The sequence below is a fragment of the Streptomyces sp. NPDC091972 genome, from assembly GCF_044756385.1.
Lineage (GTDB): Bacteria > Actinomycetota > Actinomycetes > Streptomycetales > Streptomycetaceae > Streptomyces.
The window spans coordinates 222441-278549 of the sequence record NZ_JBIVSV010000007.1; the positions used below are offsets into that span (position 1 = coordinate 222441).

A 56109-nucleotide genomic window follows, 5' to 3' on the forward strand; every position below is an offset into this window, starting at 1 on the left:
GAAGGAGGAGGCCCGCGATGCGGTCGCTCCGACGGGCGTATAGGGCCGTGCGCTGGTACGTGCGCGAGCTGACCGACGAGTCGGCGTACGACCGCTATGTGGCCCATGTGCGCAAGGACCACCCGCAGGCGCCGGTGCCGACCCGGCGGGCGTTCGAACGGATGAGAACCGCCCGTCAGGAAAGTGATCCCCGACAGGGCTTCCGCTGCTGCTGATACCGATCCCGCTGCTTCACAGAATCGACATACCGATATGCGGACGAGGTCTTCCGCTCACGTGACGCCGTGACCTACATTGCCTGCGCGTTACAGGTGATCAGCGAGGGGACGGAGTCACGCAATGTCGGATGCGCCTGAAGTGAGACCACCGGTGGTGACACCGGTACGGGTGGTGATCGCCCTCTGCCTGCTCGCCCCGTTCGTGGCGATGCTGTGGGTCGGCTCGTACGCCAAGGTCGACCCCACGTTCATCGGCATCCCGTTCTTCTACTGGTACCAGATGCTGTGGGTGCTGATCTCCACCGCGCTGACGATGGTCGCCTACCAGCTCTGGCAGCGTGACCAGCGCGCCCGCCGGGGAGGCACCAAGTGAACGACGGCGTCAACGGTGTCGCTCTCACCGTCTTCATCCTCTTCTTCCTCGCCGTCACGGTCATGGGCTTCCTGGCCGCGCGCTGGCGCAAGGCCGAGAACGAGCACTCGCTGGACGAATGGGGCCTGGGCGGCCGGTCGTTCGGCACCTGGATCACCTGGTTCCTGCTGGGCGGCGACCTCTACACGGCGTACACCTTCGTCGCGGTCCCCGCGGCGATCTACGCGGCGGGCGCGGCCGGCTTCTTCGCGGTGCCGTACACCATCCTCGTCTACCCGCTGATCTTCACGTTCCTGCCCCGCCTGTGGTCGGTCTCCCACAAGCACGGATACGTGACGACCTCGGACTTCGTGCGCGGCCGCTTCGGCTCCAAGGGCCTGTCGCTGGCGGTGGCGGTCACCGGAATCCTCGCGACCATGCCGTACATCGCGCTCCAACTGGTCGGCATCCAGGCGGTCCTGGACGTCATGGGCGTCGGCGGCGGCGAGAACACCAACTGGTTCGTCAAGGACCTCCCGCTGCTGATCGCCTTCGGCGTGCTCGCGGCCTACACGTACTCCTCGGGCCTCAGGGCCCCCGCGCTGATCGCCTTCGTGAAGGACACGCTGATCTACGTCGTCATCGCGGTGGCGATCATCTACATCCCGATCAAACTGGGCGGCTTCGACGACGTCTTCGGCGCGGCGAGCGACAAGTACACGGCGGCCAAGGCGGGCGGACTGGTCCCGCTGGAGGCCGGTCAGTGGACCTACGCCACGCTGGCGCTGGGCTCCGCGCTCGCGCTGTTCATGTACCCGCACTCGATCACCGCGACGCTCTCCTCCCGCAGCCGTGAGGTGATCCGCCGCAACACCACGATCCTGCCGCTGTACTCCCTGATGCTGGGCCTGCTCGCGCTGCTCGGCTTCATGGCGATCGCGGCCGGCGTCAAGGTGACCAACCCGCAGCTGGCGATCCCGCAGCTCTTCGAGGACATGTTCCCGGACTGGTTCGCGGGCGTGGCCTTCGCGGCGATCGGCATCGGGGCCCTCGTACCGGCGGCCATCATGTCCATCGCGGCCGCGAACCTCTTCACCCGCAACATCTACAAGGACTTCATCAAGCCGGACGCGACCCCGGCCCAGGAGACGAAGGTCTCCAAGCTGGTGTCCCTGCTGGTGAAGGTGGGCGCCCTGGTCTTCGTCCTGACGATGGACAAGACCGTGGCCATCAACTTCCAGCTGCTGGGCGGCATCTGGATCCTCCAGACCTTCCCGGCCCTGGTCGGCGGCCTGTTCACCCGCTGGTTCCACCGCTGGGCCCTCCTCGCCGGCTGGGCGGTCGGCATGGTCTACGGCACGGTCGCCGCGTACGGCGTCGCCTCCCCGACCCAGAAGCACTTCGGCGGCTCGGCGAAGGAGATCCCGGGCATCGGCGAGATCGGTTACATCGGCCTCACCGCGTTCGTGCTCAACGTCCTGGTCACGGTGGTCCTGACCTTCGTCCTGAAGGCGGCCAAGGCCCCCGACGGCATCGACGAGACCAGGCCGGAGGACTACACCGCGGACGCGGGCGACCCGGGGGTGGAGGTGGAACTGCCGCCGGCGACAGCGGGTTCGGCCCACTAGTCACCGAGGTCACGGGCCGTCGGGGAGGTCTCCGGCGGCCCGTCGCCGTACCCGTCGTGCACACTCCCCGCATGGACATCCTCATCCGCCCCGCGCAACCCACCGACTACGAGCCCCTCGGCGAGATCACCGCCAGGGCCTACCTGGACGACGGCCTCCTGGCCTTCGGCGACGAGGACGACTGGTACCTCACCGAGCTCAAGGACGTGGCCAAGCGGGCGAGAACCGCAGAAGTCCTCGTGGCCGCCGAGGACAACCACCTCCTGGGCGGGGTCACCTACGTCCCCCACGGCGGCCCCCTGGCCGAACTCGCCCGCCCCGGAGAGGCGGAGATCCGCATGCTCGCCGTGGCCCACGAGGCCCGCGGCAGAGGCGTCGGACAGGCCCTCGTGCGGGCCTGCGTCGAGCGCGCGGCGGTCTCGGGTTCGGACCTCGTCCTGTGCACCCAGCCCACCATGCACACGGCCCACCGCCTCTACGAGCGGCTCGGCTTCCTCCGCGTCCCCGAGCGCGACTGGCATCCGGTGCCCGGCGACGACTTCACGCTCCTCACCTACAAGTTGACGCTCTGAAGTCACCGCGACACAACATATGGGCCTGCTTTTCTCACCCGGCACAAGATGTATGCTCATGCTCGCTGTCGCCGCAGGGGAATCCGGTGTGAATCCGGAACTGTCCCGCAACGGTGTACTCATGCGCGCATAGCCGCACATGAGCGTCAGTCCGAGGACCTGCCGACAGTACGCCCGGCCGCAGTGGCCGGGTGTTCCGACGTCCGGGCCTCGTGGAATGGGCCGGTGGACGCGACGCCGTGCGCGCTCGTGTGCTGCCCCCTGCCCTCAAGGCCCCGTGCCCAGCGAGGGAGAGCCCCACGTGACCATCGCGCCGGCCGATCCGGCTTCAGCGACCACCCCCGTGGACGAGGACGGTCCCGGAACCGCCCTGCTGCGGACCCTGACCGCGCTGACCGCCGACCTCCCCGACACCGACCCGGGACGGGTCGCCGCCGCCGCGCTGCGCGGCCGGTCCGCACGGGGCACCTCCGCCGAGATGATCGCGGAACTGCGCGAGCTGGCCACCGAGGCGGCGGCCGGTCTCATCTCCGAGGACCCCGCCTACAGCAGGCTGGCGGCCCGGCTGCTGACCATCGGCATCGCGGCCGAGGCCGCCTCGCAGGGCGTCACCTCGTTCACCGAGTCGGTCGCCGTCGGCCATCGCGAGGGCCTGATCGCCGACCGGACCGCCGAGTTCGTGCGGGTCCACGCCGAGCGGCTCGACGCGCTGGTCGACACCGGGGCCGACGACCGCTTCGGCTACTTCGGCCTGCGCACCCTGCACAGCCGGTACCTGCTGCGGCACCCGATCACCCGCAAGGTCATCGAGACGCCCCAGCACTTCATGCTCCGGGTGGCCGCCGGCCTCGCCGAGGACGACACCGTGCACGCCCTGGACGAGGTCGCCGCGCTCTACGGCCTCATGAGCCGTCTCGACTACCTCCCCTCCTCCCCCACCCTCTTCAACTCCGGTACCCGGCACCCCCAGATGTCGTCCTGCTACCTCCTGGACTCCCCTAAGGACGAGCTCGACTCCATCTACGACCGCTACCACCAGGTCGCCCGCCTCTCCAAGCACGCCGGGGGCATCGGCATCGCGTACTCCCGCATCCGCTCCCGCGGTTCGCTGATCCGCGGCACCAACGGGCACTCCAACGGCATCGTCCCGTTCCTGAAGACGCTGGACGCGAGTGTCGCCGCCGTGAACCAGGGCGGCCGGCGCAAGGGCGCGGCCGCGGTCTACCTGGAGACCTGGCACTCCGACATCGAGGAGTTCCTGGAGCTGCGGGACAACACCGGTGAGGACGCCCGCCGTACGCACAACCTGAACCTCGCGCACTGGGTGCCGGACGAGTTCATGCGCCGGGTGAACGCGGACGCCGAGTGGTCCCTCTTCTCGCCGGCCGACGTGCCCGAGCTGGTCGACCTGTGGGGCGAGGAGTTCGACACGGCGTACCGCGCAGCCGAACGAAAGGGACTCGCGAAGAAGACCATCCCCGCCCGTGACCTCTACGGCCGGATGATGCGCACCCTCGCGCAGACCGGCAACGGCTGGATGACCTTCAAGGACGCCGCCAACCGCACCGCCAACCAGACGGCCCTGCCCGGCCACACGGTCCACTCCTCCAATCTGTGCACGGAGATCCTGGAGGTCACGGACGACGGGGAGACGGCGGTCTGCAACCTGGGGTCGGTGAACCTCGGCGCGTTCGTCGACACGGCGACCGGCGACATCGACTGGGAGCGGCTGGACGCCACCGTCCGCACCGCCGTGACCTTCCTCGACCGGGTCGTCGACATCAACTTCTACCCGACCGAGCAGGCCGGACGGTCCAACGCCAAGTGGCGCCCGGTCGGCCTGGGTGCGATGGGCCTCCAGGACGTCTTCTTCAAGCTGCGCCTGCCCTTCGACTCCCCCGAGGCCAAGGCACTCTCCACCCGGATCGCCGAGCGGATCATGCTCGCCGCCTACGAGGCCTCAACCGACCTCGCCGAGCGCAACGGCCCGCTGCCCGCCTGGGAGAAGACCCGTACGGCACAGGGTGTCCTGCACCCGGACCACTACGCCACGGACCTCGCCTGGCCCGAGCGCTGGGCGGCGCTGCGCGAGCGCATGGCCACCACGGGCCTGCGCAACAGCCTGCTGCTCGCCATCGCGCCCACGGCCACCATCGCCTCGATCGCCGGGGTGTACGAGTGCATCGAGCCGCAGGTCTCCAACCTGTTCAAGCGCGAGACCCTGTCCGGCGAGTTCCTCCAGGTCAACTCCTACCTGGTGAACGACCTCAAGGCACTCGGCGTCTGGGACGCCCGCACCCGTGAGGCGCTGCGCGAGGCGAACGGCTCGGTGCAGGACTTCGCGTGGATCCCCGAGGACGTACGGGCGCTGTACCGGACGGCGTGGGAGATCCCGCAGCGCGGCCTGATCGACATGGCGGCGGCGCGGACCCCGTTCCTCGACCAGTCCCAGTCCCTGAACCTGTTCCTGGAGACGCCGACCATCGGCAAGCTCTCCTCGATGTACGCGTACGCCTGGAAGTCCGGGCTGAAGACGACGTACTACCTGCGCTCGCGCCCGGCGACCCGTATCGCGCGTGCCGCTCAGGCGTCGGCCCCGATGCCGGTCCAGCAGACCGCCGACGCCGTCGCCTGCTCCCTGGAAAACCCCGAGTCCTGCGAGGCCTGCCAGTGATGTCCACCACCCAGAACCTGCTCGACCCGGGCTTCGAGCTGACCCTGCGCCCCATGCGCTACCCGGACTTCTACGAGCGCTACCGGGACGCCATCAAGAACACCTGGACCGTCGAGGAGGTCGACCTCCACTCGGACGTCGCCGACCTGGCGAAGCTGTCCCCGGCGGAGCAGCACCTGATCGGCCGGCTGGTCGCGTTCTTCGCGACGGGCGACTCGATCGTGGCGAACAACCTGGTGCTGACCCTCTACAAGCACATCAACTCCCCCGAGGCGCGCCTGTACCTGAGCAGGCAGCTCTTCGAGGAGGCCGTCCACGTCCAGTTCTATCTGACGCTCCTGGACACCTACCTCCCCGACCCGGAGGACCGGGCGGCGGCCTTCGACGCCGTCGAGAACATCCCCTCGATCCGTGAGAAGGCCGAGTTCTGCTTCAAGTGGATCAACGAGGTCGAGAAGCTCGACCGCCTGGAGTCGCAGGCCGACCGCCGGCGATTCCTGCTCAACCTGATCTGCTTCGCCGCGTGCATCGAGGGCCTCTTCTTCTACGGCGCCTTCGCCTACGTCTACTGGTTCCGCAGCCGCGGTCTGCTGCACGGCCTGGCGACCGGCACCAACTGGGTGTTCCGTGACGAGACCATGCACATGTCGTTCGCCTTCGACGTGGTCGACACCGTCCGCAAGGAGGAGCCCGAGCTCTTCGACGACCGGCTCCAGCAGCAGGTCACCGACATGCTGGCGGAGGCCGTGGAGGCGGAGCTCCAGTTCGCCCGGGACCTGTGCGGCGACGGACTGCCGGGCATGAACACCGAGTCGATGCGGCAGTACCTGGAGTGCGTCGCCGACCAGCGGCTGACGCGCCTCGGTTTCGCCCCGGTGTACGGCTCGGAGAACCCGTTCTCCTTCATGGAGCTCCAGGGTGTCCAGGAGCTGACCAACTTCTTCGAGCGGCGTCCCTCCGCGTACCAGGTGGCCGTGGAGGGCACGGTCGACCTGGACGAGGACTTCTGACGGGTTCGCTTCACAACGCGGTGGATCCGGGTACGCGTGCGGCACGTCTCATCGACGAGGAGGCCACCCCCATGCGCCCTGTGACCCACCGCACCGCCCTCGCCCTGGCGGCACTGACCCTGCTGCTCGCGGGGTGCGGGACCGAGGCGGGAAACGAAGGGGGCGGCGGCGACACGGTGTCGCCCCCGCCCCCGCCCTCGTCGTCGCCCTCGTCTTCGTCCTCTTCCGCGTCACCGTCGTCCTCTTCCGCGTCACCGGAGTGCGCGTCCGGCGGGGAGCTGGACGCCGGTGACGACGGCAGCACGGTCTGCCTCGCGGTGGGCGACACCGTCCGCGTCTCGCTGGACGGCACGAGGAGCCGCCCCTGGAAACCGGTCGCCGTCGAGGGCGGCGGGCTGGAGGCCGCCAACAGCGGGATCGTCCTGCTGCCGGGGGACGCGAGTGCCGCGTACGAGGCGGTCTCGGCCGGCCGGGCGGAGCTGAGTTCACAGCGCCCCCTGTGCGCGACCGAGACCGGCCGTGTCTCCTGCAAGGGCATTCAGGAGTGGCGGGTCACCGTGCTGGTCACCTGAGCGCGACCGCGTCCCCGGCCGACACCTTCAGCGAGGTCGTCGTGGTGCCGGGGAAGTACCAGCGCCAGCTGCCGGCCGACGTGGCGGTCACCGTGGTGCTGAGCCGGCCCAGGTTGTCGGTCTTCACGGTCTTGACCGTGGCGTAGTGGGCGGCGCCGGCCGCGCGGAACTGGAGCCTGACGGACTGGCCCGGGTAGCCGTGGTACTTCAGGTCCTCCCAGTTGGCCCGGGAGAGCTTGCCCTTGACGGTGAGCTTGGCACCCTTGGCGACGGGTTCCGGGGTCGCGTCCGTGGTGAGCTTGGCGGCGCGCTTGACCCTGTACTCGGCGATGCGATCCGAGATCCAGTAGTCGCCGTCGTTCGCCTTGACGGTGGCGTTGACCGCCCAAGTACCGGCGGACCTGTTGCTGTCGGTGTCGCTGTAGCCGGGGATCCACTCCGGGGTGATCCTCATCGTGGCCGTGCACACCGAGGTGGTCGACGACTTCTTCACGCACGAGCTGCCGACCCACTCGGCGAAGCCGCCGCCTTCGTGACCGGACATGCTGTAGGTGCTGACGTCCGAGAGCCCCTTGACCCCCGAGTCGTCCTTGATGGTGATGGCGACCGGGTAGTCGATGACCCTGGCCGTCCCGACGATGACGCTGTTGCCCTTGTTCACGACGGTGCTGGTGACCCTGATGTCACCCTCGCCCTCGGCATGGGCGCCGGTGGCCGTGAGCAGGGTCAGGGCTGCCGCCCCGCCTGCCACGGCCCACAGTCTGTGTCTCATGTTCCTCCCCTGGTGATCCAGGAGAGACTAGACCGTTCGAGCGGTCCGGTGTGCGGCCCGGTACTCGCGCGCCTTCCTGATCTGGCGGTCGACGCGCTTGTCGTGCACGATCCCGATCACCGACGGGAGGACCAGGAGGACGAAGATGGCGAAAACAGTCAGCATGGCGATCAGTCCTTCTGTCTGCGCTGAGGTCATGTCACTACTGTCGCGCCGCAGACTCCTTACAAACAGTGGCAGGACTGCCGCACACCCTCGATTTACTGCCAGCTCTGAGGCACACTGGCAGCATGCTGGAGAACGTGGCCGCCGTCGTCCTGGACGGTGTGAACCCCTTCGAGCTCGGTGTCGTCTGCGAGGTCTTCGGGACCGACCGCAGTGACGACGGACTGCCCGTGTACGACTTCGCGGTCGTCTCGGCCGAGGGCCCCCGGCTGTCCTCCCGGTCGGGCTTCGCCCTGCACGTCGAACACGGCTTGGAGCGGCTGGAGTCGGCCGACCTGATCACCGTGCCGGCCTGCGCCGGCTACGAGTCGCGGGACTTCCCGCCCGAGCTGCTCGAGGCGCTGCGGAGCGCGGTCGGGCGCGGGGCCCGGGTGCTCAGCGTGTGCTCCGGCGTCTTCGTGCTCGCCGCGGCCGGCCTGCTCGACGGCCGGCGCTGCACCGTGCACTGGCACCACGCGGAGGAACTGGCGCGCGCGTACCCCCGGCTGACCGTCGAGCCGGACGTCCTCTACGTCGACGAGGACCCGGTGATCACCTCCGCGGGCACCGCCGCCGGCATCGACGCCTGTCTGCACATCGTGCGCAAGGAACAGGGCACCGAGGTCGCCAACAAGATCGCCCGGCGCATGGTCGTACCGCCGCACCGGGACGGCGGCCAGGCGCAGTACATCGAGCGGCCGCTGCCGCGGTCCAAGTGCGACACCGTCGGCGAGGTGCTGGTGTGGATGGAGCAGCACCTCGACGAGGAGGTCACCGTCGAGCAGCTCGCCGAGCGCGCGCACATGTCCCCGCGCACCTTCGCCCGCCGCTTCCAGCAGGAGACGGGGACGACTCCCTACCGCTGGATCCTGCGCCAGCGCGTACTGCTGGCCCAGCGGCTGCTGGAGGCGACGGACGAGACGGTGGACGCGATCGCGGGCCGTACCGGGTTCGGCACCGCGGCCGCGCTGCGCCACCAGTTCCTGCGCGCGGTGGGCACCACCCCGAACGCCTACCGGCGCACCTTCCAGGGTCCCGAGGCGGCCTGACCCGTCACCGGGGCACCGGCCGCACCAGGAGCCGGTTCGGCCGCAGGGTGATGCCCGGCCGGGGGCTGTCGTCCGAGCCGGGCGCCTGCTCGAAGCGGTACTTCCGGGCCAGCGCCGCCGTGAGCAGCGTGAGCTGGGCCATCGAGAAGTGGTCGCTCGGGCACTTCCGGTTGCCGGTGCTGAACGGGCTCATGGCGTGTTTCGGAACCGACTTGGCCCGTTCCGGACTCCAGCGCAGCGGGTCGAAAGCGGCGCTGTCGTCGAAGGACTTCGCATCGCGCTGGATCGCGTACGGGCTGTAGACGATGTCGGCCCCGGCCGGAATGCGATAGCCACCGAGTTCGGTGTCCCGTACCGCCCGCCGCGTCAATATCCATACCGCCGGCCACAAACGCATGGTCTCGACCACTACATAGTTCGTGTACCTCAGCGACCGTACGTCCTGGAATGCCACGGGACGGCCACCGGTGACCGATTCGACTTCCGCGCACACCTTGTCCGCGTGTTCCGGATGTTCGGCGAGCACCTGAAGCAGCCACATGATCGTGGACGCGACGGTTTCGCCGCCGGGGGTGAGTATCGCGACGACCTGGTCGTGGATCTCCTGTTCACCTATGGGGTCGCCATTCGCGTCCTTGGCCTCCAGCAATGCCGTCAGCAAATCGTCCGGCTTTTGACCGGATGCCCGGCGTTCGGCGACGATCTCGTCGACCACGAGATGCAGATCGGCCAACGCGCGGTTGAATGCGAGGTTGGCCGGCAGCGGCAGCTTGTACAGCGGCCCCGCGGGTATCACCATCCGCCGGTACATCCCCCGGAAGACGGTCGTGAGCGCGACACACAGCCGCTCGGCGCGCTCGTCCATGTAGTCGCCGCGCAGCAGACAGCGGGCCGCGATCCGCACGGCCACCCGGAAGGACTCCAGGGTGGCGTCGACCGTCTCGCCGGGCCGCCAGCGCTCGGCCAGCGCCTGCGCCTCCTCCTCCATGATCGGCCCGTACGCCGGTATCGCGTCGAGCCGGAACGCGGGCTGGATGATGCGCCGCTGACGCCGGTGCTGGGGGCCGTTCGCGGTGGCCACGCCCTCCTTGCCGACCAGCCCCTCCAGGGACTCCCACAGCGGCCCGGCGATGATGAAGTCGGGGTTGAGGGCCACGGCCCCGGTCAGTTCCGGGGTGGTGGGCGCGTACACCGTCTTGGGGCCGAGCCGGAGGCGGACGACGTCCCCGTGCCGCCGCAGCCCGGCCAGGAAGCTCAGCGGGTCGCGGGCCAGACGCAGGCCGTGGCCGAGGACGGGGACGCCCCCGCCGGCGATCGGCGGCTCACCCGACCCGGGAGCCACCGTGGTTCCGGCTTTCACGGATTCGACGGTCATTTCTCACCTGCCGCTTCGTTGTTGACGTACGGGGGCGTGGACCGGTCGTCCCAGCTTTCGACCATGTAACGGCCGGACTCGTGGTGGAACCAGTAGACGGTGCTGAACCAGTTGCGCATATTGCGGACGCAGGCCCGGACGGCGGTGCTCAGTTCCTTTCCCCGCACGGTGCCGTCATCGAGACCGGCGGCGAACCGAAGGGCGTCGGACTCGGCCACGAGGAATGCGTCCACGCATTTCTCGATCAGCCGCCGCATTTCCCGGACCGCCTCTTCGAGGGTCAGTCCCTCGTGTTTGATGAGACTGATGCCGAGATTGTGGACCTCATCTCCCGCTATTTCCTTGGGGAGCGAACAGAGGTCGTTGTACCAGGCGGCGAATTCCTGGCTCAGCAGCGCCGCCCTCCGATATGCCGAGTGTTTCCGCACCCACTCCGGGAGTTCGCATCCCGCGCTCGCCTCCAGCAGATCCGTCCAGATCCAGTGCGCGAAGGTGAGGCGGCGCAGTGCCAGGTATTCCTCGACGGTGGGGATGATTCCCCTGGTGCGATTGCGGAATTCCCGGTCGTAGGCCTCGATCACGTCGTGGAAGTGCCCGGCGAACCGGGTGTTCCACGTCTGCGGCAGGAACGAGTACAGCCGCACCATGCTGTCGGCGAAGGCGGCGACCAGCGGATCGTCGTGGTGCAGGTGATCCCGTGGCGAGTCGAGGGCCGCGTGCAACCGGAACCTCAGCCGCCGCCAGGCGCCCGGACGGCGGTGGACGATGTCCCGGTCGTGCCGGTCGTCCCAGACGAAGAACCACGCGCTGTAGTCCGCTATCGCCTGGAGGACCTCGTCGGGGGCGCCGAGGTAGTACCCCGCCATCAGGTCCGTGTAGCACAGTCCGTCGGCATATTCGGCAACCTTGTCCGCCGGCATGAGCCGTTTTTCCAGAAGCCAGGTACGGGTCTTCTCCTGGAGCCTGGGCCAATACGGATGCCGTTGCCTGGGAAACGCTGCCTCGATCACCGGGAGGGAGAGCGACGGTGGAACCGCGATCGCCGTCGGCGTCGATGTGGTGCTGTGTGGGAAAGCAGGCACGAACAAACCCCTTCCAGCCGCCAGTTGGCGCACGCCCCTGCCGCTGAACCGGGCGTGCGCCGTTGCGTATCCCCGCACTTCCTATTCAGCACCACAACTGACCATTCTGGGAACGGATTTGCTTCATTCACTACCCCACAGTGTCGAGATCCTCCCCATGTGTGACTCGAATCGGATCACGAAGTGAGCACATCCGATCGAACGTGCGACGTACATGCGAACGGCGCCTGTTCGGGGAGTGACTCCTGAACAGGCGCCGTGCGGGCGGGGGTTGCGGGACGTCAGTCGTTGGCGACCACGGGGTAGCGGGGCTCGTTCTCGGCCATCTGCCGCAGGGCCTCCTTGCGTTCACGCTTGGAGAGCCGGTCGATGTAGAGGTAGCCGTATAGGTGGTCGGTCTCGTGCTGGAGGCACCGGGCGAAGTAGCCGGTGCCGCGGACCTTGACCGGGTTGCCCTTCTCGTCCTGCCCGGTGACCTCGGCGTAGTCGGGACGGGCGAGCGGCGCGTACGCGGTGGGCACCGAGAGGCAGCCCTCGTTGCTGTCGTCGAGCCGGCGCCGGTCGGCGGGCAGGTCCACGAGCTTCGGGTTGCAGACGACACCCACGTGCCGCCGGCCCTCGTCGTCCTGGCAGTCGTACACGAAGACCTTCAGGTCGACGCCGATCTGGTTGGCGGCGAGGCCGACGCCCTCGGCGGTGCGCTGGCTGGCGAACATGTCCGCGACCAGCTGGTCGAGCTCCTCGCCGAACTCCGTGACGTCCTTGCACTCCTTGTGCAGCACGGGGTTCCCGACGACGGTGATGGGCCGCGAGGTGCCGCGCTCACGCCAGGCGTTCTCCCGCTCCTCGGTGTCCTCGGTGTCGATGACGAACCCCTCGTCGTCGACGGGGAGCACGCCCGCGTGCTGCTGATCGGTGTCCTGCTGGGCCATGACCGACGATGCCTCTCTCAAACCAATACACGGGGTGACTGCTGATACAGGGTAAGGGGGACGCGCCTCTCGGGGGCGCGGGGAACTGCGCGACAAGCCCTCACCGGACCCGCACCCGGACAACGACCTAGCAGACCTCTTCCAGGTCCCGCCAGTCCCGGGAATCCGGGCTGTCCGCGACCCACCCGTCCAGCAGCCCACGGACCAGCGAAGCCGGCGCCGCCACCCCACACTCCCGCTCCGGCACCCAGAGCTGCCCGTCCGTGCGATGCCCCAGCGGCCCGGGATGCCCCGGCTCACTGTGGTCGTGCGGATCGAGATGCTCCCCGTCGCCCTCGTCGGACGGCATCCGCGACTCGGAGCACATCCGGCACAGCAGCCGTACCGACGACGACCAGTCCTCCGCCGCGAACCCGGCGTCGGCCGCGAGCTGCTCCAGCGCGTCCCGGTCGGCCTCGGTGGCCGCCTCCAGGAGCACCACCCAGGTGGGCACGGGCGAGGGCGCCCACAGCTCGATCTCGTCGAAGACGGGGTAGGCGTGCCCGGCCGCCGTGGTCCGCTCGCCGTGCGGCACCCCGTCGTGCAGCACGACCTCGCCCCAGCGCCGCCCCGAGGACGGCAGCGGAATGGACAGCACCTCGACACGGGCGGGGTCGAGGCGCCGCCCCCAGACCACCTCGGCCTCGCCCTCGGGGGACAGCCGTACGGCCGCGCTGCCGAGGTCCATGCCGAGCGGCTCCCCGGACGCGGTCGCCCCTCCTCCGGCCTTCGGCCGGGAGGTGCCCCCGGGTACCCGCAGCCCGTACGCCTGCCAGGCGCGCCGGGCCAACGGCCAGTCCTGGAGCGCGGTCGCGGCGATGCCGACGTTCCACCAGTCGGGCGCCCCGGTCTCCCGGTCGAGCAGCGCCACCGCCCGCAGTCCCGCGGCCCGCGCCTGCTCCCAGTCGTGCCGGAACTTGTGCAGCAGGGCGAGGTTGAACCAGGACTCGGACAGCCACGGCTCCAGGTCCGCGGCACGTGTCAGCAGCGCGCCCGCGTCCTCGTACCGACCGTCGCCGATCAGCGTGAACGCGCGGTCCGTGGCCTGCCGCCAGGAGGCGGAGGGCCGGTGCCGTCCCTTGCCGAAGATCCTCACGATTCCCGCCTGCCGGTTCCGTCGAATGGGCTGGCTGTGCCCCCGGGCACCCTCTCTCCCGCATCCAACCACGTGTGCTCGGAAGGGCGCTCATTACCCATGGGTTACCCCGTCACGGGCGAGGTCAGACAGTCTCTCGACAGCACCCGGGCCAGCGCTTCCACGACCTCCGGAGCGTAGTCCCCCGCGGTGCCCAGGCGCAGCTCCTCCAGCGCGGTCAGCGGTCCGCCGGGTCCGGCGTCCCGCGCCTTCTCCTCGTAGGCGTTCACCGCCCGCACGATCCGGGCGGCCAGCGGCTGCTCCCGGCAGGGGTCGGCCTGCCGCTCCACGACCACGGCGACGGCCGCGTCGACGCCCGTCTGCCGGACGACGGCCCCGCCTAGGAGCGCGATGCGGCGCTGCTCGGCCGCCGGCAGGGCGGCGGTGGCGCCCGCGGGCACCGGGTCGACGAGGCTGAGCTGTCCGATGTCGTGCATGAGCGCGGCGTACTCCAGGACGGTGAGTTCGGGCCGGGACAGGCCCAGGTCCCGCCCGACCTCCCGGCTGAGCGCGGCGACCCTGCGGGCGTGCCCGGCGGGCGTGTACCCGGCGATCTCGGTGGCGCGGGCGAGAGAGGCGATGGTCTGCCGGTAGGTGGAGCGGACGGCGGCGTACCGGCGGACGGAGAGCTGGGTGAGCAGCAGCGGCACGGAGAAGACGGGCAGCGCCCACAGCCCCGCGACGGCGACCGCGAGCGCCATGACGGCCCCGGTGGCGACGACGGCGGACCCGATGCCGAGCAGGGCCCGCAGTTCGTCCCGGAGCAGCGGGCCGAACGGCCAGCGGGTGCGGGAGTGCGCGAGGGCGGCCGCGAGCACCGCGTCGCACAGTGCGGTGAGCGAGAGCAGGGCGAGCAGGAGCAGGGCGTAGGCGGGGCCGCTCCACTGGGTGAACGTGCCCTGGTTGTAGAGGGGTTGGAAGCACACGGCGGCGAACCCGACGGTGAGGACGCGGCGGGCCGACTGGTCGGCGGTGGGCCCCTGCCCGCGCCCGACGTGCGGCACGCTGCCGACGAGGGACGCGGCGACGACGACGGCGACGACCTGGGCGGCACCGTGCTGCGTGGGCGTGCCGGCGTTCTCGCCGAGCAGGGCGTACGACAGCGCCCCGGCGGCACCGAGCGGCGCGGCCTCCCTGACGTGCGGGCCGCCGCGCCGGTTGAGCTCACCGGCGGTGATCAGCACACCGAAGGCGAGGGCGGTGCCGCGCTCCTCGATACCGGTCCACAGGACGACGGCGAGGCAGCCGAGGGCGAGCAGGGCGGCGCAGCCGTGGACGAGGGCGAGGAGCGGCGGGCGCCGCCGGGGTGGCTTCGGCGCGCCCGGGGCGCTCACCGGCGTACCTCCGGCCGCCCCGCGGCGGTGGGCCTGGGGTGGGGCACGCCGGCCTCGTCGGCCGTGACGGCCGGGTGCCAGCCGTGCCGGGCCAGCGCCCGGACCAGGGCCGTCACCATCCGCGGGTCGAACTGGCTGCCCGCGCACCGCTCCAGCTCCTCCAGCGCGGCCCCCACGGGCCGGGCCCGCCGGTAGGAGCGGGTGGAGGTCATCGCGTCGAAGGCGTCGGCGACGGCCACCACCCGGGCCGACTCGGGGATCTGACCGCCCACCAGTCCGTACGGGTAGCCGCTGCCGTCCAGCCGCTCGTGGTGGTGGAGCACGGCGGCCCGCGCCTCCCCGAGGAAGGAGATGCCCCGCACCATCTCGTGTCCGTACTCGGGGTGCAGCTCGATGATCCGCCGCTCCTGCGGGGTCAGCGGCCCGTCCTTCCGGAGCAGCCGGGTCGGCACGCCGAGCTTGCCCACGTCGTGCAGGATGCCGGCGAACCGCAGCACCTCGACGCGGGCGTCGTCCATGCCGAGCTCCCGCGCGATCATCATCGACGCCTGCCCGACGCGCTCGCTGTGCCCGCGCGTGTACTCGTCCTTGATGTCGACGGCCTGCACCAGGGCCCGGATGGTGGCCTGGTGGGCGGCGCGCTCCCGGTGGTACTGGGCGAACACCCACCACGACACGCACATCGGCAGCAGCACGAGCAGGGCGGCGACCGGACCGTAGGGGCTGCGCCAGAGCACGGCCATCATCAGGCCGGCCAGGCCGTGGACGGCGACGGGGGCCAGGGAGCGCAGGAACAGCCCCCGCCAGGCACGCCGTACCGGAATCCTCTCGGCGAGTGCCAGGATCCCCCCGTCCAGCGCGCTCAGCACCAGACAGAAGACGAGCACCGCGAGCCCGGCCGGGAGCAGCGCGTAGGGGAAGCGGGCGGCGGCGACCGCGTCCCGGCCGCCCGTCGCCCCGTGCGCCCACGCGGCCGCCCACACGCTCACCGCGAGCTGCGCGGCCCGCCAGACCCGGCGCAGCCCCCGCGGGCGCCGCTCGACGGGGGACAGCAGCGCCCCCGGCAGCGCCACGAGGGCGGCGGCCGGGGGCGGCAGCAGGAAGGCGCCGGCGAGCAGCACGGGATGGAAGGTGCCGGCGAACCGCCACCGGGCGGCTGCCCGCTCGCAGCCCGCGTACAGCGCGGCGAGCAGGGCGAGCGCCCACCAGGAGGTGCGGGTGGCCGGCAGCGGCAGCAGACAGAGCAGTGCGGCTGCGGCGACACACGCGACGTACGCACGCGCGCGTGCCGGTACCGCCTCCATGTCGCCCCTCCAGCCCTGTCCGCACAGTTGCGAGGAGCCTAGGACGGTGAGGGGAGGCGGCGCGGGGTGATCACCTGCCGATTAGCACGTTCGAGTGACCCGAGAGCTCTGCGCGAGCGGGAGCTCAGGACTCCTGGGAGGAGGCCGTCACGTCGTGCTCCGGCACCGTCTGTCCGGAGCGGATCAGGTCGAGCCGCCCCAGGACCTTGGCGCGCAGGTCGGTCGGCACGTCGTCCTGACCGCAGCAGCGCTTGACGAGCTTCTTCACGGCCTCTTCGAGGCCGTACTTCTCCAGGCACGGCGAGCACTCGCTGAAGTGCTGCTTGAACTTGGCGCGGTCGATGTCCGGCATCTCGCTGTCGAGGAACTCGTAGAGATGATCGAGTACCTCACTGCAGTCCGTCTCGTGCGGCTCTCCGCAGCTCATGAGCCCGAGCCTTTCGCTTCGTTCGACTCCCCGGCACCGGCCGGGACGAGCCCGCGCTCGCGCGCGTAGTCCTCCAACATGCCGCGCAGTTGACGGCGGCCGCGGTGCAGGCGGGACATCACCGTACCGATGGGTGTCCCCATGATGTCCGCGATCTCCTTGTACGCAAAGCCCTCTACGTCAGCGAGGTAGACGGCGATGCGGAATTCCTCGGGGATCGCCTGCAGCGCTTCCTTCACATCCGAGTCGGGCAGGTGGTCGAGCGCCTGCGACTCGGCGGAGCGCAGACCGGTCGACATGTGCGACTCGGCACGCGCGAGCTGCCAGTCCTCGATCTCCTCGGCCGCGGAGCGCTGGGGTTCGCGCTGCTTCTTGCGGTACGAGTTGATGAACGTGTTGGTGAGGATCCGGTACAGCCACGCCTTGAGGTTGGTCCCCTCACGGAACTGGTGGAAGGACGCGTACGCCTTCGCGTACGTCTCCTGCACCAGGTCTTCGGCGTCGGCCGGGTTGCGCGTCATGCGCAGGGCGGCCGAGTACATCTGGTCGAGGAATTCGAGCGCGTCCCGCTCGAAGCGCGCGGTGCGCTCCGCGGTCGACTCCGTGCTCGCGCCCTGGCCCTCGGGCAGCTCCGCCTGGCCGTTGTCGGTCCCTGCGTCGATCCCAGTGACCGGACCCACCTCCTCAAGATTCCGGGCAGCAACGAAACCCGTGCCACCGGAATTGGAGGATAGACGACTACCCGTCCCGGCCGCCCCTCGAATCGGGGTGGTCTTGGCCGCATGCAGCACCGTCCAGTCCAGGTCAGCACGGCTGCTGCGGCTCGGGCAGAAGGTAGAACCCATGCGGCGGACTTCCTCTCCTACAACGGTCCGCGCTGTTCCTCAGCGCCTCTGTCCGCCTCAACAGAGGGTCGCGGCTCAGCATTCCCGGGGTTTCACCCCAGTGACCCGACCCACTTCACGACCGCGTCCGTGATGACCGTCACGGCCTCGTCCTGGGTGATCGGGGCGCGCTTCGGCACGGCGAAGCCATGGTCGCCGTGGGGCACCTCGACCAGGTCGAAGGAACCGTCCGGGAACTCCGCCGGCTTCCCGAACGGGTCGTTGCCGCCCTGGACGACCAGGGTGGGCACCCCGGACCCGAGGAGTTCCGCGGCGCGGGACTTCTCCGGCCTGCCCGGCGGGTGCAGCGGGAAGCTCAGGGCGAGGACCGCCGCCGCGCCCAGCTCCACGGCCGTACGGCAGGCGACGCGGGCGCCCGCGCTGCGCCCGCCGGAGACCACCGGCAGGCCCGGGCGCGCGAGGGCGGGCCACAGTCCCCGCCAACCCACGTCCAGGGTCTTCGGGGCCGGCGCGAGCTTCTTGCCGGCCACCCGCCAGGGCTGCTCGACCAGCGCCACGCTCACCCCGTGACCGGGGAGCACCCCCGCGAGTGCCTGGAGGTCCCGCGCCTCGATGCCGCCGCCGGCGCCGTGGCCGACGGCCAGCACGAGCCGTGCCCTCCTCGCCGGGTGCCAGGTGATGCGGGCGTCCCCGGCCTCGGTGCCGATGATCTCGGAGGTCTCTTTGGTCACATCAGAAGAGTGTGCCCTCTTCGGGACCGTCGAGCTCCTTCAGCAGCTCCGGCCCGTTGTTGCGGACGTTGCTGACGGCCGTGCTCACCGGATAGGCCCGCATCAGCCCCTCGGGCGGCGGCGCGAGCAGGGAGCGCAGGTCGCCGAGGTCGGTGCGGGAGGGGTCGAGCCACGCGTCCCAGCGGTCCGGGGTCAGCATCAGCGGCATCCGGGGGTGGATGTCGGCGAGGGAGCGCGGGCCGTCGGCCGGGGAGACGGCCAGCGGGCCGGTCTCCGCCTCGGTGGTGATCACCGAGCAGGTCGCCCACCATGCCTGCGGATGGTCGTCGGGCAGCGTCTTGTCCCGCCAGAACTCGTACAGCCCGGCCATCGCGAACACCGAGCCGTCGGCGGGCAGCACGAAGTAGGGCTGCTTGCGCGGCCGCTTCTTCTTCCCCTCGACCTCCAGCTCCCGCTCACCGGCGGCGGTGACCCACTCGTAGTAGCCGTCGGCCGGGATGATGCAGCGGCGGGTGGCGAAGGCCCGCTTGTACGACGGCTTCTCGTGCACGGTCTCCGCGCGCGCGTTGATCATCCGGGCCGCGCCCTCGGGCGTCTTCGACCAGCTCGGGACCAGGCCCCACCTCAGCTTCCGCAGCTGCCGAACCGGCCGCGGGTCCTCGGCGTCCTTGAGGGGACGGTCGAGGACGGCATAGACCTCCTTGGTCGGGGCCACGTTGTAGTCGGGCTCCAGGATCTCCTCGGGCTGCCACTTCTCGATCTCAAAGATTCCTGCGAGATCCTCGGGCCCACGACTGGCTGCATACCGTCCGCACATACGTGCCACACTGCCAGACTCCGTACGCCGAGAGGGAGCCACCGGGAAACATGGACACCAGCACAGCGACCTCTCTCTGGGACGAGGTCACCGGCCTCCAGCCCGACCCCGACCTGTGGGTGGTGCTGGCCACCCTGGTGGCGGCGCTGGCCATAGTGGTCCCGCATCCGCTGTGGCGCCTGTCGCGCAACGCCATCACCATCGCCCACGAGGGCGGTCACGGTCTGGTCGCCCTGCTGACCGGACGTCAGCTCACCGGCATACGCCTGCACTCCGACACCAGCGGACTCACGGTCAGCCGGGGCAAGCCGACCGGCATCGGCATGATCCTCACCGCCGCGGCCGGGTACACCGCTCCCCCGCTGCTGGGCCTGGGCGGCGCCGCCCTGCTGGCCGCCGGCCGCATCACCCTGCTGCTGTGGGCGGCGACGGCCCTGCTGGTGGCGATGCTGGTGATGATCCGCAACGCGTACGGGGCGCTGACGGTGCTGCTCACCGGCGGCACGTTCGTGGTGGTGTCCTGGCTCGCCGGTCCCCAGGTGCAGGCGGCGTTCGCGTACGCGGTGGTGTGGTTCCTGTTGCTGGGCGGGGTGCGTCCCGCTTTCGAGCTACAGGCGAAGCGGACGAGGGGCGGGGCGGGCGACTCGGACGCGGACCAGTTGTCGCGTCTGACGAACGTGCCCGCGGGACTGTGGCTGTTCCTGTTCCACGCGGTGAGCCTGTGCTCGCTCATCGGCGGCGGCAGGTGGCTGCTGGAGGTGTGACGCGGCCCGCAGGGGGCGTCACCGTGGCGAGGCGGGCCCCGACGGCACCGCACCGGGGACCCGCCCCCCTACTAAAGTGACCCCATGGCTTCGAACCCCTCAGACACCGCCCTCTGGCCCGCCCCCCACGCGAGCGCAGCCGTCGACGCGACGGTCCACGTACCGGGGTCGAAGTCAGTCACCAACCGGGCCCTCGTCCTGGCCGCCCTCGCCAGTGAGCCGGGCTGGCTCCGCCGTCCCCTGCGCTCCCGCGACACCCTCCTGATGGCGGCGGCCCTGCGCGAGATGGGCGTGGGCATCGAGGAGGGCGTCGGCCCCGACGGCACCGGGGAGACCTGGCGGGTGCTGCCGGCGGGCCTGCGCGGCCCCGCCACGGTGGACGTCGGCAACGCCGGCACCGTCATGCGCTTCCTCCCTCCCGTCGCCGCCCTGGCCGACGGCCCGGTCGTCTTCGACGGCGACCCGAGGTCGTACGAACGCCCGCTGCACGGCGTGATCGACGCCCTGCGGGTGCTCGGGGCGCGGATCGACGACGACGGCCGCGGCGCGCTGCCGCTCACGGTGCACGGCGGGGGCGCCCTGGACGGCGGGACGGTCGAGATCGACGCGTCCTCCTCGTCCCAGTTCGTCTCGGCGCTGCTGCTCTCCGGCCCGCGCTTCAACCAGGGCGTCGAGGTCCGGCACGTCGGTGCGACCCTGCCGTCGATGCCGCACATCCGGATGACCGTGGACATGCTGCGCGCGGTCGGCGCCCAGGTGGACACCCCGGAGTCGGGCGGCGAGCCGAACGTCTGGCGGGTGACGCCGGGCGCCCTGCTGGGCCGGGACCTCACGATCGAGCCCGACCTCTCCAACGCCCAGCCGTTCCTGGCGGCGGCCCTGGTGACCGGCGGCAAGGTCGTGATCCCGGACTGGCCGGCCCGTACCACCCAGCCCGGTGACCGGCTGCGCGAGATCTTCACCGAGATGGGCGGTTCCTGTGAACTCACCGAGTACGGGCTGGTGTTCACCGGTTCGGGTGGGATCCACGGCATCGACGTCGACCTCGGTGAGGTGGGCGAGCTGACCCCCGGCATCGCGGCCGTGGCGGCCCTCGCGGACTCCCCCTCGACCCTGCGCGGGGTGGCCCACCTGCGCCTGCACGAGACGGACCGGCTGGCCGCGCTCACCAAGGAGATCAACGAACTCGGCGGTGACGTCACCGAGACGGCCGACGGTCTGCACATCCGCCCGCGCCCGCTGCACGGCGGGACCTTCCACACCTACGAGGACCACCGCATGGCCACGGCCGGCGCGGTCATCGGCCTCGCGGTCGAGGGGGTACGGATCGAGAACGTCGCGACGACGGCCAAGACCCTGCCGGACTTCCCCGACATGTGGAGCGGGATGCTCGGGAGCGAGAAGGCGTAGGGGACGCACGTCATGCGCCGCTACGGCAAGCACACCGACGAGGACGACATCCGCAGCCGCCCCAACCGCAAGGGCAACCGGCCGCGTACGAACATCCGGCCCAAGCACGAGGACGCCTCCTGGGGCATGGTCCTCACCGTCGACCGGGGCCGGCTGACCGTCCTCGTGGACGACCGGATCGTCATGGCCATGAAGGCCCGCGAACTGGGCCGCAAGGCGGCGATCGTGGGCGACCGGGTGGCCCTCGTCGGCGACCTGTCCGGGCAGAAGGACACCCTGGCGCGGATCGTCCGGATCGAGGAGCGCACCTCGGTCCTGCGCCGTACCGCCGACGACGACGATCCCTACGAGCGGGTGGTCGTCGCCAACGCCGACCAGCTCGCCATCGTCACGGCCCTCGCCGACCCGGAACCCCGCCCCCGGCTCATCGACCGCTGCCTGGTGGCCGCCTTCGACGGCGGGCTCACCCCGCTGCTGGTGATGACCAAGTCGGACCTGGCCCCGCCGGACAAACTCCTGGAGCTCTACGGCGACCTGGACATCCCGTACGTCGTCACCAGCCGCGACGAGCTGGAGAACGGCGACGCGGCGGCCCGGGTGCGCGAGCAGCTCGACGGCAAGATCACGGCGTTCGTGGGCCACTCGGGCGTCGGCAAGACGACCCTGGTCAACGCGCTGGTCCCGGAGGACCGCCGGCGCCTGACCGGCCATGTGAACGCGGTGACCGGCCGCGGCCGGCACACCACGACCTCGGCGCTGGCGCTGCCCCTGGCGGGCGACGACGGCTGGGTGATCGACACCCCGGGCGTCCGGTCGTTCGGCTTGCACCACGTGGACCCGTCCCGGGTGATCCACGCCTTCCCCGACCTGGAACCGGGAACCGAGGGCTGTCCGCGCGCGTGCAGTCATGACGAGCCGGACTGCGCGCTGGACCAGTGGGTGGCCGACGGCCACGCCGACCCGGCCCGGCTGTACTCCCTGCGGCGCCTGCTCGCGACACGGGAGCGGACCGAGGGGGACTGACGCGGGACTGACGCGGGACCGACCGGGGGGACTGACCTCCCCGGTGTTTGGGTGTACGAGAGTTCGGTAAGTGCATACTCGCACCGAGCCGGACATACGGGAGGACAGCACATGGCGTGGCTGCTGGTGGTGGTGGCCGGGTTGCTGGAGACCGGTTTCGCCGTGTGTCTGAAGCTCTCCCACGGCTTCACCCGGCTGTGGCCGACGATCGCGTTCTGCATCTTCGCGCTCGGCAGCTTCGGCCTGCTGACCCTGTCCCTGAGGAAGCTGGACGTCGGCCCCGCCTACGCCGTGTGGACCGGGATCGGCGCGGCGGGCACCGCGATCTACGGGATGGTCTTCCTCGACGACCTGGTGTCGACGCTGAAGATCGTGTCGATCAGCCTGGTGATCATCGGGGTGATCGGCCTCCAGCTGTCGGGCTCGTCGCACTAGGCGCCGGGGACTGGGCTCCTGGGCGCTGGCACCCGAGCGCTGGGCACGTTCACGCGTACTGCCGGTGCAGCGCGCTGCGCACCAGGTCCGCGACCCCGCCCTCACCGGGAGGGGCGGCCACACAGGACAGGGCGAGCCGGACGGCGAGTTCGCAGGAGCGGACGAGGTCGGGGACCTCCGACTTGTGGACGCCGGGTCCGGACAGCACGGAGACGGCCCGGTCGCGGACCAGGGCCACGAAGTCGCCGGGCGAGGGCAGCGGTCCGTCGGCCCGGCGCTGGGCCGGTACGGCCGAGGAGGACGGCACGGCCGTGAGCGTCGGGGAGGGCAGCCGCTCGTTCCAGCAGCCGGTGAGCATGGCCCGTACCAGTGCGTTCTCCCGGGCGGAGGCGGTGGTCCACTCGGCGGTCGCGGTCAGCCGCTCGCGGGTGTCGCCGTGCCCGGTGAGCGCCCGGTCGACGCCGACGAGATACCCGTCGGCCTCTCGTCTCACCAGCGCGCGGGCCAGCCCTTCCTTGCTCCCGAACTCGTTGTACAGCGTCTGCCGGGACACTCCGGCCGCCGCCGCGACATCCACCATCCTCACGGCGGACCACGGCCGACGCGCCAACGCCGCGTAAGCGGCATCCAGCAGCGATTCCCGCGCAGCAGGCATCATCGCCTCCCAGGGAGCAAGCAGCTCTGCGCCCAGATTTGACGCGCACGGAAGCACTGTCAAGGGTTCGCGGGGACGTAGCCGGGCGCGGGGCCGGCGCGGCGCGCCCGCGGCCGCCGCGGCACGGGGCCGGGCACCGCACGGGGCGTCCACACTGCGGCCCCCGTGGCACCGCACCGACACCGGCAGATACCGTTCCCACCATGCCGGACTACCTCGACGACCTCCGCCTCGCCCACGTCCTCGCGGACGCGGCCGACGCGACGACCATGGACCGCTTCAAGGCACTGGACCTCAAGGTCGAGACAAAGCCGGACATGACCCCGGTCAGTGAGGCGGACAAGGCGGCGGAAGAACTGATCCGCGGCCACCTCAAGCGCGCCCGCCCCCGCGACGCCATCCTCGGCGAGGAGTTCGGCGTCGAAGGGACCGGCCCGCGCCGCTGGGTCGTCGACCCGATCGACGGCACCAAGAACTACGTGCGGGGCGTCCCCGTCTGGGCCACCCTGATCTCCCTGATGGAGGCGGGCGAGGGCGGCTTCCACCCCGTCGTCGGCGTGGTCTCCGCCCCGGCCCTGGGCCGCCGCTGGTGGGCCGCGAAGGGCCACGGCGCCTTCAGCGGGCGCAGCCTCTCCTCCGCGTCCCGCCTGCATGTCTCCAAGGTGGGCAAGCTGAGCGACGCCTCCTTCGCGTACTCCTCCCTCACCGGCTGGGAGGACCAGGGCCGGCTGGGCGGCTTCCTGGACCTGACCCGCGAGGTGTGGCGCACGCGCGCGTACGGCGACTTCTGGCCGTACATGATGGTCGCCGAGGGCTCGGTCGACCTGTGTGCGGAACCCGAGCTCTCCCTGTGGGACATGGCCGCCAACGCCATCGTCGTCACGGAGGCCGGCGGCACCTTCACCGGTTTGGACGGCCGCCCCGGCCCGCACAGCGGCAACGCCGCCGCGTCCAACGGGCTGCTGCACGACGAGTTCCTGGGCTATCTCAACGAGCGCTACTGAGACGCACTCCCGCAGAGCCCATCTGAGCGCGTGCGCCCTCAATCGGCGGCGCACGCCCTCTTGTTGACCCTCGCTTTACCTGCGACTCTGAGGGGACCCTCATTTGTGAACTTGTGAACCAATGAACGAACTCATTGGTTCCCAGGAGGTGACTGCGAACCCATGCTCGTCCGCGACGCCATGAGCACGGTGGTCCTCACCATCGGCCCCGCCCACACACTCCGCCAGGCCGCCGCCCTGATGTCCGCCCGCCGGGTGGGCGCGGCCGTGGTCCTCGATCCCGACGGCATCGGCACCGGCATTCTGACCGAGCGCGACATCCTGAACTCCGTGGGACTGGGCCAGAGCCCGGACACGGAGTACGCCCACGCCCACACCACCACCGACGTCGTCTTCGCCACCCCGACCTGGACCCTGGAGGAGGCCGCGCAGGCAATGGCGCACGGCGGCTTCCGGCACCTGATCGTGCTCGACGACGGCGAGCCCGCGGGCATCGTCTCGGTGCGCGACATCATCCGCTGCTGGGCACCGGCACGGCAGCGGGTACCGGCCGGCACCGGCGCGCCACATTAGACTCAATCCAAATCGAGCAGCTCTCCAAACTCACACCCGTTCGGATTCTGGTCTGCGGCTGTTAGTCTGGTGAGCATGAGCGACCTTCTGGAACGACTGCGCGGCCGTGGCTGGCGGATGACCGCACAACGGCGCGTCGTGGCCGAGGTCCTCGACGGCGAACACGTCCACCTGACGGCCGACGAGGTCCACGCACGCGCCGTGGCCAAGCTGCCCGAGATCTCCCGGGCGACCGTCTACAACACGCTGGGCGAGCTGGTCTCCCTCGGCGAGGTGCTCGAGGTCGCCACCGACAAACGCGCCAAGAGGTACGACCCGAACGCCCACCGGCCGCACCACCACCTGGTCTGCGCCCAGTGCGGCGCCATCCGGGACGTGCACCCCACGGGCAACCCGATGGCCGACCTGCCCGACTCGGAGCGGTTCGGCTTCACCGTCTCGGACGTCGAGGTGACGTACCGGGGCGTGTGCCCGAACTGCGCGGCGGCGTAACAGCTCGCACCGGAGCCCCGGCATCCCTCGCGGACGCCGGGGCTTCGTGCTGCCCGCGGGCTTTCCGAGGCCGCCCCGCCCACGAAAAACACCGAGGGCCGGAACCCTTTCGGATTCCGGCCCTCGGCCTTCAGTAGCGGGGACAGGATTTGAACCTGCGACCTCTGGGTTATGAGCCCAGCGAGCTACCGAGCTGCTCCACCCCGCGTCGATGAATGCAACGTTACGTGAAGGATGAGGCCAGAGGCAAATCGCTTCGCCGCGACCCTCCTCACACACCGTCACGCCGACAGTTCCTCCCGCAGCGCGTCCCGCAGCCGAGCCGCCCGCTCCGAGACCTCCTCGGGCCCCAGCGCCACCGCGCGGTCGGCCCACCGCTGCCCCTCGGCCAGCTCTCCCCGACGCGCGTAGACCAGGGCCAGCCGCAACGCCGCCCGTCCGTGCCCGGCGTCGGCGGCCCGGGCCCACCACACGGCGGCCTCGGGCTCGCTGCCCTCCCGGGCGAGCAGCAGCCCCAGGTTGAACGCGCCGTTGCGGGACCCCGCCTCCGCGGCCTCCCGGTACCAGCGAGCCGCCTCGACGACGTCGCCCCGCGCGGCCGCCAGCATGCCCACCCGCACCTGGGCCCGGCGGTGCCCCTGCGTGGCCGCCCGCTCGTACCACTCCTCGCACTCGCTCTTCTCCTCGTGCACCGGCTCCCCGAGGGAGTGCGCGGGCACCGGCGGCCGCCGGGCGTCCAGCACGGTCGCCAGCCGGTACGCGGCCTCCGCGCTGCCGCCGCCCGCCGCACAGCGCAGGTGCCGCTCGGCGCCGGCCTCGTCGCCCTCGCGCAGCCGGGCGATGCCCACCTGGAGCGCGGCCTCGGTGTGCCCGGCGGCGGCGGCCCGCTCGTACCAGCTCAGCGCCACGGCGTCCTCGCCCCGCCCGGCGAACAGGATGCCGAGGTTGAAGGCGGCGTCCACGCTGCCGGCCTCCGCGGCCTTGGAGAACCAGGGCTCGGCCCCGGCCGTGTCCCCGCCCTGGAGCAGCAGGATGGCGAGCGCGTTGGCAGCCTCCCGGTGCCCCGCGTACGCGGCCCGCCGGTACCACTGCTCGGCCTGCGCGGTCCGCCCCTGCTCGGCGCAGAGCAGCCCGAGGTTGTACGCGCCGTTGTCGTCACCGGCGTCCATCGCCGCCCGGTACCACCGCTCGGCGGTCTGCGGCTCGCCGCGCTCGGCGTGCAGGGCGCCCAGGGCGTTGGCCGCGTTGCCGTCGCCGTCCTGAGCGGCGCGCAGCCACCACACGGCGGCGCTCTCGGTGTCACCGGCGTCCCGCAGCAGGAACCCGAGCGCGCAGGCGGCCCGCGCCTCACCGTCCTTCGCGGACGTCAGGTACCAGCGCCCGGCCTCCTTGAGGGCACCGCGCCGCTCCAGGATCGCCCCGAGATGCAGCGCTGCCCGGCGGTGACCGCGCGCGGCGGCCTGCCGGTACCACAGCTCGGCCTCGGCCCCGGCGCCGTGGTCGTCGCCCACGTCGCCCTCGGGACCCAGCCGGCGGTCGAGCGTGCGGGCCAGCCGGTAGGCCGCCTCCCGGTGGCCCCGCTCGGCGGCGATCCGCATCCACTGCTCGGCGCCCGCGTCCCCGCGGTGCTCCAGCAGGTCGGCGAGCGCGTAGGCGCCCAGCGCGTGCCCCTGCTCGGCGGACTGGCGCAGCCAGTACTCGGCGGCGGGCTCGTCGCCGCGCTCGCGGTGGTGGCGGCCCAGCGCGTGCGCGGCCGCGGCGGAACCGGCGACGGCGGCGATCCGCCACCAGCCGGCGGCGTCGTCGGCGTATCCGCGCTGGTGCAGCAGGACGCCCAGGTTGTTGGCGGCGGCCCGGTCGCCGGCGGCGGTGGCGGCACGCAGATGGGGCTCGGCTCCGTCGAGATCGCCGCGGCGCAGCAGGAGGGCGCCGAGGACGCTCATCGCCTCGACGTCACCGGCTTCGGCGGCCAGGCGCTGCCGGACCTCCTCGGCGGCGTCGTCGGTCGCCTCCCCGGCCCCGTCCCGCCCGGAAGGTTGCACAAAACGCCCTGTCTCGAACAGAGTTGCCTTGTCCCCCATAACGTCCATCGTCGCACCACCTGCAACCTGGGTACACCTGGTATACCGCAGCCAGTGAGGTCACTTCAGCGTTTTGTCGACATGCCCACAGAACGACAAGTGAAACACAGTCGCCCCCAACTGCCCTCGGCGGCACGGCCGTCAGGACCTCGGCACATGCGTTCGCACATCACGAAGGCCCGGATCCAAAAGGATCCGGGCCTTCGATTCCAGTAGCGGGGACAGGATTTGAACCTGCGACCTCTGGGTTATGAGCCCAGCGAGCTACCGAGCTGCTCCACCCCGCGCCGTTGTGTTGCAACCGTATCACGGCGCGGGGAGGGCGTTCGCCGGCGGTTGATCAGCCGCCGGGGCTGCCACTGGGTTTCGGACTGCCACTGGGTTTCGGACTGCCACTGGGTTTGGGACTGCTGCCGCTCTTGCTCGCCGCGGCCTGCGCGTCCTCCGCCCGCTTGAGTGCGGCCTCCAGATCCGCCTGGGCCCTGCCGTACGCCTCCCAGTCGCCCTTCTTCAGGGCTTCCTGGCCGGCCTCGAACGCCTTCTGGGCGTCGTCCAGCGCCTGTTGGACCGTCGGGTCGCTGGCGGCCGGCGGCGGCTTGGTGGTCGTCCCGCCGTCGTCGTCCGGTGGCTCGGTGGTCGAACCGCTGGCTCCGAACACCTTGTTCAGGGCCTCGTCGAGGGTGTCCTCGAAGGCGGTGTTGCCTCCGTAGGTCACCAACACCTTCCGCAGCAGCGGGTACTTGAGTCCACCACCGCGTACGTAGACCGGCTCCACGTAGAGCAGTCCTCCGTCGAGCGGCACCGTCAGGAGATTGCCGTACTCCACATTGGAGTCGCCTCGGTTGAGGAGGCTGATGGTCTCGGCGATGTCCTGTTCGGAGTTGAACTGGCTCTGCACCTGTTTGGGCCCGTTGACCGTGGTGTTGGTCGGCAGTTTCAGGATTCTGATCTTGCCGTAGTCGCCGGTGCCCGCCTCGGCGTCGACCGACATGAACGCACTGAGGTTGTCCCGGCCGTTGGGCGTGAACGTCGTCGTGAGCGAGAACGCCTGTGCCTTCTGGTCGGGCATCTTCATGCTCAGGTAGTACGGCGGCACCGCGTCGCCCGACTTGTTGGTCGGGTCGTCCGGCACCTGCCACACCTCGCTGCCGCTGAGGAAGGTGTCCGCGTCCTCGACGTGGTAGCGCGCCAGCAGTTCGCGCTGGACCTTGAACAGGTCCTGCGGGTACCGCAGATGGGCCATCAGGTCGGTGGAGATGTCCTTCTTCGGCTCCACCGTGCCCGGGAACGCCTTCATCCAGGTCTTGAGGACCGGGTCCTTGGTGTCCCACTGGTAGAGCTTGACCTCGCCGGTGTACGCGTCGACGGTCGCCTTCACCGAGTTGCGGATGTAGTTGACCTGGTTCTGCTGGGCCACCACCGCCCGCTGGTTGTTCGTCGCGGTCAGCGAGTCGGCCGTGGTGTCACCGAGGGTCGTGCGCGAGGAGTACGGGTAGCCGTTGGTCGTCGTGTAGGCGTCGACGATCCACTGGATCTTGCCGCCCACCACCGCCGGATAGGCGTCGCCGTCGATGGTCAGCCAGGGGGCGACCGCCTCGACGCGCTGCTTGGGCGTGCGGTTGTACAGGATCCGCGAGCCCTCGCCGATCGCTCCGGAGTACAGGATCTGCGGCTCGCTGAACGCCACCGCGTACGCGGCCCGGTTGACCGGGTTGGAGAGGTTGACCCCGCTCTTGGCCTTGTAGCTGTAGGTCTTCTCTCCGGAGTCGTCGGAGTAGTCGATCTCCTTCTGGGGACCGCCGACGATCGAGTAGGTGGTGGTCTTCTCGCCGTAGTAGACGCGCTGCTGGTACGTCCCGAGGTCGCCCTGGGAGGGCAGGTTGGACTCGGTGAAGACCGGGCGGCCCTCGTCGTCGGCCTCGGTGCCCTTGGCGGCGACCACGCCGTAGCCGTGGGTGTAGCGGAAGTGGTCGTTGATCCAGTTGTTCTTCGGGATGCCGGCGAGGTTCAGCTCGCGCAGCCCGATGACCGTGTCCTGGTCCTTGCCGTCCTTGCTGTACCGGTCGACGTCCAGGTTGGTCGGGAACGCGTAGTAGTTACGCATCTGCTGGAGCTGCTGGAACGTCGGAGAGACCACGTTGGGGTCCACGACCCGGATGCTGGCCGTGGCGTCGACGTCGTCGCGCAGCTTGGTCTTGTCCGTGGTGGTGGGTTTGCCGTCGTACTCGGTGACCGAGGCGTCGTCGATGCCGTAGGCCTCGCGCGTCGCCTTGAGGTTCTTCTCGACGTACGGCGCTTCCTTGGCCTGCTCGTTCGGCTGGACCTGGAACTTCTGGACGATCGCGGGGTACAGCCCGCCGATGAGGATCGCCGAGAGCACCATCAGGCCGAAGCCGATCACCGGGAGCTGCCAGGTGCGCCGCCACAGAGTGGCGAAGAACAGCAGCGCGCAGATGACGGCGATGCAGAACAGGATCGTCTTGGCGGGCAGATAGGCGTTCGCGTCGACGTACCTGAGACCGGTCCAGCTGTCGGTCGCCTTGAAGTCGCTGGACTTGACCGCCAGGCCGTACCGGTCGAGCCAGTACGCGACGGCCTTCAGGGCGACGAAGACGCCGAGCAGCACCGACAGGTGGCCGGTCGCGGCGGCCGTGGCCCGCGCGCCCGGGGAGGTGATCCGCAGACCGCCGTACAGGTAGTGGGTGAGCGCGGCGGCGATCACCGAGAGGATCGCGGCGGCGAAGCCGAAGCCGAGCAGGAACCGGTACCAGGGCAGGTCGAAGGTGTAGAAGGAGATGTCGAGGTGGAACTGCGGGTCCTTCTCGCCGAAGGAGACGCCGTTGACCCACATCAGCCAGGTCCGCCACTGGCTGGAGGCGGAGGCGCCGGCGATCAGGCCCACCAGGGAGACGATCCCGAGCAGCAGCCACTTCTTGTACGGCGCGATGCCCATGCGGTAGCGGTCGAGGTTCTGCTGCTCCATCGACATGGCGCTCAGCGGCGGGCGCAGCCGGTGGGCCAGCCAGATGTTGAAGCCGACCGCGAGGGCCATCAGCAGACCGAAGACGAAGAACAGTCCGATCTTGGTCCACAGGGTGGTGGTGAACACGGACGAGTAGTTCACCGAGCGGTACCAGAGCCAGTCCGTCCAGAAGCCCGCGAACATGGTGAACGCCATGCCGAGGACGGCAAGGACGCCCAGCGTCATGAGCAGGGTCCGGGCGCGCCTGGACGGGCGGCCCACTCTCATCCGCGGCCCCGTCGGGCCTCCGCCGCGGTCCGGCATCTGGAAAGCCAAGGTGCGCACCTCGAAGTCGCTGTCGATCCGTCAGGCCCTCGTGTTCGCGGGCCCTGGGTGGCCCCCCGTGATCGCGGGCCCACACCTATGCAACTTACTCACCGTTTACTCGGTTCCCGATTCCGGTCACGAACGAGGCAGGATTGTGACCATGTCCAACACCCCCATGGCGGCGAACCCGCTCACCCGGGCCGTTCTCGAGATCGACGAGTACGCCTCCGGCCTCGGCTGGGACCAGCCCGCCCGTCTCTTCGCCCTCGTCGACACCGCCCGGCTGCGCGCCCAGGAACCCGCTCTCGCGAGCCAGCTCGGTCTGCAGGAGGGGCAGGAGTCCTCGGGCTTCACCCCCATCGAGCAGGAGGAGATTCCCGCGGGCAAGCCGCTCGACGAGTTCCTCGGCACCATCGCCTGGCCCGACGCGGTCGTCGGCTGCGCGCTCACCGTGGAGCGCCTGATGCTGCCGCCGTCCGCCGAGGCGTCCGTCCCGCAGGGGCTGACCGAGGCCAAGCTGGCGAAGTGGGTCGCCGGGCACCCGGACCGCCAGGAGGTCCGGATGACGGTCGCGGTCCTGCGCGACGGCAGGCGCGACTCGGCCCTGCGGCTGCGCGAGAAGGACTCCCCCACCGAGGTCCTCACGGGCGGTGACCTGGTGCCGGGCCTGGCGGAGGCACTGTCGGCGACGTTCGCGGAGTAGCCGCCGCGGCTATCCCTCGGTGCACCTCGGCAGGTCGGACGTCCTGCCCTCGCGGATGTCCTTGAGCGCGCCGAGGGCGTCCCCGATGGTGTTCACCTTGACCAGGGTGAGCCCGCCCGGGGTGTCCTTGGCGGCGGCCGCGCAGTTGTCGGCGGGCGTCAGGAAGTACTGGGCGCCCTTGTCGCGGGCGCCGACCGTCTTCATCTCGATGCCGCCGATCGGGCCGACCTTGCCGTCGTCGTCGATCGTCCCGGTGCCGGCGACGAACTTGCCGCCGGTCAGGCTGCCCGGGGTGAGCTTGTCGTAGATGCCGAGCGCGAACATGAGGCCGGCGCTCGGGCCGCCGACGTCGGCGAGCTTGATGTCGATGGTGAACGGGAAGGTGTGGTCGGTCCCGGCCGCGATCCCGACGACGGCGCGCTTCTCGCCCTCGTCGTCGGACGCCCTGGTGGTGATCGTGACCTTCTCGGTCTTCGTGGCCGTCCGGTGCGCCTTCTCGGCGGCGGCCTGCTCCTTCGCGGGCACGATCGTGAACACGACGTCCTCGCCGGGCTTGTGCTTGGTCACCAGCTTGGCGACGTCGCCGGGCGCCTTCACCGCCGTGCCGTCGACGGCCTTGATCACGTCACCGGCGTGGAGCCGGCCCTCGGACGGGGAGTCCTTGACGACGGTCGAGACGATCACCCAGGACTGCACCGGGACGTCCAGTTCCTTCAGCGCGGCGACCTTGGCGCTCTCCTGGGACTGGCTGAACTCCTCGGCGTTCTCCTGGGTCGACTGCTCCTCGGTCTTGCCGTCCGGGTAGAGGGTGTCGTGCGGCACGACCTTGTTGTCGTGCGCGAGCCAGCCGTACACGGCCTCGACGAGGTTCATCTTGTAGTCGGCGCTGGTGACCCGGACGGTGGTCATGTTGAGGTGACCGCTCGTCGGATACGTCTTGCGGCCGGAGATCTGAAGCACCGGCTCGCCGCCGTGGTCCCCGAGGGTGTTCACCGTGGGGCCCGGTGACATCTCGGCGTAGGGCACGTTGATGAAGACTCCCGCGCAGAGGAGCGCGATCAGCATCAGGGTGGAGGCGAGCATCGTCGCGGTGCGGCGTGGCATGGCACGACAGTACGGGACGCACCTGTCGGAGCTTCGTCAGGGCGCCGCCGTCCCGTGGACGTCGGGTGCCGGGTGCGGTCAGGTGCCGGAGTGCGACTTCTCCATCGCGGCACGGAACCGGGCGTAGCCGTCGAGCTCGGGGCCGTCGCTGCGCGCCTTCCGGGTCCGGTTGGCCCAACTGCCCCACAACCCCCCGACGACAGCGGCCAACAACGGAATCAACAACCAGACGAGCGCCCCCATGCCGACCTCCCGACCCCACACCGAACCACCGCAGCGAACTGACTGATCAGCAGATTAACCATCCGCACTGACAACGCTCACGCCAGGGGTGCGGTTACGCAACCGGAGGGGTGAAGGAAGGGTTCAGCAGGCGCCGTCGGCGGGCTCAGCAGGCGCCGACCCATTCCTCCGTACCGTCAGAAAACGTCTGGTGCTTCCAGATCGGCACCTCGTGCTTGAGATCGTCGATCAGTTTCCGGCAGGCGTCGAAGGCCTCGCCCCGGTGCGGGCAGGAGACGGCGACGACGACGGCGAGGTCCCCGACCCCGAGGTCCCCCACGCGGTGCACGGCGGCGAGGGCCCGCACCGGGAACTCGGCGACGACCTTCTCGGCGACCCTGCGCAGCTCGGCCTCGGCACTGGGGTGGCACGAGTACCCGAGCCGGTCGACGTCGGCGCCCCCGTCGTGGTTCCTGACGGTCCCGACGAACAGGGCGGTCCCCCCGGCGGCGTCGTCCCCGACGGCGCGGAAGACCTCGTCGAGGGAGAGGGGGGTGTCACGGATGCCGAGCAGCTTGATGGGCTCGTCGGCGGCCTGCTCGCCGGGGTGGTCGTTGATGGGTGCCATACGCCCATCGTGCCGCACGCCGGAGACGAGGGGGAATAGCGTGATCGCCCGGCACACGCGTGTGCGCGTTCGGAGGCTCGTACAGGTGTACGCGCCTCAAAGGGGCGCGGGGAACTGCGCGAACAGCCACAGCGGGCCCGCACCCGCCCGCCGACCTGACGCGGCACCCCTAGATGCGCACCCTCAGATCCTCCGCCGCGCCTTCCTGGCCCGCCGTACAACGGCAGCCGCACCCAGCAGCGCGACCGTCGCACCCGCCGCGCCCGCCGCCGTCGCGTCCTTGCGTCCCAGCCGCCGCCCGGCGACCGTGTGCCGTCCGGCGACCTCCTCCAGCAGCTCCGCGAGGACCTCCTCGTTGGTCCACCGCGGCCGCCATCCGGCGTCGTGCAGCCGGCTCCCGCTCACCACCCAGGGGTACATCGTGTACGCCAGGTCCCCCGCGGGAGACGGCGTCAGCCCGATCCGGTGCAGCCGTGCCGCGGCCCCCAGTGCGACCGCCGACGGCAGCTCCATCCGGCGGATCCCGCTGAGCTCCTCGATCTCCTCCTGCTCCAGCCACCCGTCGCACCCGACGGCGAGCTCCCCGTCGACCTTCTCCAGGACGGCGTGCTCCAGGGCGCTGCACAGGTCCTCGACGTGGCAGAACTGCCAGGCGGGCCGGGACCCGGCCACGACCAGCAGCCGCGGCGACTCGAAGTACCGGGTCAGAGCGGTGTCGGTACCGCCGCCGACCAGCACGGCAGGGCGTACGACGGTGACGTTGAGACCGGGGTGCGCGCGGGGCGCCCGCCGTGCGAGCCGCTCGATCTCCAGCAGGTCCCCGACTCCGGTCGCCTCCGCGGTGGCCCGCAGCTCGGCGTCCTCCGACAGGGGCAGCTCGTTGTCCGGCAGCGCCCCGTAGACCATCGCGGACGTGCACAGCACGACCCGGTGGACGCCCGCGGCCGCGGCGGCGGTCAGCACGGTCTGCGTCCCGCGCACGTTGTAGGCCGTACGCGCCGCGGGGTCGGTCTCCAGGTCGAGGTCGAGCGCCAGATGCACCACGACGTCGGCCCCGCGCAGCTTCTCCGCGATGGCGGGATCCCGTACGTCCAGGATGTGCCACTGCGCCGCGGCGCACTCACCGCGCCGCTCGTCCAGCGCGATGACCTGCTTGATCTCCTCCGAGGCGGCGAGCCGCTCGGTGAGCAGCGCTCCGACGCCGGACGCGGCACCGGTGACCGCGACGACTGGCCCGCGCGTGGCGGGATTGGTTGACTGGTTTCGCGCTGCGCGAACCTGCGGATCAGGGGAACTCACCGGGCGTCTCCAGCGGTTGTCTTCAGTAGGAACGCGAGTGACGCGTACGTACCAGGTGGCATCCATCCTGCCGCAGGCGGAGAGTCGGCGGAGCACCGAGGCCCCGACGGCCGTCGGTGTCTACGCTGGGGGGTGTTATCGGGCAGCCGCGCCGCCGGAGGCAACCGGTGGCCTTACCAGCCGAGGAATCCCGTGAGTGACACCCCATTCGGATTCGGCCTTCCGCCGGAGGAGCCGGACGACGGCGACGAGGGCAAGAAGAAGGACCAGCAGAGCGGTGGTGGTCAGGGACCGGCCAACCCGTTCGGTTTCGGCGCTCTGCCCGGAGCCGGAGGCTTTGGCGGCCCCGGTGCGGACAATCCGCTCGCAGCCATGTTCGGTTCCCTGAACCCCACCGACCTGGGCGCCGCCTTCCAGCAGCTCGGCCAGATGCTCTCGTACGAGGGCGGCCCGGTGAACTGGGACATGGCCAAGCAGATCGCCCGGCAGACGGTCTCCCAGGGGACCTCGGACGGCACCAAGGACGCGAGCATCGGCCCCGCCGAGCGCACCGCGGTCGAGGAGGCCGTGCGCCTGGCGGACCTGTGGCTCGACGACGCGACGTCGCTGCCGTCGGGCGCGGGCTCCGCGGTGGCGTGGTCCCGCGCGGAGTGGGTCGAGGCGACCCTGCCCGCGTGGAAGGAGCTCGTCGACCCGGTCGCCGAGCGGGTCGGCACCGCCATGGGCGACGTCCTGCCCGAGGAGATGCAGGCCATGGCGGGCCCGCTGATCGGCATGATGCGCTCGATGGGCGGTGCCATGTTCGGCACCCAGATCGGGCAGGCCGTCGGCGTGCTCGCGGGCGAGGTCGTCGGCTCCACCGACATCGGCCTGCCGCTGGGCCCGGCCGGCAAGGCCGCGCTGCTGCCGGTGAACATCGAGGCCTTCGGCAAGGACCTGGGGGTGCCCAAGGACGAGGTGCGGCTGTATCTCGCCCTGCGCGAGGCCGCCCACCAGCGCCTCTTCGCACATGTGCCGTGGCTGCGCTCGCACCTGTACGGCGCGGTCGACGGCTACGCGCGCGGGATCAAGGTCGACACCGCCAAGCTGGAGGACGTGGTCGGCCAGTTCGACCCGCAGAACCCCGAGCAGCTCCAGGACGCGCTCCAGCAGGGCATGTTCCAGCCGGAGGACACCCCGGAGCAGAAGGCGGCCCTGGCCCGTCTGGAGACGGCTCTGGCGCTCGTGGAGGGCTGGGTGGACGCGGTGGTCCACGCGGCCGCCAAGCCCCGTCTGTCGTCCGCGGACGCGCTGCGCGAGACGCTGCGCCGCCGGCGTGCCTCGGGCGGCCCCGCCGAGCAGACCTTCGCCACGCTGATCGGCCTTGAGCTGCGCCCGCGCCGGCTGCGGGACGCCTCCCGGCTGTGGGCCTCGCTCACGGACGCGCGCGGTGTCGACGGCCGTGACGGTCTGTGGGCCCACCCGGACATGCTGCCGACCGCGTCCGACCTGGACGACCCGGACGGCTTCGTGCACCGCGAGCAGCTCGACTTCTCCGAGCTGGACAAGATGCTCGGCGAGGCGGCGGACGGCAAGCCCGACCTGAAGAAGAAGGACGACGACACCGAGTGAGCCTGCACGACGAAGCGGTCCTCGTGCTCAAGGGGTACGAGGACCAGGAGGAGCTGCGCCAGGCCTACCTGGACCATCTCGCGGCCCACCCGGACGGCGTGTGGAAGTCCTGCGAGGCGGGGCACATCACGGCGAGCGCCCTGGTGATCGACCCGTCACGGGGACAGGTCCTGCTCACCCTCCACAAGAAGTTGCGGATGTGGCTCCAGATGGGCGGTCACTGCGAGCCGGCCGACCCGTCCCTGGAGGCGGCCGCCCTGCGCGAGGCGACGGAGGAGTCGGGCGTCGCGGGACTGGCCCTGCTGCCCGGCGGCCCGGTCCGCCTGGACCGGCACCCCATCCCGGCGCCCTGTCACCGGCACTTCGACGTCCAGTACGCCGCCCTCGCCCCGGCGGGCGCCGTGGAGGCGATCAGCGAGGAGTCCCTCGACGTGCGCTGGTTCGCCTACGACGAGGTCGCGGGCGTGGCGGACGAGTCCGTCGTACGCCTGCTGGAAGCGACGCGCGCGAGGCTCTGAGCGCCCTCTCGGCGCATGGCGCACGGGCAGGGGCGCCCGCTGGTGCGGGGGCGTGTTCAAGGGGCGCCCTGCCACGGCGGGGCGCATGGGTAAGGGGCGCCCGGCAATGGCGGGCGCCCCTTACGCATGCCTAGCTGTTGCTGCCCCCGAGGGAGTTGCCGCGCATGCCGAACTGGCCGAGCACCCCGCCGTTGCGCATGCCCTGCGGCGGCAGCAGCTCGCTGGGCTGGACCAGGACGTGGCCGGTGCCGCCGAAGTGCATCTCCCAGCCCTCGCCGGTGGTGCCCCTGCGGCGCCACACGCCCGAGGTGGAGGTGGGCGCCTGGAGCTGGGTGCGCAGGGACGTGGACCAGGCGATGACGGCGTCGGAGTCGACGCAGACGTTCTTGTCCGGTCCCACCTCGAGGACCAGCGGTTCGCCCGAGGTCATCAGCACGACCTGACCGGAGCCGGACAGCTCCAGGTTGTAGGCACCCGCGGCGGCCACCTCGACGGCGCTGTCCACGGCGACGATGCCGACGCCGAGGGAGCCGTCGAAGGCGAGGACGTAGGAGCTGTCGACGGTGATGCCGCGGCCGACCTCCATGATGTGCAGGTGCTGGGCGAGGTTCGCCAGGTAGACGATGCCGTTGCCCTTGCAGCGCATGAGGTCCAGGCCCTCGCCGGTCATCCGCTCGACGTTGCGCCAGCTGCGGTTGCGGTACTGGCTGTCGAACTCGACCTGCCCCTCGAAGGCCACCATGGCGCCCTGCCGGGCGAGGACGGGGCTGCTGCCCTGGGTGACGTCGGTCTTCAGGAGCTGCGGGTTCTGGAGGGTGTAGCGCCCGGTCGACTCGACCGGGACGTGTGCGAAGAGTGTGCTGTGCATGGTGCTAGGTGCTCCCCTCAGCCCCGGATCTTGAATCGGTCGCCGGTGTCCTCGCTCGGCTGGACGACCACGAAGCCCTGCCCCTTGAAGCCGATCTGGAAGGCCTCGCCGCTGCCGCGTCCGATCAGGGCGCTCGCCTTGATGGTGCGGCGGGCCTTCATCTCCAGGCCGGTCGTCCAGGCGACGAGCGCGTCCGGGTCGACGTACGTCTCGCGTTCGGCGCAGTCCAGGGCCATCGGGATGCCCCGGCTGACCAGGGCGACCCAGCCGGTGCCCTTGATGACGAGGTTGGTCAGGCCGGAGCCGGAGAGCTTCGCGAGCCCCTTGACCGGCTCGATGGCCAGTTCCAGCGAGGCGTCGCAGGCCAGCAGGGTGGCGCCGTTGACCGAAAGGGCCTCGCCGTTCAGGTGCAGGACGAGGATGTCGCCGCCGTAGTCGGCGAGGTACAGGTCGCCGTCGCCGCGGGCCAGCATCAGCCGGCCGCCTTCGCCGGTGACCATCTCCTCCGCCGAGCGGCGCAGGCTCGCGGGCGCCCCGTCGAACTGCACATAGCCGTCGTAGGCGATCATCGAGCCGGCCTTCGCGATCAGGTCCTGTCCGGTGACCATGGTGACCTTGAGCGTCTTGGAGCTGTGCACACTCATGCGGACGCCGGTCGCGGCGGCGCGGTGCGCACTCAGAGTCTGGGAGTCCATGGCCTCACACCTCGAAGGGCTGTACGACGACGAAGTTGCCGGGGGCGCCGCGGAACTGGAGGTTCACGGCCTCGGTGGTCTGCCGGGCGTACCCGGAGCGGCGCAGCCTGAGCGAGGTCGTGGTGACCGCCTGGGCACCGGCGGACCAGGCGATGACGGCGTTGCCGTCGACATAGGTGGCCGCGCCGACGGGCAGGACGACGGGCACGCCGCGGGTCTTGACGACGACCGCGCCTGTGCCGGAGAAGAGCATGCTGAAGAAGCCTCCGCCGGGCAGTCCCGCGCCCTCGATGCGGCGGACCTCGGTCTCCAGGGTCTCGTCGAAGGCCAGCACGCCCTGGGCGCTGGTGTAGAGCTGCTCGCCCTGGAGGCGGATCACGAAGACCCTGCTGGCCTCGTCGGCGAGGAACACCTCGCCGTTGCCGGTGCAGCGCATCAGGGACATGCCCTGTCCGGTGAGCGCGCCGGTGAGCTTGCCGAGCAGGCCGGAACCCTTGTGGGCGAAGTCGATGTCGCCCTGGTAGGCGACCATGCTGCCCTGCTTGGCGAGGATGGGCGCGTCCTTGGTGAGGGTGGCCCGGACCAGGTTGGCGTTCTGCTCCGTCCAGCGGTCGCCGACGGGCGCTTCCGCGTACTTCGTCAGGACGACCCGGACGTTGGCCTCGGGCGGCACGGGGGCGAGCTGGGTGCCGCCGCCGAAGGGCTGCGCCTGGCCCGGGAAGGCTCCCGGCGCGCCGGGGGGCGCGAACTGGCCGGGGACGGCGCCCGGCGGCGTGAACTGACCCGCGGGTGCCCCGGGAGGCGCGTACTGACCCCCCGGAGGGGCTCCGGGCGGTGTCGGGGTCTGCCCCGGAGGAGTGAACATCTGCGGGCTCGTCGGCGCGGCGGGCGCGGGCGGGGCGGGCGCGGCGGGCGCGGGCGTCGGAGCGGGGTGGACGGACGGGGCGGGCGCGGGAGCCTGCGGCGCGCCGAACGAAGGGGCCGGCGTGGGAGCCTGCGGCGCGCCGAACGAAGGAGCCGGGGCACTCGTCTGCGCGGGCGGGGCGAAGGCCGGCGCCTGGGACTGAGCCGGTACGGCGGGCTGCTGGGGCGCGGCCGCGGGCTCCTCCTCGGCGACCTCGCCGCCGAAGTTCTTCAGCAGCGCCTCCAGACCGCCGTCGAAGCCCTGGCCGACCGCGGCGAACCGCCAGACGTCCTTCAGGTAGAGGTCGCCCACCATCACGGCCCGCTCGGTCGAAAACTCGCTGCCGTCGAACGGGTACCGGGCCACTTCCTCGCCACCGGCGACGATCCGGAGGTAGCCGGGGGCGATCTGCGACATCTGGCCGGCGCCGTCGATCGTCGCCGTGAACGACAGCTTCTTGATCTGCGGCGGAATCCGGTCGAGCGTGACCCGGAACGACTCCGTGTCGCCCGACTGCGCGCCCAGGAGCTGGATGGAGTCCTCGGGGGACTTGGGCTGGTTGAAGAAGATGAAGTACCGGTCGTCCGAGAGCCGTTCGTCGGCGTCGAGGCCGAAGCAGCTGATGTCGAAGGTCAGTCCGGGGCCCGAGATCTGTACGCCTACGTACAGGTCCGTGCCCGCGGTCAGGTCACTGATCTTGGCCTTGTGGCCGCGTTGGAATTCCCTGGCCATGCGTAACGACCGTCCCCCATCCCGAATGCGAGTGCGTCGCGACAGGCTAACGGCAAACTCGGACACCGGCGGAGGTCGGTACAGATCCGGTACAAAAACACGTTCGGGTCGTCGGTCACTCTCCGCCGACGCCCGGGAGGTGCGGCAACCGGTCGGCGGCGACCACGCCTTCGAGATAGCCCTTGGCCCGCTCGGTGCGCGGATAGGCCTCCAGCAACCGCCAGAAACGGGGACCGTGTCCGGGCACGAGCAGATGCGCGAGCTCATGGAGCAGGACATAGTCGACGACGTACTCCGGCATGCCCTGGAGCCGGTGCGAGAGCCGAATGCTGCCCTCGGACGGAGTGCACGAACCCCAGCGGGTGTTCTGATTGGTGACCCAGCGGACCGAGGCGGGCCGCGCCCGGCCGTCGAAGTACTGGGCCGACAGCCGCCGCGCGCGCTCGACGAGCTCGGTGTCGCCGAGGACCCGCTTGCTCTCCTGGGCGGCCAGCTTGGCGAGCATGACGTTCACCCAGCGCTGCTCCTCCGCCTCGGACATCCGGGCAGGGATGAGCACGACGGTGCGATCGCCCTCGCGGTACGCGGAGACCGTCCGGCGTCGACGGCTGCTCCTGCGCACCTCGATCGCGCTCGCCCCCGAGCCGCTCGGCGGCTGGCTCGTCGTGCTGCGCTGTGGCGTTCCGGCGCTGTGCAGTGGGTCGGCGGGCACGCCCCGACGTTACCCGCTGCACACGGGGGAAGTCCCGACTCCGGGACGGTTCGGTTTCGATCGCCCACCATGCGTCTGATTTGTACGACGAATGGTCCCCACCTGTGGACAACTTTCGGCACTCGTCCGCCGGGTCCGGGCATGCTGGCAGCGCCGCCCCGGCCGCGACCGACCGTCGCCCGGGCCACCGCGGCGGACGGGGACGTTCTACGAGGGCTACGGGGGCCTGTCATGCAAGCAGTGGTTCCGCTCGAGCACACCATGGTGCCGCGGATGAAGCCCGCGCTCCGGCGCGGCTGGCGCGACCTCGACACCGTGCAGTTCGGGATGACCCCGGCGCACGCGCTGACGCTGGGTCCGGTCGACACGGCGACGGGCAGCTTCCTCGACCTGCTCAACGGCACGCGCGGTCTCCCGCTGCTGCGGGAGGAGGGACGCCGGATGGATCTGCCCGACGGCCACGTCGACACCCTGGTGGGGCGGCTGGCGAGGGCCGGGCTCGTCGACGACGCGCGGGGCGGGGGGCCGGCCGCGGACGCGCTGCGGGAGAAGAAGGACGTCCTCGACCGGCTGGCGCCCGACCTGGCGTCCCTCTCGCTGACCACCTCGGAGCCGGGTGACGCGATGAGGCTCCTGGCGGCCCGCCGCTCACTGCGCGTGCAGGTCAGGGGTGCCGGCCGGGTGGGCACGACGCTGGCCGCGCTGCTCTCGGGCGCCGGTGTCGGGGAGGTCGACGTGCGGGACGGCGGCCGGGTCGAACCGGGGGACGTCGCCCCGGGCGGGCTCCCCGCCGCTTCCATCGGCGACCGCAGGGACACCGCCGCACGCCGGGCGGTGTCCGCGGCGAGTCCGGGACGCCCGCCGCGACACGGTTCCCGGGCCGCGCCGGCGGCGGACTCCCCCGGGTTCTCCCTGGTCGTCCTCGCCCCGCGCGACGACGTCGACGTCCACGCGCCCGCCCCGGCCGCCGGTGAGCCCCTCGTCCGGTCCGGGACACCTCATCTGTACGCCGGTGTGGTCGAGGCGACGGGAGTGGTCGGCCCGCTCGTCCTGCCGGGCGAGACGGGCTGCGCGGGGTGCCTGCACGAGGCACGGACCGACCGTGACCCGGCCTGGCCCCGACTGGTGGCCCAGTGGCGTTCGGGCGGCCGCCGGCTTCCGGCCCGCCCCTGTGACCTGGCCCTGGCCACGACGGTCGCCGGGCTCGCGGCCGCGCACGCCCTCGCCTTCCTCGACGGCCGTGTCCCGTCGAGCGCGGGCGCCCGCTGGGAGGTCTCGCTGCCCGGTCTGACCTGGCACGCGCGGCCGGTCCCGCCGCATCCCGCCTGTGCGTGCGGGGCTGCGGAGAAAGGTAAGGGAGAACACACCTCCAAGGAGGAGGCTCGGCACGAGACAATGGCGGAGCAACGGTCGTCGGAGGAGTGGTGCCGTAAGGCAACCGCGCCACGGCCGCCTGTGACCTGGAGGGCGCATGTCTGATCTTCCCCGGAAGGCGGTCACCCGGACCGCCAAGCTCGCCGCGCTCCCGCTCGGCTTCGCCGGGCGGGCCACCTGGGGACTCGGCAAGCGGATCGTGGGCGAGTCCGCGGAGATCGTCGGCCGCGAGCTGCAACAGCGCACCGCGGACCAGTTGTTCAAGGTGCTCGGGGAGCTCAAGGGCGGGGCCATGAAGTTCGGCCAGGCCCTGTCCGTCTTCGAGTCGGCGCTCCCCGAGGAGGTCGCGGGCCCCTACCGCGCCGCCCTGACCAAGCTCCAGGAGGCGGCGCCCCCGATGCCGACCCGCACGGTGCACGCGGTGCTGGCGGAGCGGCTGGGCGAGGACTGGCAGGAGCTGTTCGCCGAGTTCGACGACAAGCCCTCCGCGGCGGCGTCGATCGGCCAGGTGCACCGGGCCGTCTGGCACGACGGGCGCGAGGTGGCGGTCAAGGTCCAGTACCCGGGGGCCGGTGAGGCCCTGCTGTCCGACCTGAACCAACTGGGGCGCTTTGCGCGCCTGTTGGGGCCGCTGGTCCCCGGCATCGACATCAAGCCCCTCATCGCCGAGCTGCGCGACCGGGTCTCGGAGGAGCTCGACTACGGCCTGGAGGCGCAGGCCCAGCAGGCCCATGCCGAGGAGTTCGCGGACGATCCGGACGTCGTGGTGCCGGCCGTGGTCCACCAGAGCGACCAGGTCCTGATCACGGAGTGGATCGAGGGCGTCCCCCTGTCGGAGGTGATCTCGGACGGCACTCAGGAGCAGCGCGACCGTGCCGGGCAACTCCTGGCCCGGTTCCTCTTCTCCGGCCCGGCCCGCACCGGCCTGCTGCACGCCGACCCGCACCCGGGCAACTTCCGGCTCCTGCCGGGCGGTCCCGACGGCGAGGACGACTGGCGCCTGGGCGTCCTGGACTTCGGCACGGTCGACCGGCTCGCGGGCGGTCTGCCGGAGACCATCGGCACCTGCCTGCGCATGACGCTGGACGGTGAGGCGGAGGCTGTCTACGAACTGCTCTGCGTGGAGGGCTTCGTGAAGGAGTCCATAGAGCTGGACCCGGACGCGGTCCTCGACTACCTCCTGCCGATCATCGAACCGGCCGAAGTCGAGGAGTTCACCTTCACCCGGGGCTGGATGCGCAGCCAGGCCGCCCGGATCGCCGACCCCCGCTCCCCCGCCCACCAACTGGGCAAACAGCTCAATCTGCCTCCGGCGTACCTGCTGATCCACCGGGTCACCCTGAGCACCATCGGTGTCCTGTGCCAACTGGGCGCGACGGTCCGGCTGCGCGAGGAACTGGAGGAGTGGCTGCCGGGCTTCCTGCCGGAGGGGGAAGGGGACGAGCCGGAAGCGGCGGCGGAGGCGTGAGCCGGACCGGTCTACCACCAGGCCGAGTCGAGCCGCCCCTCGATGGCTCTGAGGTTCTCCCGGGCGCACGTGTCGCAGAAGTACTGGCGGACGCCGTTCTCCACGGAGCAGGTCCAGGTGGGCTGTGAGCCCTCGGCCCGGGTGCCGCAGCGGGCGCACACGAGGGGCTCCGGCTCGTCGTCGCCGTCGTCTCCGGGAGGACTCGTCACCCGCCGACGATAACGCCGTGTCCGGGGTCCGGCGCGCACAAACGCACCGCGGGGGCCGGTCCGTTCGGACGGACCGACCCCCGCGTGGCACTACCGGGTCGTGCTATCGGGTCGTGTTACTGCATGACGGCCATGGCGAGCGCACGGCGAGCACGCAGGGAGGCGCGCTCGGCCCGGCGCTGCATCCGGCGAGCGGTGGCCAGGCGGAGCGCCCGGCGTTCCTGCTCGGCCTCGTGCAGCCGGTCGCGCATATGCGCGCGAGCCAGGGCTTCTGGGATGAGTTGCATCTCTCGGGTCCTGTTCTGACGCGAGTCGCTCGCGTCGGTGGTGGTGAAGTCTGGGATCGCGGAGCCGGCGGGCTCGCTGGTGGACGGCTTCATCGGGGCCTGCTTCGTGGGGTCGTTCGTGAGGGGGCGGTCGATCGTTCCTGCGGTGTTCATGCCGTGACCGGGTTCTTGCGCGGGCGGCCACGCGGCCGCTTCCGGGCGACGACGACACCCTGGACGAACAGCTCTCCACCCCAGACGCCCCAGGGCTCACGCCGCTCCTTGGCGCCGGCGAGGCAGGCCTCCATCAGCGGGCAGGTGCGGCAGAGGGACTTGGCGTACTCGACGTCGGCCGGCGACTCGGCGAAGAAGACCTCCGGGTCGTAGGAACGGCAGGGGACGGGTACGCCGAGGTTCTCGATGGCGTCGTCGAGCGCGGTGAGCGCGGTGAGCGGGATCAAGGTGGAGTCCTCCGTGAGGCCGGGCGGGGGGATCGTTTCGGAAGGCGGTACGGACGGGGCGTGCGCTTCGAGTTGCACGGTTCGTCTTCCTCGTCTGTTCGGTCCGGCCCTGTGGGACCGGTGGTCGCTTGGTACCGGGTTCTTTTCTTGTCCCGAGGCCCCTTCGCTCCGCTCTCCCCGTTCGGGGAAAACAGAAGGGCCGCGGATCCCGGATGGGGTTCCGCGGCCCTGAAGGCGCCGGCCTGATCGGCGATCAGGCTGGATCACTCCAGGGTTCTGGCCCACGGAAGGCCCACATCTGGTGGTGCTGCGTCGTCTGCTTCCGGAATCCGGCACCGGCCGCCGCAAAGGCATAGGCGTGCGCCTGTGCCACTACTGCTTCCAGTGCCTTCGTCGGTCGCTCATTGCGCTCACGGACGGGAAGGACCGCGAGAGACACGGAGGACGCCGGACGGACGGCAGGAATGCCGGACAGACCGGTGCCCAGGTTCGAAACGCCGAGCATGCACGCGGAGACGACCGAGGGATCGGTCATTTTGGCGGTGCTGATGGCCTTGCGGCTGATGATGCTGATCACTTCAATCGCCTCCTCTCGGCGTCTTCGGGGACGGCGGCGCGAACCGCTGTCCGACGGAAATGCAAGTAGAACACGGAATCGGGGCCTCCGAGAAGGCCTCCGTCCCCGTGGCTAAGAACCTATGGGGATTGCCGGGGCATGCGCAAACTATTTTTTCGACGAGTTGGAATCAGTCCTCGTCCTCTTCTTCCGTGACCTCCTGGCCTGCGCAGATGGCCAGCACATCCGCTCCGTAGCGGTTGAGCTTGCGCCGACCGACGCCCGGGATCCGCGCCAGCCCGTGCTCGTCGTCGGGCACCGCCTCGGCGATCGCCATCAGGGTCTTGTCCGTGAAGACGCAGAAGGCCGGCTGTCCGCTGCGCTGCGCCTGTACGGCACGCCACTCGCGCAGCCGCTCATAGAGCCCCTCGTCCATGTCGGAGGGACAGTCCTCGCAACGCATGAGCTTCAGCTCGCCCGCGTCGGTGAGCGTGCGCCCGCACACCCGGCAGCGCGCCGGGGTGCGCTGGGTGCGTCTGGGAGCGACACCGACAGCGCTGGTGAAGCCGCGCTCCACGCCTCCGGGACCGCCGCCCGCGGTGCGCCCCGTGGTGGCGGTGGAGCCGGGGCGCAGCCCGTCGAGGAAGCGGCTGGGGCGGCGGTTGGGCCTGCCGCCGGGCGAGCGGGAGAGCGACCAGGAGACGTGGAGGCGCTCGCGGGCGCGGGTGACACCGACGTAGAGGAGCCGGCGCTCCTCCTCGATCTGCTCGTCGGTCCTGGCGTAGGTGATCGGCATCATGCCCTCGGCCACCCCGACCAGGAAGACCGCGTCCCACTCCAGGCCCTTGGCCGAGTGCAGGGAGGCGAGGGTGACGCCCTCGACGGTCGGGGCGTGCTGGGCGCCGGCCCGCTCGTCGAGTTCGGCCACCAGGTCGTTCAGGGTGACGCCGGGGCGGGCGGCGGCGAAGTCCTGCGCGAGGTTCACCAGGGCGGCCAGCGACTCCCAGCGTTCCCTGACGGCCCCGGAGCCGGCCGGCGGTTCCGTGGTCCACCCCTCGCCCGACAGGACGGCACGCACCTGGGAGGGCAGGTCGACGGCGTCGTCCAGCTGTGAGTCGTTGCCGCCGAAGCGGGCCGCGCCCCGGAGGTTGACGATGGCCCTGCGCACCTCGGGCCGGTCGAAGAACCGCTCGGCGCCGCGGAGCTGGTAGGGCACCCCGGCGTCGGCGAGGGCCTGTTCGTAGGTCTCGGACTGGGAATTGGTGCGGAACAGGACGGCGATCTCGCTGGCCCGGACGCCCGAGTCCATGAGTTCCCGGATGCGGCGGGCGGCGCCCTCGGCCTCGGCGGGCTCGTCGGTGTACTCGGTGTAGACGGGCTCGGGGCCGGGCCGGCGCTGGGAGATCAGTTCCAGCCGGTGGTCGGCGGCGCGGCCGCGGGCCTGGGCGAGCAGGCCGTTGGCGAGATGGACGACCTGGGGGGTGGAGCGGTAGTCGCGGACCAGCTTGACGACGGTGGCCCCGGGGTGGCGGGTGCGGAAGTCGAGCAGGTGGTCGGGGGTTGCGCCGGTGAACGAGTAGATCGTCTGGCTGGCGTCGCCCACGACGCACAGGCTGTCGCGCTGCCCGAGCCACAGCTCCAGCAGACGCTGCTGGAGCGGGCTGACGTCCTGGTACTCGTCGACGACGAAGTGCTGGTACTGGGAACGGACCTGTTCGGCGATGTCGTGCCGGTCCTGGAGGATGGCGACGGTCAGCAGCAGGACGTCCTCGAAGTCGATGACGGCCCGGTCCCGCTTGAGGTCCTCGTAGGCGGCGTAGAGCTGGGCGATCTCGGCCGCGGCGCGCGGGGTCTCCCGGCCGGCCTTCGCGGCTGCGAGGGCGTAGTCGGACGGCACGGTCTGGGTGACCTTGGACCACTCGATCTCGCCGGTGACGTCCCGCAGCTCGCCCCGGTCGAGGCGGATGCGGCAGGCGGCGGCCGCGTCGGCGACGAGCTGGATCTTGCGGTCGACGAGCCGGGGCATGGAGCCACCGACTGCTTTCGGCCAGAAGTACTGGAGCTGCCGGAGGGCCGCCGAGTGGAACGTGCGCGCCTGGACGCCCGTGGCGCCGAGCTGGCGCAGCCGTCCGCGCATCTCCCCGGCGGCGCGGTTGGTGAAGGTGACGGCGAGCACGCTGGAGGGCTGGAGGATTCCGGCCCGCACCCCGTAGGCGATGCGGTGGGTGATCGCCCGGGTCTTGCCGGTGCCGGCGCCCGCCAGCACGCACACCGGTCCGTGCAGGGCGGTGGCCACCTCGCGCTGCTCGGGGTCGAGCCCTTCGAGCACCGCGTCGGCCGAGTCCGGTGTGCGCGGGAAGAGCGTGGAGTGCGTTGCTGCTGTCACACCGCCATGCTGCCAGGTCGGCGGAGGCGGACGAGCCGGTTGTCCACAGGCGGGCAGCCGCAGTCGTACTAATGCGGCAGGCGTCACCCGGCCGGCACCCCGGTACGGGAATGGCGGCTCGGTCGCATGCGTTCCCCCATCGGACGACCTCTCCCCCGAGCCACCGAAGGAGCGCGCGAGACATGCAGGGCACTGTGACGATGTACAGCACCACCTGGTGCGGTTACTGCCAGCGGCTGAAGAAGCAGCTGGACCGCGAGGGCATCGCGTACACCGAGATCAACATCGAGCAGGACCCGGAGTCCGCGGCCTTCGTGGAGAAGGCGAACGGCGGGAACCAGACCGTGCCGACCGTGCTCTTCGCCGACGGTTCGACGCTGACGAACCCGTCGCTGGCGCAGGTGAAGCAGAAGATCAGCGCGTAAGCGCCGCGGTCGTCGAGGCGGTTCCCGAGCAAGTTCGGGAACCGCCTTTTCGTGTGCCGTCCTCTCAGACGAAGCTCCTGGTCGGCAGCGGCTTGCCGTACCAGAGCTCGATCAGGCGGGCCGCGATCGAGATGCCGTACGGCGGCAGGACCTCGCCGGACTCGAAGGCGGTCTGGAGTTCGTCGCGGGAGAACCAGCGGGCCTCGTGGATCTCGTCGCCGTCGACGTCGATGTCGGTGGAGGTGGCGCGGGCCATGAAACCGAGCATCAGGCTGGAGGGGAACGGCCAGGGCTGGCTGGCGACGTACTCGACCGGGCCGACGGTGATGCCGGCCTCCTCGAAGACCTCGCGCCGCACCGACTGCTCGATGGACTCGCCCGGTTCGACGAAGCCGGCCAGGGTCGAGAAGCGGCCCTCGGGCCAGTGCACCTGGCGGCCGAGCAGGATGCGGTCCTGGTCGTCGGTGACGGCCATGATCACGGCGGGGTCGGTGCGCGGGTAGTGCTCGGCGCCGCAGGCGGGGCAGCGGCGGATGTGGCCGGCCGCGGCGATGACGGTGCGCTCGCCGCAGCGGGAGCAGAAGCGGTGGGTGCGCTGCCAGTTCTCCAGGCCGACCGCGTGCACCATCAGGCCCGCGTCGCGCGCGGACAGCAGCAGGCCGGCCTCGCGCAGACCGGCGGGGCGCGCCGACTGGTCGATGCGGCCCGGCAGGGCGTCCTTCTGGAGGGCGAAGTAGCGGACGCCGTCCTCGTCGATGCCGAGGAAGTAGCGGTGCGCCTCGGTGAGCGGGGCCTCGAAGGACGGGGTCATGACGAGTTCGGTGCGGCCGTCCGCCGTCTCGTCTATGAGGACCTGACCGCCGGAGACCACGAAGCAGCGGGTGGTGGGGTGGCTCCACGCCGCCGCGAGCCAGGCCTCGTCGAGCCGGTGGTGCGCGGCGCGGTCGATGCCGCTGGGGGCGGTGAGCGAGACGGGACGGTCGGCGGTGTGGTCGGTCCAGGTGGTCACGGGTGCTTCCAACTCCCCCGGGTGCAGCGGATTGTTTCGGCGGGCGGTTCGGCGGGACGTGCGGCGCGGGGCGGCCGGTCCGGCGGGGCTTCGCGCGGCGGCCCTTTCAGTGTGCCCCGCGCGCGTCGCCGGTCCGGGTGGCGCGAGGCGGTCAGGGCGCGTGGCTCCAGTGCTCGGCGAGATCACCCCACAGGTACGCGGCGGTCTCGACGCCCTTGAGCAGCAGATCGAGCTCGACCTTCTCGTTCGGTGCGTGCCAGCCGTCGGAGGGGACGGAGATGCCGAGGAACAGCACGGGTGCGCCGAGGACCTCCTGGAGGTCGGCGGCGGGGCCGGAGCCGCCCTCGCGGGTGAAGCGGACCGGCTTGCCGAAGGCGCGGCCCATGGCCCGTACGACGGACTGGAGGGCCGGGTGGTCCAGCGGGGTCAGGCACGGGCGTGTGGCGGCGGCGAAGACGATCTCGTGCCGGATCCCGGCGGGCACCTGTTCGGCGGCCCAGTCGCGGACGGCCTTCTCGATGTGGCCGGGGTCCTGGCCGGCGACCAGCCGGAAGGAGAGCTTGACCATGGCGGAGGACGGGACGATCGTCTTGCTGCCGGGGCCCTGGTAGCCGCCGCCGATGCCGTTGACCTCGGCGGTGGGGCGGGCCCAGACGCGTTCCAGGGTGGTGTGTCCGGCCTCGCCGTGGGTGGCGTGCGACTTGGCGGTGCGCAGCCACTGCTCCTCGTCGAAGGGCAGCTCGGCGAAGAGCTCGCGCTCACGGTCGGTCAGCTCCACGATGTCGTCGTAGAAGCCGGGGACCGCCACGCGCGCGTGCTCGTCGTGCAGGGCGGCGACGAGGCGGGCGGCCGCCGTGGCGGGGTTGGGGACGGCTCCGCCGAACGAGCCGGAGTGGATGTCCTGGTCGGGTCCGTACAGCCGGATCTCGCACTCGGCGAGGCCGCGCATGCCGGTGCACACGGTGGGGGTGTCCTCGGACCACATTCCGGTGTCGGAGACGATCACGGCGTCGGCGGTGAGCCGCCGCGCGTGCTTCTCGACCAGCGCGCGGAAGTGCGGGGAGCCGGACTCCTCCTCGCCCTCGACGAGCAGCTTCAGGTGCACCGCCGGGGCGGTGCGGCCGATGGCGGCGAGGTGGGCGCGGACGCCGAGGGTGTGGAAGAAGACCTGGCCCTTGTCGTCGGCGGCCCCGCGCGCGTAGAGGCGGTTGCCGCGGACGACGGGCTCGAAGGGGTCGCTGTCCCAGCCGTCCTCGCGGGCGGCGGGCTGGACGTCGTGATGGCCGTAGACGAGGACCGTGGGCGCCGCGGGGTCGTCGGCGGGCCACTCGGCGAAGACGGCGGGCGCACCCGGGGTCTCCCAGACCTCGGCGGTGGGGAAGCCGGTCTCGGTGAGCTTGGCGGCGAGCCAGTCGGCGCTGCGGCGTACATCGGGTGCGTGGTCGGGCTGGGCCGAGACGGACGGGATGCGCAGCCAGGCGGCGAGGTCGTCGAGGAAGGCGGCGCGGTGCTGCTCGATGTACGTACGGACAGCGCTGTCCGCCGGGGTCTGGCTCATGGTCATGAGCCTATCGGCCCGCACCGACATCCTCGTTGGGCGGTTCCTCACAGTTTGCTTGCCCGGAGCCGTCGGCTCGCCCTGCCGGGCCCTGGGTGAACAGCCGCTCCAGGGCGGCCCGGTCCGGCAGGTTCCCGGGCCGCACGACCTCTCCGGTGCGGACGTACAGGAACGCCGCCGTGACCGATTCCACAGGCACGCCCTGCCGCTCGGCCCAGGCCAGCCGGTACACGGCGAGCTGGAGGGGGTCGGCGGTGCGGGTGCGGCTGGTCTTCCAGTCGACGATCTCGTACGTCGTGGTGTCCCCGTCGCTCTCCCGGTACACGGCGTCGATACGGCCCCGGACCACGCGGCCTGCGATGGCGAGCTGGAAGGGCGTCTCCAGGCGGTAGGGCGTGCGGTGGGCGTACTCGGTGCGTTCGAAGGCGTCCTTGAGGGCTTCGAGGTCGCGTTCGTCGGCGATCTCGGCGTCGCCGCCGGGCAGGTCGTCCGGCTCCAGCATGGGCAGGGTCAGGGCCTCGAAGCGGGCCTCCACCCAGGCGTGGAAGCGGGTGCCCTGGCGTGCGGCGGGTTGCGGGGGGCGCGGCATGGGGCGCGCGAGTTCCTGCGCGAGCCCGTCGGGGTCGGCGGCCAGGCGGAGCACCTGGGTCGCGGTGAGCGAGGCGGGCAGGGGCACGTCGGTGACGGCTTCCCGGGCGCGCAGGAGTTCGCCGGTGAGGGCGTCGAGGTCGCGGTCCCAGGAGGCGATGGCGCGGGCTTCCTCGGGGGTGAGGGATTCCCGCTCAACTGGGTGGGGCCGGGCCGGCGGGGTGGCCGGCTGCGGGGCCCTGGCCTGGTGCGGGACGGCCGGGCGGGCCGGGGTGAAGGTGTCCCAGTCCTCGGCGACGTCCTCCCCGGCGATCTCGTCCTCGTAGGGGGGCTCCTCGGGGTACGGCGGCTCCTCGGCGTACGGCGGCTCGTCGTCCGGCGGTGGGGGCCAGTCCGGGTCGTCGTGGCTGTCCGGGTCGTGCACGGCCGCGGGGTGGGTGTCCGTGTGGGCGGCGAGGGCCTCCAGGTGGTCCAGGACCGTCTGGGCGGCGGCCCGGCGCCGGGCGAGGGCCCTGTCGTCCAGCGGCAGGGGCCAGACCTGGTCCTCGGTCCGGCTGTGCAGGGCGGGGTTCTCCTCGTCCTCGGCGGGCTCGTCGGCCCACGCCTCGATCTCGCCGTGACCGGCCGTGCAGTGGTCGTGCAGGGCCCGAAGGAAGTCGGACGGTCCCCGCGGCTTCTTCTGGCTGGGCCCCCACCAGTGGCCGGAGCCGAGCAGGAGGGAGCGGGGCCGGGTGAAGGTGACGTAGCCGAGGCGGAGTTCCTCGGTGTGCTGGTGGTCCTTCATGGCCTCGTGGAAGGCCTTCATGCCGCGCGCGTCCCAGGAGTCGACGTCGGGGAGGGTGTCGCTGTCGCCGCGCAGCGCGTGCGGCAGCACCTTGCCCTGGGCGGTCCACTTCTCGCGTCCCTGACTGCTCGGGAACGTGCCGGTGACCAGGCCGGGGACGGCGACGACGTCCCACTCCAGGCCCTTGGACTTGTGCGCGGTGAGCACCTTGACGGTGTTCTCGCCGCCGGGCAGCGCGTTGTCGAGGCCCTTCTCGTACTGCGCGGCGGTGCGCAGGAAGCCGAGGAAGGCGAGGAGGGTCGCCTCGTTGTCCCCGGCCGCGAAGGAGGCGGCGATGTCGAGGAAGTTGGAGAGGGTCTCGCGGCGGCGGGCGGCCAGTGCGTGCGGGGACGCCGACAGTTCGACCTCCAGGCCGGTGACGGCGAGGACGCGGTGCAGGACGTCCATCAGGGGGTCGGCGAGCGAGCGGCGCAGATCGCGCAGTTCGGCGGCCAGGCGCGCGAACCGCACGCGCGCGTCCGGTGAGAAGGGCAGTCCGTCGTCGTCCTCGTCGTCGCTGTAGAGGGGCGTCTCCAGGAAGGTCTCCAAGGCGTCGGCGAGCGATATCACCTCGGCCGGGTCGACCCCCTCGACGGCCTCGGCGAGCCGGCGGTCGGGGTCGTCGCCGGCGTCCACGCGCGTGTGGGACACCAGACGCCGGGCGCGGCGGCCGAGGAGGGCCAGGTCGCGGGGGCCGATGCGCCAGCGGGGGCCGGTCAGCAGGCGGACCAGGGCGGCGTTGGCGCCGGGGTCCTGGAGGACCTCGCAGACGGCGACCAGGTCGGCGACCTCGGGCAGGTGCAGCAGGCCGGAGAGGCCGACCACCTCCACGGGGACGTCCCGCTCGACGAGGGCGCCCTGGATCTCGGCGAAGTCGGTCGCCGTGCGGCACAGGACGGCGATCTCGCCGGGCGCCTTCCCGGTCCGCACGAGATGGGCGATGGAGTCGGCGAGCCAGTCCATCTCCTCGGCGTGGGTGGGCAGCAGGGCGCAGCGCACCATGCCGTCGCGTTCGGCGCCGGGGGCCGGGCGGAGGGCCTCCACGCCCGCGTGCATGGCGCGCAGGGGTTCGGCGAGGCCGTTGGCGAGGTCGAGGAGGCGGCCGCCGCTGCGGCGGTTCTCGCTGAGGGACTGGCGGGTCGCGGGACGGCCGTCGGGGCGGGCGAAGTGCTCGGGGAAGTCGTCGAGGTTGGCGACGGAGGCTCCCCGCCAGCCGTAGATGGCCTGGCAGGGGTCTCCCACGGCGGTGACCGGGTGCCCGGTGCCCCCGCCGAACAGCCCCGCGAGCAGGACGCGCTGGGCGACCGAGGTGTCCTGGTACTCGTCGAGCAGCACCACCCTGAACTCGTCCCGCAGGACGCGGCCCACCTCGGGGATGCCCGCGAGGCGTGCGGACAGGGCGATCTGGTCGCCGAAGTCGAGCAGGTCGCGTTCGCGTTTGGCGGCGCGGTAGCGGACGACCAGGTCGGCGAGTTCACGGCGGGCGGCGGCCGCCTCGGGGACCTTGCGCAGGGCGTCGTTGGTGAGCTTGGCGCCCTGGAGGGTCAGCAGCAGCTCGGCGTCGTGGGCGCGCACCTGCTCGGGGCGGACCAGGTGCTCGGCGAGTTCGGCGTCGAGGGTGAGGAGGTCGCTGACCAGGTCGGCGAAGGAGCGGGTCAGGGCCGGGTAGGGGCCGGGGGCCTCGCGCAGCACGCGCGCGGCGAGCTGGAAGCGGGTGGCGTCGGCGAGGAGGCGGGAGGTCGGTTCGAGACCGATGCGCAGGCCGTGGTCGGTCAGCAGGCGGCCCGCGAACGCGTGGTAGGTGGAGATCACAGGTTCGCCCGGCGGGTTGTCCGGGTCGATGACGTCGGGGTCGGTGACGCCCGCCTTGACGAGCGCCTTGCGGACGCGTTCGGCCAGTTCACCCGCCGCCTTGTTGGTGAAGGTGAGGCCGAGGACCTGTTCGGGGGCGACCTGACCGGTGCCGACCAGCCAGACCACGCGGGCCGCCATCACCGTCGTCTTGCCCGAGCCGGCACCGGCCACGATCACCTGCGGGGCGGGCGGCGCGATGATGCAGGCCGTCTGCTCGGGGGTGAACGGGATACCGAGGAGCTCCTTGAGCTGATCGGGATCGGTGATACGGGCGGGCATGTCGCAGAGGCTAGCGGCGCGCACTGACAGCGGAGGACGAATCGCCCTCCGCTCCGGAAGATGCGCAGGTCAGCACACGTGGTGCGACTGGTCACACCGGCATGCTCACCTCACTCCACGACGTGCCGTCCCTCCGGCCGGACGCTGCACGAGGCCCGGAACGCGCAGTGGGCGCAGTGCTGGCCGGCGGTCGGCGTGAACCGTTCGTCGAGGACCTTGCCGGCCGCCGTGGCGAGCAGGTCACCGACCCACTCCCCCTCCAGCGGCTCCTGCGCCTGGACCTTGGGCAGGGTCTCGCCGCCGTCCCGCTTGGGGGCGCCCTGCCGCAGCTGGACGAGTTCGGCGCCGCCCGGCTCGGGCCGTACGCCGTCGAAGGCCTCGTCGACGGCGCCCTCGCGGACGGCGAGCTGGTAGACGGCGAGCTGGGGGTGGCGTTCCACGTCGGCGGAGCTCACGGGCTGCTTGCCGGTCTTGAAGTCGACGACGTACGCGCGTCCCTCGCCGTCGGCCTCGACGCGGTCCATCTGGCCGCGGATGCGCACCTCGACGTCGCCCGCCTCCAGGGTGACGTCGAAGTCGTGCTCGCTGGCCACCGGTGTGCGGCCGGTGCGGTCCATGACGTGCCACTTCAGGAAGCGTTCGAGCGCCACGCGCGCGTTCTCCTTCTCCTGCGCCGACTTCCAGGGCGCGTCGAAGGCGAGCGCGTTCCACACGGAGTCGAGGCGCTCCATGAGGACGTCGAGATCGGCCGGGGTGTGCCCGGAGGCGACCTCGTCGGCGAGGACGTGGACGACGTTGCCGAAGCCCTGGGCGACCGTGGCGGGCGCGTCGGCCTTCACCTCACGGCCCAGGAACCACTGGAGGGCACAGGTGTTGGCGAGCTGGTCGAGGGCGCTGCCGGAGAGCACGACGGGCTGGTCGCGGTTGCGCAGCGGCACCTTGGACTCGGTCGGCTCGAACATGCCCCACCAGCGGTAGGGGTGGGCCGAGGGGACGAGCGGGCGGCCGTCCTCGTCGGCGAGGGCGGCGAGCCGGGCCAGCCGGCGGGCGGCGGCCTCCCTCAGGGTGTCGGAGACACGCGGGTCGACGACGGTGGCGCGGAGCTCGGCGACCAGGGCGGCGACCGAGAGGGGGCGGCGCGGGCGGCCGGTCACGTCTTTGGGTTCGACGCCGAGTTCGGTCAGGAAGCGGGAAGGCTGGTCGCCGTCGTCGGCGGGCGCCTTCACCGCGGTGACGACGAGTCGCTCACGCGCACGCGTGGCGGCCACGTAGAACAGACGGCGCTCCTCGGCCAGCAGGGCGCCCGGGGTGAGCGGTTCGGCGAGTCCGTCGCGGCCGATGCGGTCGGCCTCCAGGAGGGAGCCGCGGCGGCGCAGATCGGGCCACAGGCCTTCCTGGACGCCGGCCACGACGACCAGCCGCCACTCCAGGCCCTTGGAGCGGTGCGCGGTCATGAGACGGACGGCATCGGGGCGCACGGCACGCCGGGTGAGGGTGTCGGCGGCGATGTCCTCGGCGTCGATCTCCTCCAGGAAGTTCAGGGCGCCGCGGCCTCCGGTGCGCTCCTCCGCGCGCGCGGCGGTCGCGAACAGCGCGCACACGGCGTCGAGATCCCGGTCCGCGTTGCGCCCCGCGGCCCCGCCGCGCCGGGCGGCCCGCTCCAGGCGCCCGGGCCACGGCGTGCCCTCCCACAGGTCCCACAGCGCCTCCTCGGCGCTGCCGCCGTTCGCGAGGCGCTGACGGGCCTTGTTGAGGAGCGCGCCGATCCGCTGGGCTCCGCGCGCGTACGCGGGGTCGTGCACGGTCAGCCGTTCCGGCTCGGCGAGGGCCCGCGCGAGCAGCACGTCGGAGGGCGGCGGCAGGGCGTTGCCCGCGGCCCGCTCCTCGTCCCGCAGGGCCCGCCCGAGGCGGCGCAGGTCGGCGGCGTCCATACCGGCGAGGGGGGAGGCGAGGAGCGTGAGGGCGGTCTCGGTGTCGAGCCAGGAGGTCTCCGCGGACGGTGCCGCGGAGGCTTCCACCGTGTCCGACGGCGGCTCCTCGGAAGGGGCCTCGTCCGCAG

General features: G+C 71.4%; 54 protein-coding genes, 2 tRNA genes and 1 riboswitch (2 of these 57 running past the window's edge). Of the genes, 22 read left to right on the forward strand and 34 right to left on the reverse strand.

Annotated elements, in window-relative coordinates; all coding sequences use genetic code 11:
* The 8 genes from ACIQJT_RS22495 to ACIQJT_RS22530 form a co-directional block, all read left to right on the forward strand.
* Positions 1-43: the 3' portion of a carbon starvation CstA family protein gene (locus ACIQJT_RS22495; RefSeq protein ID WP_402646059.1), read on the forward strand. It extends 2093 nt beyond the left edge of the window; only the last 43 of its 2136 coding nucleotides appear in the window; its start codon lies beyond the left edge, outside the window; the stop codon is at positions 41-43.
* On the forward strand, positions 18-215 hold the full coding sequence (locus ACIQJT_RS22500; protein WP_402646062.1) for a YbdD/YjiX family protein: 198 nt from the start codon (positions 18-20) through the stop codon (positions 213-215). Before ACIQJT_RS22495 ends, ACIQJT_RS22500 begins: the two co-directional genes overlap by 26 nt.
* 124 nt (positions 216-339) lie before the next feature.
* Positions 340-591 (forward strand): DUF3311 domain-containing protein, encoded by a 252-nt coding sequence (locus tag ACIQJT_RS22505; protein WP_365463010.1) that lies wholly within the window; start codon positions 340-342, stop codon positions 589-591.
* A complete protein-coding gene (gene mctP / locus ACIQJT_RS22510) occupies positions 588-2198 on the forward strand; it encodes a monocarboxylate uptake permease MctP (protein ID WP_365463007.1) in 1611 nt (536 codons plus the stop codon). Before ACIQJT_RS22505 ends, mctP begins: the two co-directional genes overlap by 4 nt.
* 71 nt (positions 2199-2269) lie before the next feature.
* Positions 2270-2770, forward strand: coding sequence for a GNAT family N-acetyltransferase (locus ACIQJT_RS22515; RefSeq protein ID WP_402646066.1), 501 nt, complete (start codon positions 2270-2272; stop codon positions 2768-2770).
* Positions 2771-2847: 77 nt separating this feature from the next.
* Positions 2848-2930: riboswitch (cobalamin riboswitch) on the forward strand.
* Positions 2931-3071: 141 nt separating this feature from the next.
* Positions 3072-5444 carry a ribonucleoside-diphosphate reductase subunit alpha gene (locus ACIQJT_RS22520; RefSeq protein ID WP_402646069.1) on the forward strand — a complete coding sequence of 791 codons (2373 nt, stop codon included), beginning with the start codon at positions 3072-3074 and terminating at the stop codon, positions 5442-5444.
* On the forward strand, positions 5444-6454 hold the full coding sequence (locus ACIQJT_RS22525) for a ribonucleotide-diphosphate reductase subunit beta (protein WP_365462998.1): 1011 nt from the start codon (positions 5444-5446) through the stop codon (positions 6452-6454). Before ACIQJT_RS22520 ends, ACIQJT_RS22525 begins: the two co-directional genes overlap by 1 nt.
* 71 nt (positions 6455-6525) lie before the next feature.
* Positions 6526-7026: a hypothetical protein gene (locus ACIQJT_RS22530; RefSeq protein ID WP_402646072.1), complete on the forward strand. Its 501-nt coding sequence runs from the start codon at positions 6526-6528 to the stop codon at positions 7024-7026.
* Here ACIQJT_RS22530 and ACIQJT_RS22535 read toward each other — a convergent pair.
* Together ACIQJT_RS22535 and ACIQJT_RS22540 are read right to left on the reverse strand one after the other, a co-directional pair.
* Entirely contained in the window at positions 7019-7798 is a 780-nt protein-coding gene (locus tag ACIQJT_RS22535; protein WP_402646075.1) for a hypothetical protein, read from the reverse strand. The genes ACIQJT_RS22530 and ACIQJT_RS22535 overlap by 8 nt on opposite strands.
* Before the next feature lie 27 nt (positions 7799-7825).
* On the reverse strand, positions 7826-7996 hold the full coding sequence (locus tag ACIQJT_RS22540) for a hypothetical protein (protein ID WP_365462989.1): 171 nt from the start codon (positions 7994-7996) through the stop codon (positions 7826-7828).
* Between the two features lie 92 nt (positions 7997-8088).
* On the opposite strand from ACIQJT_RS22540, the gene ACIQJT_RS22545 reads away from it, so the two are divergent.
* On the forward strand, positions 8089-9051 hold the full coding sequence (locus ACIQJT_RS22545) for a helix-turn-helix domain-containing protein (RefSeq protein WP_402646078.1): 963 nt from the start codon (positions 8089-8091) through the stop codon (positions 9049-9051).
* A gap of 4 nt (positions 9052-9055) precedes the next feature.
* On the opposite strand, the gene ACIQJT_RS22550 is transcribed toward ACIQJT_RS22545, so the two are convergent.
* From ACIQJT_RS22550 to ACIQJT_RS22595, 10 genes are all read right to left on the reverse strand, one after another.
* Positions 9056-10426, reverse strand: a complete 1371-nt coding sequence (locus tag ACIQJT_RS22550) for a cytochrome P450 (RefSeq protein WP_402646081.1) — start codon at positions 10424-10426, stop codon at positions 9056-9058.
* Positions 10423-11508: an epi-isozizaene synthase gene (cyc1, locus tag ACIQJT_RS22555; protein WP_402646492.1), complete on the reverse strand. Its 1086-nt coding sequence runs from the start codon at positions 11506-11508 to the stop codon at positions 10423-10425. The genes ACIQJT_RS22550 and cyc1 overlap by 4 nt, the downstream gene beginning before the upstream one ends.
* A 281-nt stretch (positions 11509-11789) precedes the next feature.
* Positions 11790-12440, reverse strand: coding sequence for a peptide deformylase (gene def, locus ACIQJT_RS22560; protein WP_053847915.1), 651 nt, complete (start codon positions 12438-12440; stop codon positions 11790-11792).
* 127 nt (positions 12441-12567) lie between these two features.
* Positions 12568-13575, reverse strand: a complete 1008-nt coding sequence (locus tag ACIQJT_RS22565; RefSeq protein ID WP_365462981.1) for a hypothetical protein — start codon at positions 13573-13575, stop codon at positions 12568-12570.
* A gap of 104 nt (positions 13576-13679) precedes the next feature.
* Complete coding sequence (locus ACIQJT_RS22570) at positions 13680-14948, reverse strand: HD-GYP domain-containing protein (protein WP_402646084.1); 1269 nt, start codon at positions 14946-14948, stop codon at positions 13680-13682.
* Complete coding sequence (locus tag ACIQJT_RS22575) at positions 14945-16252, reverse strand: HD-GYP domain-containing protein (RefSeq protein ID WP_402646087.1); 1308 nt, start codon at positions 16250-16252, stop codon at positions 14945-14947. Before ACIQJT_RS22575 ends, ACIQJT_RS22570 begins: the two co-directional genes overlap by 4 nt.
* A gap of 124 nt (positions 16253-16376) precedes the next feature.
* The gene (gene rsrA / locus ACIQJT_RS22580) at positions 16377-16679 is read right to left on the reverse strand and encodes a mycothiol system anti-sigma-R factor (RefSeq protein ID WP_402646090.1); all 303 of its coding nucleotides are present in this window, start codon (positions 16677-16679) and stop codon (positions 16377-16379) included.
* Positions 16676-17359 carry an RNA polymerase sigma factor SigR gene (gene sigR / locus ACIQJT_RS22585; protein ID WP_053847920.1) on the reverse strand — a complete coding sequence of 228 codons (684 nt, stop codon included), beginning with the start codon at positions 17357-17359 and terminating at the stop codon, positions 16676-16678. The genes rsrA and sigR overlap by 4 nt, the downstream gene beginning before the upstream one ends.
* A 257-nt stretch (positions 17360-17616) precedes the next feature.
* Positions 17617-18255, reverse strand: coding sequence for an alpha/beta family hydrolase (locus ACIQJT_RS22590; RefSeq protein ID WP_402646093.1), 639 nt, complete (start codon positions 18253-18255; stop codon positions 17617-17619).
* 1 nt (position 18256) lies between these two features.
* Positions 18257-19072, reverse strand: a complete 816-nt coding sequence (locus ACIQJT_RS22595) for an SOS response-associated peptidase (protein WP_402646096.1) — start codon at positions 19070-19072, stop codon at positions 18257-18259.
* Between the two features lie 50 nt (positions 19073-19122).
* Here ACIQJT_RS22595 and ACIQJT_RS22600 point away from each other — a divergent pair, with 50 nt between their 5' ends.
* From ACIQJT_RS22600 to ACIQJT_RS22615, 4 genes are all read left to right on the forward strand, one after another.
* Positions 19123-19836 (forward strand): M50 family metallopeptidase, encoded by a 714-nt coding sequence (locus tag ACIQJT_RS22600; protein ID WP_365462962.1) that lies wholly within the window; start codon positions 19123-19125, stop codon positions 19834-19836.
* Between the two features lie 84 nt (positions 19837-19920).
* Positions 19921-21246: a 3-phosphoshikimate 1-carboxyvinyltransferase gene (gene aroA, locus ACIQJT_RS22605; protein ID WP_053847924.1), complete on the forward strand. Its 1326-nt coding sequence runs from the start codon at positions 19921-19923 to the stop codon at positions 21244-21246.
* Between the two features lie 12 nt (positions 21247-21258).
* Complete coding sequence (rsgA, locus tag ACIQJT_RS22610; RefSeq protein WP_365462959.1) at positions 21259-22269, forward strand: ribosome small subunit-dependent GTPase A; 1011 nt, start codon at positions 21259-21261, stop codon at positions 22267-22269.
* A 111-nt stretch (positions 22270-22380) separates the two neighbouring features.
* Positions 22381-22704 carry a multidrug efflux SMR transporter gene (locus ACIQJT_RS22615; RefSeq protein ID WP_365462956.1) on the forward strand — a complete coding sequence of 108 codons (324 nt, stop codon included), beginning with the start codon at positions 22381-22383 and terminating at the stop codon, positions 22702-22704.
* A 49-nt stretch (positions 22705-22753) separates the two neighbouring features.
* Here the strand turns inward: ACIQJT_RS22615 and ACIQJT_RS22620 are convergent, their stop codons facing one another.
* Complete coding sequence (locus tag ACIQJT_RS22620; RefSeq protein ID WP_402646102.1) at positions 22754-23362, reverse strand: TetR/AcrR family transcriptional regulator; 609 nt, start codon at positions 23360-23362, stop codon at positions 22754-22756.
* Between the two features lie 200 nt (positions 23363-23562).
* Here ACIQJT_RS22620 and hisN point away from each other — a divergent pair, with 200 nt between their 5' ends.
* The 3 genes from hisN to ACIQJT_RS22635 all read left to right on the forward strand — a co-directional run bounded on the left by hisN (position 23563) and on the right by ACIQJT_RS22635 (position 25428).
* Positions 23563-24363 (forward strand): histidinol-phosphatase, encoded by an 801-nt coding sequence (hisN, locus tag ACIQJT_RS22625; protein ID WP_402646105.1) that lies wholly within the window; start codon positions 23563-23565, stop codon positions 24361-24363.
* 162 nt (positions 24364-24525) lie between these two features.
* Positions 24526-24936 (forward strand): CBS domain-containing protein, encoded by a 411-nt coding sequence (locus ACIQJT_RS22630; protein WP_365462948.1) that lies wholly within the window; start codon positions 24526-24528, stop codon positions 24934-24936.
* Between the two features lie 75 nt (positions 24937-25011).
* Positions 25012-25428 (forward strand): Fur family transcriptional regulator, encoded by a 417-nt coding sequence (locus ACIQJT_RS22635; RefSeq protein WP_037720110.1) that lies wholly within the window; start codon positions 25012-25014, stop codon positions 25426-25428.
* A gap of 134 nt (positions 25429-25562) precedes the next feature.
* Here ACIQJT_RS22635 and ACIQJT_RS22640 read toward each other — a convergent pair.
* From ACIQJT_RS22640 to ACIQJT_RS22655, 4 genes are all read right to left on the reverse strand, one after another.
* Positions 25563-25636, reverse strand: a tRNA-Met gene (locus ACIQJT_RS22640).
* 73 nt (positions 25637-25709) lie between these two features.
* Positions 25710-27518: a tetratricopeptide repeat protein gene (locus tag ACIQJT_RS22645; protein WP_365462945.1), complete on the reverse strand. Its 1809-nt coding sequence runs from the start codon at positions 27516-27518 to the stop codon at positions 25710-25712.
* 204 nt (positions 27519-27722) lie between these two features.
* Positions 27723-27796, reverse strand: a tRNA-Met gene (locus ACIQJT_RS22650).
* A 53-nt stretch (positions 27797-27849) separates the two neighbouring features.
* Entirely contained in the window at positions 27850-30759 is a 2910-nt protein-coding gene (locus tag ACIQJT_RS22655) for a UPF0182 family protein (protein WP_402646109.1), read from the reverse strand.
* Positions 30760-30958: 199 nt separating this feature from the next.
* On the opposite strand from ACIQJT_RS22655, the gene ACIQJT_RS22660 reads away from it, so the two are divergent.
* A complete protein-coding gene (locus ACIQJT_RS22660; protein ID WP_365462939.1) occupies positions 30959-31501 on the forward strand; it encodes a PPA1309 family protein in 543 nt (180 codons plus the stop codon).
* A 9-nt stretch (positions 31502-31510) separates the two neighbouring features.
* Here the strand turns inward: ACIQJT_RS22660 and ACIQJT_RS22665 are convergent, their stop codons facing one another.
* From ACIQJT_RS22665 to ACIQJT_RS22680, 4 genes are all read right to left on the reverse strand, one after another.
* Positions 31511-32605, reverse strand: a complete 1095-nt coding sequence (locus ACIQJT_RS22665; RefSeq protein WP_402646113.1) for a PDZ domain-containing protein — start codon at positions 32603-32605, stop codon at positions 31511-31513.
* Between the two features lie 78 nt (positions 32606-32683).
* Positions 32684-32848 (reverse strand): hypothetical protein, encoded by a 165-nt coding sequence (locus ACIQJT_RS22670; protein ID WP_356588915.1) that lies wholly within the window; start codon positions 32846-32848, stop codon positions 32684-32686.
* A gap of 145 nt (positions 32849-32993) precedes the next feature.
* The gene (locus tag ACIQJT_RS22675; RefSeq protein ID WP_365462933.1) at positions 32994-33455 is read right to left on the reverse strand and encodes a molybdenum cofactor biosynthesis protein MoaE; all 462 of its coding nucleotides are present in this window, start codon (positions 33453-33455) and stop codon (positions 32994-32996) included.
* Between the two features lie 183 nt (positions 33456-33638).
* Positions 33639-34754, reverse strand: coding sequence for an SDR family oxidoreductase (locus ACIQJT_RS22680; protein WP_053847934.1), 1116 nt, complete (start codon positions 34752-34754; stop codon positions 33639-33641).
* A gap of 192 nt (positions 34755-34946) precedes the next feature.
* Here ACIQJT_RS22680 and ACIQJT_RS22685 point away from each other — a divergent pair, with 192 nt between their 5' ends.
* Positions 34947-36365: a zinc-dependent metalloprotease gene (locus tag ACIQJT_RS22685; protein ID WP_402646118.1), complete on the forward strand. Its 1419-nt coding sequence runs from the start codon at positions 34947-34949 to the stop codon at positions 36363-36365.
* Positions 36362-36883: an NUDIX hydrolase gene (locus ACIQJT_RS22690; RefSeq protein ID WP_365462926.1), complete on the forward strand. Its 522-nt coding sequence runs from the start codon at positions 36362-36364 to the stop codon at positions 36881-36883. The genes ACIQJT_RS22685 and ACIQJT_RS22690 overlap by 4 nt, the downstream gene beginning before the upstream one ends.
* Before the next feature lie 130 nt (positions 36884-37013).
* On the opposite strand, the gene ACIQJT_RS22695 is transcribed toward ACIQJT_RS22690, so the two are convergent.
* The 4 genes from ACIQJT_RS22695 to ACIQJT_RS22710 all read right to left on the reverse strand — a co-directional run bounded on the left by ACIQJT_RS22695 (position 37014) and on the right by ACIQJT_RS22710 (position 40794).
* Positions 37014-37751 (reverse strand): AIM24 family protein, encoded by a 738-nt coding sequence (locus tag ACIQJT_RS22695; RefSeq protein ID WP_053847937.1) that lies wholly within the window; start codon positions 37749-37751, stop codon positions 37014-37016.
* A 17-nt stretch (positions 37752-37768) separates the two neighbouring features.
* Positions 37769-38446, reverse strand: a complete 678-nt coding sequence (locus ACIQJT_RS22700) for an AIM24 family protein (RefSeq protein ID WP_053847938.1) — start codon at positions 38444-38446, stop codon at positions 37769-37771.
* A gap of 4 nt (positions 38447-38450) precedes the next feature.
* Complete coding sequence (locus ACIQJT_RS22705) at positions 38451-40082, reverse strand: TerD family protein (protein ID WP_402646122.1); 1632 nt, start codon at positions 40080-40082, stop codon at positions 38451-38453.
* Between the two features lie 115 nt (positions 40083-40197).
* Positions 40198-40794: a M48 family metallopeptidase gene (locus ACIQJT_RS22710; protein WP_402646125.1), complete on the reverse strand. Its 597-nt coding sequence runs from the start codon at positions 40792-40794 to the stop codon at positions 40198-40200.
* Between the two features lie 261 nt (positions 40795-41055).
* Here ACIQJT_RS22710 and ACIQJT_RS22715 point away from each other — a divergent pair, with 261 nt between their 5' ends.
* Together ACIQJT_RS22715 and ACIQJT_RS22720 are read left to right on the forward strand one after the other, a co-directional pair.
* Complete coding sequence (locus ACIQJT_RS22715) at positions 41056-42273, forward strand: TOMM precursor leader peptide-binding protein (RefSeq protein WP_365463109.1); 1218 nt, start codon at positions 41056-41058, stop codon at positions 42271-42273.
* Positions 42266-43636, forward strand: a complete 1371-nt coding sequence (locus ACIQJT_RS22720; RefSeq protein WP_402646128.1) for an ABC1 kinase family protein — start codon at positions 42266-42268, stop codon at positions 43634-43636. The genes ACIQJT_RS22715 and ACIQJT_RS22720 overlap by 8 nt, the downstream gene beginning before the upstream one ends.
* An 11-nt stretch (positions 43637-43647) precedes the next feature.
* Here the strand turns inward: ACIQJT_RS22720 and ACIQJT_RS22725 are convergent, their stop codons facing one another.
* The 5 genes from ACIQJT_RS22725 to ACIQJT_RS22745 form a co-directional block, all read right to left on the reverse strand.
* Positions 43648-43845 carry a hypothetical protein gene (locus ACIQJT_RS22725; RefSeq protein WP_365462911.1) on the reverse strand — a complete coding sequence of 66 codons (198 nt, stop codon included), beginning with the start codon at positions 43843-43845 and terminating at the stop codon, positions 43648-43650.
* Between the two features lie 116 nt (positions 43846-43961).
* Positions 43962-44285: a hypothetical protein gene (locus ACIQJT_RS22730; RefSeq protein ID WP_365462908.1), complete on the reverse strand. Its 324-nt coding sequence runs from the start codon at positions 44283-44285 to the stop codon at positions 43962-43964.
* Positions 44282-44650, reverse strand: coding sequence for a WhiB family transcriptional regulator (locus tag ACIQJT_RS22735; protein ID WP_020119791.1), 369 nt, complete (start codon positions 44648-44650; stop codon positions 44282-44284). The genes ACIQJT_RS22730 and ACIQJT_RS22735 overlap by 4 nt, the downstream gene beginning before the upstream one ends.
* Positions 44651-44825: 175 nt before the next feature.
* Positions 44826-45107 (reverse strand): hypothetical protein, encoded by a 282-nt coding sequence (locus tag ACIQJT_RS22740; RefSeq protein ID WP_373413216.1) that lies wholly within the window; start codon positions 45105-45107, stop codon positions 44826-44828.
* A gap of 211 nt (positions 45108-45318) precedes the next feature.
* Positions 45319-47514 carry an ATP-dependent DNA helicase UvrD2 gene (locus ACIQJT_RS22745; RefSeq protein WP_402646132.1) on the reverse strand — a complete coding sequence of 732 codons (2196 nt, stop codon included), beginning with the start codon at positions 47512-47514 and terminating at the stop codon, positions 45319-45321.
* A gap of 182 nt (positions 47515-47696) precedes the next feature.
* Here ACIQJT_RS22745 and ACIQJT_RS22750 point away from each other — a divergent pair, with 182 nt between their 5' ends.
* Positions 47697-47939 carry a mycoredoxin gene (locus ACIQJT_RS22750; RefSeq protein ID WP_053851715.1) on the forward strand — a complete coding sequence of 81 codons (243 nt, stop codon included), beginning with the start codon at positions 47697-47699 and terminating at the stop codon, positions 47937-47939.
* 64 nt (positions 47940-48003) lie between these two features.
* Here the strand turns inward: ACIQJT_RS22750 and nudC are convergent, their stop codons facing one another.
* The 4 genes from nudC to ACIQJT_RS22770 form a co-directional block, all read right to left on the reverse strand.
* The gene (nudC, locus tag ACIQJT_RS22755; protein WP_365462898.1) at positions 48004-48948 is read right to left on the reverse strand and encodes an NAD(+) diphosphatase; all 945 of its coding nucleotides are present in this window, start codon (positions 48946-48948) and stop codon (positions 48004-48006) included.
* Between the two features lie 151 nt (positions 48949-49099).
* Positions 49100-50506 (reverse strand): dipeptidase, encoded by a 1407-nt coding sequence (locus ACIQJT_RS22760; RefSeq protein ID WP_402646136.1) that lies wholly within the window; start codon positions 50504-50506, stop codon positions 49100-49102.
* Between the two features lie 10 nt (positions 50507-50516).
* Positions 50517-54050: a UvrD-helicase domain-containing protein gene (locus ACIQJT_RS22765; RefSeq protein ID WP_402646139.1), complete on the reverse strand. Its 3534-nt coding sequence runs from the start codon at positions 54048-54050 to the stop codon at positions 50517-50519.
* Positions 54051-54160: 110 nt separating this feature from the next.
* A protein-coding gene (locus ACIQJT_RS22770; RefSeq protein WP_402646142.1) for an ATP-dependent helicase crosses the window boundary here: on the reverse strand, positions 54161-56109 show its 3' portion. It continues 1495 nt past the right edge of the window; the window shows 1949 of its 3444 coding nt (coding positions 1496-3444); its start codon lies off the right edge, out of view; it ends in the stop codon at positions 54161-54163.

Bases quoted from the DNA above. Each gene is read 5' to 3' on its own strand.
- ACIQJT_RS22500 (WP_402646062.1), top strand. From the start codon at position 18: ATGCGGTCGCTCCGACGGGCGTATAGGGCCGTGCGCTGGTACGTGCGC.
- ACIQJT_RS22505 (WP_365463010.1), top strand. From the start codon at position 340: ATGTCGGATGCGCCTGAAGTGAGACCACCGGTGGTGACACCGGTACGG.
- ACIQJT_RS22515 (WP_402646066.1), top strand. From the start codon at position 2,270: ATGGACATCCTCATCCGCCCCGCGCAACCCACCGACTACGAGCCCCTC.
- ACIQJT_RS22525 (WP_365462998.1), top strand. From the start codon at position 5,444: ATGTCCACCACCCAGAACCTGCTCGACCCGGGCTTCGAGCTGACCCTG.
- ACIQJT_RS22530 (WP_402646072.1), top strand. From the start codon at position 6,526: ATGCGCCCTGTGACCCACCGCACCGCCCTCGCCCTGGCGGCACTGACC.
- ACIQJT_RS22535 (WP_402646075.1), bottom strand. From the start codon at position 7,798: ATGAGACACAGACTGTGGGCCGTGGCAGGCGGGGCGGCAGCCCTGACC.
- ACIQJT_RS22540 (WP_365462989.1), bottom strand. From the start codon at position 7,996: ATGACCTCAGCGCAGACAGAAGGACTGATCGCCATGCTGACTGTTTTC.
- ACIQJT_RS22545 (WP_402646078.1), top strand. From the start codon at position 8,089: ATGCTGGAGAACGTGGCCGCCGTCGTCCTGGACGGTGTGAACCCCTTC.
- ACIQJT_RS22550 (WP_402646081.1), bottom strand. From the start codon at position 10,426: ATGACCGTCGAATCCGTGAAAGCCGGAACCACGGTGGCTCCCGGGTCG.
- def (WP_053847915.1), bottom strand. From the start codon at position 12,440: ATGGCCCAGCAGGACACCGATCAGCAGCACGCGGGCGTGCTCCCCGTC.
- ACIQJT_RS22575 (WP_402646087.1), bottom strand. From the start codon at position 16,252: ATGGAGGCGGTACCGGCACGCGCGCGTGCGTACGTCGCGTGTGTCGCC.
- rsrA (WP_402646090.1), bottom strand. From the start codon at position 16,679: ATGAGCTGCGGAGAGCCGCACGAGACGGACTGCAGTGAGGTACTCGAT.
- ACIQJT_RS22595 (WP_402646096.1), bottom strand. From the start codon at position 19,072: ATGTGCGGACGGTATGCAGCCAGTCGTGGGCCCGAGGATCTCGCAGGA.
- ACIQJT_RS22600 (WP_365462962.1), top strand. From the start codon at position 19,123: ATGGACACCAGCACAGCGACCTCTCTCTGGGACGAGGTCACCGGCCTC.
- aroA (WP_053847924.1), top strand. From the start codon at position 19,921: ATGGCTTCGAACCCCTCAGACACCGCCCTCTGGCCCGCCCCCCACGCG.
- rsgA (WP_365462959.1), top strand. From the start codon at position 21,259: ATGCGCCGCTACGGCAAGCACACCGACGAGGACGACATCCGCAGCCGC.
- ACIQJT_RS22615 (WP_365462956.1), top strand. From the start codon at position 22,381: ATGGCGTGGCTGCTGGTGGTGGTGGCCGGGTTGCTGGAGACCGGTTTC.
- ACIQJT_RS22620 (WP_402646102.1), bottom strand. From the start codon at position 23,362: ATGATGCCTGCTGCGCGGGAATCGCTGCTGGATGCCGCTTACGCGGCG.
- hisN (WP_402646105.1), top strand. From the start codon at position 23,563: ATGCCGGACTACCTCGACGACCTCCGCCTCGCCCACGTCCTCGCGGAC.
- ACIQJT_RS22630 (WP_365462948.1), top strand. From the start codon at position 24,526: ATGCTCGTCCGCGACGCCATGAGCACGGTGGTCCTCACCATCGGCCCC.
- ACIQJT_RS22635 (WP_037720110.1), top strand. From the start codon at position 25,012: ATGAGCGACCTTCTGGAACGACTGCGCGGCCGTGGCTGGCGGATGACC.
- ACIQJT_RS22645 (WP_365462945.1), bottom strand. From the start codon at position 27,518: ATGGACGTTATGGGGGACAAGGCAACTCTGTTCGAGACAGGGCGTTTT.
- ACIQJT_RS22655 (WP_402646109.1), bottom strand. From the start codon at position 30,759: ATGAGAGTGGGCCGCCCGTCCAGGCGCGCCCGGACCCTGCTCATGACG.
- ACIQJT_RS22660 (WP_365462939.1), top strand. From the start codon at position 30,959: ATGTCCAACACCCCCATGGCGGCGAACCCGCTCACCCGGGCCGTTCTC.
- ACIQJT_RS22665 (WP_402646113.1), bottom strand. From the start codon at position 32,605: ATGCCACGCCGCACCGCGACGATGCTCGCCTCCACCCTGATGCTGATC.
- ACIQJT_RS22670 (WP_356588915.1), bottom strand. From the start codon at position 32,848: ATGGGGGCGCTCGTCTGGTTGTTGATTCCGTTGTTGGCCGCTGTCGTC.
- ACIQJT_RS22675 (WP_365462933.1), bottom strand. From the start codon at position 33,455: ATGGCACCCATCAACGACCACCCCGGCGAGCAGGCCGCCGACGAGCCC.
- ACIQJT_RS22695 (WP_053847937.1), bottom strand. From the start codon at position 37,751: ATGCACAGCACACTCTTCGCACACGTCCCGGTCGAGTCGACCGGGCGC.
- ACIQJT_RS22700 (WP_053847938.1), bottom strand. From the start codon at position 38,446: ATGGACTCCCAGACTCTGAGTGCGCACCGCGCCGCCGCGACCGGCGTC.
- ACIQJT_RS22705 (WP_402646122.1), bottom strand. From the start codon at position 40,082: ATGGCCAGGGAATTCCAACGCGGCCACAAGGCCAAGATCAGTGACCTG.
- ACIQJT_RS22715 (WP_365463109.1), top strand. From the start codon at position 41,056: ATGGTGCCGCGGATGAAGCCCGCGCTCCGGCGCGGCTGGCGCGACCTC.
- ACIQJT_RS22720 (WP_402646128.1), top strand. From the start codon at position 42,266: ATGTCTGATCTTCCCCGGAAGGCGGTCACCCGGACCGCCAAGCTCGCC.
- ACIQJT_RS22730 (WP_365462908.1), bottom strand. From the start codon at position 44,285: ATGAACACCGCAGGAACGATCGACCGCCCCCTCACGAACGACCCCACG.
- ACIQJT_RS22740 (WP_373413216.1), bottom strand. From the start codon at position 45,107: ATGACCGATCCCTCGGTCGTCTCCGCGTGCATGCTCGGCGTTTCGAAC.
- ACIQJT_RS22750 (WP_053851715.1), top strand. From the start codon at position 47,697: ATGCAGGGCACTGTGACGATGTACAGCACCACCTGGTGCGGTTACTGC.
- ACIQJT_RS22760 (WP_402646136.1), bottom strand. From the start codon at position 50,506: ATGAGCCAGACCCCGGCGGACAGCGCTGTCCGTACGTACATCGAGCAG.
- ACIQJT_RS22765 (WP_402646139.1), bottom strand. From the start codon at position 54,050: ATGCCCGCCCGTATCACCGATCCCGATCAGCTCAAGGAGCTCCTCGGT.